Below are 57,671 nucleotides of genomic sequence, written 5' to 3'. Positions count from 1 at the left end.
CCATATGGAGCCAAGTGTCGGATAGACACTGTTGTTAGACGTTAGGCCAAATGAATTCCAAGTTCCCGAAGGAAGGTTAGAAGGCATGCAATTGTTCTCGGTTGCTACGGTTTTGCAGTTGATCGGTGATGGCAGGACAACGGCTGTCGGCGTCAAGCTTACATTAGCTGGAGCTGGAGCTGGAGCTGGAGCTGGAGCTGGAGCGTTCGAGGAGCTAAAGGAGAAGGCTTGGCCAGTTTGAGTAACCACCCAATAGCCAGTTCCACCACTGGTTGGTGATATTCCCATAATGGGCGAAGATGCGCCAGCATTGGCAGCAGATCCATAAAAGCCCGCGTCACCAAAGGTGAAGATTCCACCATCAGCCGCCACTAACCAATAGCCCTTACCATCTGGGGTGGCGGCCATTCCCACGATAGGTCTATTTAACTTTAACGCCCCAGCGGATCCATAAAAGCCCGCGTCACCAAAGGTGAAGATTCCACCATCAGCCGCCACTAACCAATAGCCCTTACCATCTGGGGTGGCGGCCATTCCTACGATTGGGCTATTGAGAGCGATTCCGCCCGTAGATCCATAAAAGCCTGCGTCACCAAAGGTGAAGATTCCACCATCGGCCGCTAATAACCAATATCCTTTGCCATCTGGGGTGGCCACCATGGCCACTATCTTCCTGAAGAGGTGCATTCCGCCCGTAGATCCATAAAAGCCTGCGTCACCAAAGGTGAAGATTCCACCATCAGCCGCCACTAACCAATAGCCCTTACCATCTGGCGTAGCGGCAATGCCCACGACTGGTTGATTAAGCTTGGTACCTGACATGTCTCCATATGACGTTACTGCGCCATATGAGGAGACCTGGCCTTGGGCATTGGTGATCCAATATCCGGTACCATTTGGAGCAGGGGCGATTGAAACAGCTCCACTGATTGCGCTCGGATCGAGCATCCCCATGAGAGAAGTGTGTGTAATAGTAGTTTTTGCCGGTGCATTGCTAGTTGCGAACATGCCTACCAATGAGAGTGATGCCGTGGCGACCGCCACGCTAGCGATACGGAAGTTCGGTCGCTTCACTATATTTCGTGACTTTATTACGGAGAGTGAGGTTTTGCTCATGTATTCTATATCGCAACTTCTCATCTGTTCTTTAGGATTTTGGGAATTTTATTGGAGGCAGGGGTCATTTAGTGCCTTTGAACTGGTGTTATATTGCGTTTGGGAGATGACTGATTTTGGATTGGTTATGGAAGCTATGGTTTTTCATACAACCCAATGTGGTTTTAGTCGCGTTAGACTCTGGAATCTGAATGCTTTGAGTGGTCTATGTGGTTTTGCGCGTGACTTTTTACAAAAGCGTTGATTCTGGTACAATCGACGACTTTTTCGGGTGACTTCGATCGCTTTTTACGACGAAGATCGTTGCGCCTTGTTACTAGGTTCAGCAAGTTAGTGCAATTCAAAGTCGACTATGTCTAATGAGTCGATTCTCTTTTTGAAGATTAAGATCCGATTCATTGCTACCCTATGCCATTGCAGTTGCCAGTTGGGTGATGATTTTTCCTTACGGATCATTATTCAAATAAGAAGAATAACTCAGGAGGTAAATCTATAAATTTACCTATGATATGTACGCAAGGGCCATTGGGTGTGCCAGGAGTGTGGTCGATCGTCGAGATATCGATGCCCAAAGTATCGCAAGCTTCCTAATAGATTCCCAACTTTTGAGTAGCGCTCAAATTGCGACGCTTTTTTGACCCTAGTCGTGGCTTAGTCTTACTGCGGTTGGGTGAAGTCCCTAGGTGTAAGGGCAATGGTAGGTTTTATGATTTGGAAATGAAAGCACGTGGATTCATAAGGTTTAGTGTAAATGCGGTTTGAAGATCATAACGATTATGACTATCGCAATAATTGATTCACTTAATATTTGCGAGAACGTTGCACGTTGTATAGATTGATTTTTGGCAATGAAATTGCCTAAAAATTATGGTCGTCCTCTAAGTCGCTAGGTGGCTTATATTGGGTTACGGATCGCATGGCCCCAATCTTTTGAGAAGGTTCATGCTCCTTTATGTCTCCCATGAGTGCTCACATCGAAAGAAAACGGCACCAAGGAATAACCATGTCATTGGTCGGTTGTTGTTTTATTTTATGTAAAAAGGTCACTTATGGAGGCTAAATGAGCTAGGAGGCGAAGACTAGGTGTACTGGAGAGACGGTCCCCATGGCAGGAGTTGTCACGTCTCTCATTATCAATTGGCGAGGATCGACTCTATCCAGATGGTGATGTGAAAGCGGCGATTGCTGCGGCGCATCCCCGCAGCGCAGCGTCATCTCCTAATTCTGCTTTGGCTACTTCTACCTCTAGATAACTTGGCTTTAATTCTTGAAATGATTCCTCCACTAAGTTGAAGATGAAGTCTCCAGAGAGGATTACACCCCCGCCAAGGACAAGCGACTCTATGGAAAATAGATGAACCATGTTAGCAAGTGCTACTCCGACATTGTGTGCCATCTCTTTGACAATTAGTAAGGCATTTGGCTCGCCGGCTTGAGCGGCTACCACCAGTTGTTGGTTTGTGAGGCTGAGACCGGCCTCTTTCGCGGTTCGTGCTAGCGCGGTTCCCGAAGCTAGATATTCAACCGAGCCCCGACCATTTGCTAGCGCATCGGAGGCGTCTATAAAGCTGTGACCTAGTTCAGCTATGGAATATCGCGTTCGGATCAGCTTTTTATCTACGGTTACAGCGGCTCCAATACCAGTTGAAATGGTTACATATGACATGGATTCTTTAGTCCGACCAGCTCCAAAGTGCGCCTCGCCGATGGCTGCTAGGTCAGCATCATTCACCAACAAGACCTCGCGTCCGAGCAATTTGGCAATCTTTTCACCGCTTAGCTCCGGTATGAAGTTTTGTGGCAGATTTGGGGCAAAGATGGCTTTGGACTCGCGATAGTCAACCACCCCGGGTACACCAACGACAAAGGATTTTGCCTTTTTGGTTGGATCAAGTATGTCGGCTAACTTCGTAAAGCCCTCTTGGGCGCTAGCCAATGTGGCGGTAGGTAAAACTTGGTGAGCTAGCAGTTTGCCACTGGCATCGCAAAGTCCCATTCGAAAGTGCGTACCGCCAATGTCGGCACCAAGAATTAGCTCGTCGTTACTTTGATTCAAAGTTTCCACCTAGCCCTTTTGAAGCGTTGTTCTTTTGATATTTTTGGATTATTTTCTCTGTGGTATAGATTTTAGTGAAGGTACCAGCGATACGGACTTATGAGGGTCTCTAGTGCCTCGGGTGGGCCGTATGAGCCTTGCTCGTAGGCTAGGGGTCGGGGAGGATCCGATATCAACGGCGCAGAGGCTTCCCAAAGTGTCTCGATTCCTTCGGCCTCATTGAAGAGTGCTCGGTCGCCTATCATAACATCATGAATTAGACGTTCATACGCCTCTAGTTCGTAGGCGACATTGAAGTTGTCAAGAAAATTGAAGTTCAATGATGCGCTAGCGAGCGTTAATGACGGTCCAGGTTTTTTTGTCATAAAGTTGATTTCAATTGATCCAGGGTCGGCCATGTCGATAACGAGCTCATTTGGACTGCTGTGCTCGTTTGAAAGGCCTGATGTGTGGAATCTATTCAAATCTGGTACTTTGAATCCAAGAGTCAAGAGCCATCTTCCTGTTGCCATTGCCTTGCCAGTTCGCAAGTAAAAGGGTACTCCAGCCCAGCGGTCATTGTCTATCCATATTCGACAGGCAACAAAGGTCTCAACGCATGAATTTGGAGCTACGCCAGGTTGGTCAAGGTATCCGGCGTATTGGCCATAGATGACGTCATCTTTAGTAATCGGTCTCATGGCTTTAAAGAGGCTAGTTTTGGCTTTGTTTAGCGATATCCCATCTAAGCGCTCAGGCGGATCCATTGCCAGAAAACCTAAGACTTGGAAGAGGTGGGTTACCACCATGTCTCGGAACGCCCCAGTCTTTTCGTAGAAGGCGCCTCGGCCTTCGATCGTGAGAGTTTCTGGGATGTCTATTTGGACGTAGTCGATTGAGTCATGGTTCCAGGATGGCTCGAAAATCCCGTTCGCGAATCGAAGTGCCAGAATGTTTTGGACGGCCTCTTTCCCTAAGAAGTGGTCTATCCGGTAGACCGACTCCTCGTCGAATGATCGATGTATGGCCGAGTTGAGCTCCTTCGCGGTTGCGAGGTCTGATCCAAATGGCTTTTCTATCACCAATTGAGCTTCTTTGGCGATCCCACTCGCTCCTAGTGCATCGATAACCGGAATGAAGGCAGGGGGAGGTATCGCTAGATAAAGAATGGTTTTAGCGCCCTCGCTCAGCGCTGCCTTGTTGGCGTGAATGGCCTCTTGCAACTTGGAGAAGTCAGTGGTGTCAGCTGGGATATAAGAGATTTTTTTGGAGAAAATAGAGAAGGACTCCTCCTCGATCTCTTTTCTTCCAAAGTTGGCGAGTGATTCATGGACGTGAGTTTGAAATAATTGGGTTTCCATTTTGATCTCGGTCGGTGAGGTTCCGATAATTCGAAAGTCCTTGGGCATCAAACCCGCCAAGTACAGGTGGTAGAGGCCCGGTATGAGTTTGCGTTTAGCTAGATCCCCCATAGCCCCGAAGAGCACAAATAGAGCATCCGTGGTAGGTACTGTTTGGTCTGACACTTGGTCTTGTGGTTTCATCTTCTTTGCCCAATCGATCGAGGGGTTGAATGAAAATTTTGAAGCGTTATTGCAGCTTTTCAAATGCGGTTTTTGGCTCTTCGTCCTTGGTAGGTCGCTTCACATCTTCAATTTGAATGGTAGTTCATCTAAAAGGCTTGCAAGAACAAAGTCAGCACCAGCGGCTTTTAGGGTGTCTACATCATATTTATGGCTGGCAACCGCAATGCACTCGATTCCGGCTTCGTGTGCAGCGATTATATCATTTGGAGTATCGCCTATTGCGATGAATTCATCATGGGTTATCGATCCTCCGTATATGACATTGGCACGGCGCATGGCTAATATTGTCAATTCGGTTCGACTTGGGGAATCAGAGCCATATCCACCAAAGGAGAAGAATCGATTGAGCGAGGCTCTGTGGAGTTTTATGTGTGCGGCGGCTTCGAGGTTGCCAGTAACCAGGCCAAGTAGATACCCTTGTGCTATGAGTTTTGGCAGGAGATCTTCGACACCAGGAAGGACGTGATAGCCTTTGGAATCTTGAACGCTCTCGGTCAGATAGTGCATTCTTCGTTCTAAGAGTCGTGAAAATTCGGCCTTTGTTGGAGCTCGACCAATGACTGCTTCAAAGGTGCGACGAGCTACCTCTGGGTCGGTCATTCCAATGTCGCTATATCGATCGATTTGTGCGTCTATGTTATAGATTTCTTTGAACGCCATAGACCAAGAGGTAGAACCGGCACCATCTGTCACAATTAAAGTTCCATCGATATCGAATAAAATGGCTACTTTATCGCTTGTCATCGTCCTGCTTTCCGAGTTGGATAGACCAAGCCAAGTCCCTATTTGACCGGTAACTATTGAGCCGACTTTTCATTGTGGCCACCAAATCCCTTTCGCATCGCTGAAAGGATTTGATTTCCAAATCGATCTAGGTCTCGTGATGCAAATCGAGAGTAGAGCGCTGATGTTAGGACTGGAGCAGGAACTCCTTCTTCCACTGCTGCGAGAGCGGTCCAGCGACCTTCGCCGGAGTCTGATACCTTTCCGGAGAATTCACTGAGATCTGGCGATTCAGCCAGAGCTAAGGCGGTTAGATCCAAAAGCCAAGAGGCAATTACGCTGCCGCGACGCCATACTTCTGCGACGTCCGCTATGTTGATGTCAAATTGGTAATATTCTGGGTGATCCAATGGAGCTGTCTCAGCGTCGGCATCTCGCTGATGTTTTCCTATATTTGCATTTTTTAGAATGTTGAATCCCTCAGCATAGGCAGCCATAGCCCCGTATTCAATGCCGTTATGAACCATTTTTACGAAGTGGCCAGCTCCGTTTGGGCCGCAGTGGAGATATCCTTTTTCTGCTGCTGAGATCTCGCCGACTCGGGTAGCGCTTCTGGGAGCTGCATCATAGCCAGGTGCTATTGTTTCAAAGATTGGATTGAGGTGGTTTACTGTTTCTACCTCTCCTCCGATCATCAGGCAGTAGCCTCTCTCTAGGCCCCAGACGCCTCCTGATGTGCCTACGTCTACATAATGGATGCCCAATTCGAAGAGGCGATGAGCGCGATCGATATCGTCGCGATAGTAGGAGTTTCCTCCATCGATGATGATGTCGTCTTTTGTCATATGACTAGCCAACTCTTCGACAGTATCATGTGTAATCGAACCGGCAGGTACCATTATCCAAGCTGCTCTTGGTGTGGATAATTTAGATACGAAGTCAGCGATTGAATCTGCTCCGATCGCTCCCTCTTTGACTAGCTCATTTACCGCATCTGGATTGACGTCGTAAACGACAGCCTCATGTCCGTCGCGCATTAAGCGTCGAACCAGGTTTGCACCCATTCTGCCTAGTCCAACCATTCCAAGTTGCATAGTAATAATGCCTTTCGTTTAGCTGCTGATGAGTACCAAAATTAATTGTAGGTTCGGTACTCTAATTAGAAGTTTGGGAGTAGTGCGATGAGATAAGCCGCCTTAGTAGACGTTGACTTTACCCCAACTCTGTCATTTTCAAAGATGCGATGTGTCGTCTTTGTTACCTCATTGTTTTTGCGTACGACTCCTTTAGATGTAAGCCTATAGCGAATATGGGTTTTTTTTCCTAAATTTCGAGTCGAAGTGGTTCTCCGATAAAAACTATGGCTTGACCGAGGAGGATTTATCCCTAGATGTCTTATTAATTTGGTGATGGTCGCGGCCGGCGACAACTATTTATCGTATTAGATCGCTCATCAAGCGATGTGTTATGAGAGATAGACCTGATGAGCTTTGCTAATTGAACCTGTGATTCCAACGCATAAGAAATGAATCCTAAGATGCCGTGGATGGGTGAGTCTTTCGATGTTTATCGAAGTTGAAACGGTTGCAATTCGTGGATGGAATTAAAGGATAGGTTAACTCTTTTATAATCGGGTAACCTTTATCGGCCATTTTTTGTTTTAGGCGACCAGTGATATGAGCCAGGGTGAGATCTTATTTAGAGGCCGATTCAATCTATCCTTTGCTCTACTCTTCATCACTAAAGGAGATGGCGCGATAGATATGGCGCGATAGGACCGGAGTAAGTTGCTGTCTTCGAGGATGAAGCTAGATGGTAGCGCGCCTAGGTAGAACGGATCAAAAAATCGATGAGAGCCAAGATGATAGACCGGCCCCTAAAAGAGGAAGTGAGAGACCCTGTTAATCGCACCTTTCGGCGAAGCAAAGTAAAGTAAGGATGAATGAAAATGGCGTAAAGCTTGTTTTGCAAATCTGGCCATAGCCTATAGGCAAAGTACCACTGATTTTTGGAAAGCTTTGAACTCCTATCTTTCCAAAGCGGCTATGGATGAATTTTCGCTAGGGTGAACTGCGCTTGGCTAGCCCTAAGCAGCGGCACTAGGTGATCTAACTAGATGAGTAAAGTTGTCATCTAGGGTGGCTAAGTTCCACTCTTTTAGGAGCAAGTTATTAGAAGGTCAAAGTCGTTTTGGGATTTTGGTGTAACTCAAAAACAGTGACCTTGGTCGGGAAGGCGGGATTTGAACCCGCGGCCTCAGCGTCCCGAACGCTGCGCGCTGCCAAGCTGCGCTACTTCCCGCCCGATCCACTACGGTTTGTTTCCGTCGTGAACAGATCTTTATTCTAAGGCAAATTAGCTAGCCTACGGTCGAAGTTCGATTGCTTATTTAGGTCTGATAGCCTCCTAGGTTGGACCTTCAGATCTAAATCAAAGCTGGAAGATCGCTCTAGTGTGTGATAGATATTGGTTTGTAGCTCTCGTCTTGGTATCCCTTGCCACTTAGAACAGCCTTAGCAGCATTTGTTAGTTTGATAGAGTCAAGTGGCTTGACGAGGAATCCCTCGGCTTTGGATCTTCGCGCTAGAAATACATCAGGACGGCGATCTATCAAAATAAGTACTGGAATGTGGGGAAGTCGACCACCTGACTCTTCTAAATGGAGTTCAAGGCACGTCGCCATCGCGCCCATGTTGGTTACTTGGAAGTCCAAAACGGCAAGGTCTGGTGCTGACTTATGACACGCCTCCAAGAATTCTTGCGAACTTGGGAAGGTGGTGATGTCTGAGGTGATGAATTCTAAAGCGGATACGACTTCGGTTAAAACTTGATTCGCGTCGCTCACTACGTAGATGTGGGCCATAGATAAAGATCCTAGCCGGAGATGTAGGTTGATGCAAAAGTGTGCTTGGATATAGAGGGTTTTTTGGCATCATATTAGATAGCGGGCCATTTGAGCAAGGTCTTCTAAGTTGGCAATATCTCGATTCAGCGTGGGGATTCTTATGATTCTCTCGGAGTCGAGTGCTGCAGAGATCTTTTGAATTTCCCGGTTCTCAAACTCCTTTAAAACCTTCATCTTTGAAAGATTGTCCTGAAGTTTGGCGAGATCATCCTTTGAAAGGCCTTCATTTTGATCAATGGGTTCACCTGGAATCGAAAAGTCGGGGGTCTCCCTATTTGAAATCAATCCAGAGAGACTAAATCCAAAACCAGTCAACTTTTCCCCGAATGTCATGCTTTCACTGATGGTGTCGCCTCGGGGGGCGGTAACTAGAACGAATGCTGTGGTTTGCTCATGAAGAAGTGACTGGACCGCCTCAGCCCGCGATCTAAAGCCGTCTTCCATGCCCTCGAAATCCTGAAAGAACGCAACGGCCTCATCGACAATCTCTGACCCAACGACACGCGATATGGTCCGTAGCACTGCCTTAGTGGCAAATGTGAGGGGTCGAAGAATTGCTGGGCCCGGTGTCATGATGAGCCGAAAGACCCGATTGTCGAGAAATGACATTAACCTGCGCGGAGCATCTAGAAAATCCAGGGCGTTATAGCTAGGGGGAGTGTCGACGATTAGGAGTTTGAATCTTGAGTCGTTGTGTAGTTCGAATAACTTCTCCATTGCCATGTACTCTTGGATTCCAGAGAGGTTTTTGGTTAGATTTTGGTAGACGCGATTCGACAGGATTTTGCCAGCTTGTTCTTTTGTCTTTGCGTACTTGACTATCAATTCGTCAAAGGTTGCATCTGCGTCTAGCATTACCGCGAAGAGTCTTCCTGGTGAACTGGTTCCGATCTCAACTGGATCGTTTCCTATCGTCTCGATACCCAGGGCATCAGCAAGACGTCTGGCGGGGTCTATCGTTACAACACATGTGTCAATACCTGAAAGAGCTGACCCAATGGCTAATGCTGCAGAGTTTGACGTTTTACCTACACCGCCCGGCCCAGTCATTATGATGACAGTCTTTTCCCGAATCAGGCTGCTTAGTTTTGAGGTGTTGATGGCGATTGCATTTTTGTTCGCGTCCAAGATGACCTTCTATCTGACTGATGGCGAATTGAGCAAGCGAGCGAGCTCAACGATATGTTGAATCCGAATTTGTGTTGTGAACAAAAATGGCAACTGAATCGTATCGGTTTCATTTAGGGAGCGACCGAGTAATTCTAGATTGCGGACTTGCATGGCTGAACGCGATGCAATGTATTGATAGGCTGCAGCGATCGATGTAGACCTTGCGGAGGCCTCGAGCGTGGCCTTGGCTTCATCACTCAAGGAAGGAGGATTGATGACTTGATTTATAATTACCGGCCCAAGGTTTATCACCGAAAGGTCTCGCAGTCGTGAGATCGTCTCTATCGTCTCTAGAACCGGCGTCTCTTCGGCAAGGCTTACCATTATGAGTCGAGATCGACTTGGATCTTTAAGAAGTTCCTCTACCTCCTGGGATTGTGTCTTGAGTAATCCTACATTTGCGATATCACTGAGCCCCTTTGGGCTAGATAAAAAGGTCAAGAGGTGACCTGATGCTGGTGCATCTAGGACAATCGTGTCATATTCGCCCGAGCGTTCCATCTGTTTTAGCTTGGCCAGAATTAGTAGCTCTCTGATTCCAGGAACGGCTGTGGCTATTACTGATACAACTCCGCTTGAAATCAGCCTTCGTCCCATAGAGGCCATTCCATGGTCCTCTAGATACTCAATAAGTATCTCTTCAGGCCTTAGCTTTAGGATATCAAGGCGTAGATCATCGTTGAATGGCTCTGATTTTGATTGAAGAGCAACACTTAGCTCGGCTGTAATTGGGCTTTCGCCCAGACATACAAGAACTGTTTTTCGTTTGGCGAAAGCTGCGGCACTGGCGATCGTGGCAGCAAGTGTTGATTTGCCCACGCCGCCTTTACCCGCGACAATTAAGACCTTGGTCTTTTGGATCGTCTCGATCACTCTACTTCTCCATAATGGCCAAAGGGCGCGCCAGGGACCCCCACAATGCCGCTTTTAGGGCTATACCCAAATCTTGATAATTACTTAAGTAGCTTTTCTACGGTGGCAACTGGCGCCATCGAACAAATAGAACCCGGTTGGTTTTTATCAATCTTACAGATGCTTGCAATTATAAGGTTGGCCGATGGCAGAATGGCCTGATTGGTTACCGTTCCTGTAATGGTAAGGCTGCCAGCTATTGAGGCTCTCGAAAGACCGGCAAGAATTGCAGGCGAGTAGGCTGGTCCGCCCTCGATCAGCTGATTGCCATAGTCGATAAATGGGATACCAGTCGCAGTCGCAGTGTAAGGAGGTTTGTCGTATGTATTGAAGATATTATTTTGCGCTGTTGTTGGAGTTTGAAGTGTGGTGTAGCTTCCGTTGGATGGAATATTAGTTTGCATCTCGACGCTCTGGAAGTTGATATAGGGGCTTGAGTACGACGATCCATAGAAGCTGAAGGTTTGAGTGTTGGGATAGACGTCAGTGCTTGACGAGGACGTCGTATGCAGATTCTTGAAGGTTCCAAATTTTGATAGAGCAATTATGAGGGGCCAGCGTTGCGCTGCACAATAGGGGCAGTAGTCGGCGCCCATGTAAAGCACTACTGGTTTTGAATTACTGGTGAGTAGCGCGGTGTTCTTTACAGCATATGGAAGTGGAATTGAACTAGTGGGCACGGTTGCTGCTGCAAGTGCAGAGTTCGGCACCTTCGTTACAGCTGAAACAACTGCAGCTGGCGCAAGCGAGTTTGTCGCGGTCGCCGATGATGAACTTTTGTTTAGCTTGATTAAAATAAAGGTCGCAATGACTGCAACGATTACAACTAGGGCGGTAGCCGAATAGACCATACCCTTTTGTGATCCACTATTTTTCGCGGCGGTCACTTGACGTGAGGACTTCGTTGACTTTTTAGCTTTTTGTGCCATAAATTTTTTCAAGCTCCTTGTAGTAGCACGATAGCGCCGTCAATAACTCGCCCAGTGGCTTTGACTCTTGCCATTTAACCTAGTACCCTTTGGGTTTTTAAGAGATAATTCGAGGCATTTATCCACTTCAAATTGGTTGTCAATCAGAAAATCAAATGAAGTATTAGCGTTTTTTCAGCGCTGTTGGGCCGACGCTGCTCTATTGGAATTGGCGATTCGATCTAAAACTTCACCTGGGGGATTTCCTTTGATTTTTAGTGCATGGCAGTTGATGAGTGCCGGGTCGCTTCAGGACCGCTTCTGTTTAGGGCGCACCCTATCTCGCTGGCTATTAGGTTCACATTGTTTGAAATGTGAAGCTCAGGGTTACTTAAAATTTTAAAACCATTAAAAAACATCGTTATCAAGGTTGTAGCATGTGTCGATATCGGTTTTGAGAGACCCAGATTCTCATGGCCGATTTTTGCTTTAGGGTCTGGTTGTGGTTCGCTATCCATAGCAAGGGAGGTGAGTAGAGGTGGTGTTGGATTTGACGCGACAGAGTGTTAAGTCACAATCGATATTTCTGGATGGTTCCAAAGTTTCATTCTTGGACGTAGGAACAGGAGGAAATGTCTTAATGGTTCCAGGATGGTCTCTCTCTCCCCGGATCTATTGCGATAGCGTCTTAGAACTTGCTCGCCAAGGGTATCGGGTGGTTGTACCTGAGATCTACGGCGGCAGTTCAAAGATAAACCTCGACAACGGTCTTAGCTCCTTGAGTAATTTTGTTGCAAGGTTTGGCGAATTTGTTTTTGGCGGAGAGACCTTTAGTTTGATTGGTCACTCACTTGGTGGCGGCATCTCTACTTCTTTGGCCGCTAACCACCCTTTGCTTGTATCGAGACTGGTATTAATAAGTTCAGTTGGTCATCCCGACTGGATAGATCGCAAGGGTTTGAGCTCAACTCTTGGCAACCGTTCAATTAACGATTGGGCCGGAGCTTTTTTGGTAGATTTACGACGAACCAAGGAGCGTTCCTACCTGCCTCAGGTCATCGTAGAGGCGGTTGGTGAATTTGCTAAGAATCCCGCAAGAGTCGTAAAGTGTGCACTGATTGCAAAGGCAGTTGACCTAAGGGCTGAGATGGCCCAAATAAAGAGTCGCCAACTCCCTGTCCTTTGCATTTGGACCAAAGACGATGTTGTTATTCCACGTGAGAGTTTTTTGGGCTTGGTCGACGCTATTGGGGCCAGTTCTGTCGAACTTGATGGAACACATAGCTGGGCTTTCGAGGCGCCCATGCAATTTTCGGGGCTGATTAGTGGCTTTTTAGCGGATTAGAAGATAACTCTCAGCCTAACGGACCCATAGTTCAACCGCCCCTTAACTCGTTGCGAGAACTGTTCAATATTGCAATTTGACCTTTTGAGCTCCCTACTGTGATTTGAATGTTATGGGGATCGATATCAGTGTTGAAAAATGCCGAACATAAGTCCAAGACTTTCGCTTTGTTTGATCGGTTCTAAGGGTGAGTAACTTAGATCGAGTCGCTCTTACTGGGGAATATGACTACTTGGAGGAGCTCATTAGCTGTAATTTGAGCTATTTTTACAATTTTGAAGATGAATTACTATTTCCAACTATCAATTTGAAAGAATCTGAGGTGATATACGGACTAGGTTTATGGGTTATGGAGCCTCGTGATGCAGCAACTGTAATGCTAGTTAGGAATAGTGACAACTCTTCGGAAGGTCCAATTGAGGTCTTTATGCTCCGGCGTAATCTCAATCTTGACTTTGTCGGAGGTGCCTATGTCTTTCCTGGGGGAGCAGTGGATGAACTTGATCAAGCCATCGCCGACGATCAGGAATTGGCTGGACGCCCCGACCATAAGTCTGGCTCACTTCTGGGAACCAATGATGGAGGGGTCAAGTTTTGGGTCGCAGCAATAAGGGAGTGTTTCGAAGAAGCAGGAGTGCTGCTGGCGCGAAGAAGCGCTTCCGAGGGGGTGCTTTCACTCGTAGATGCAGGTGATCGCGCACTTTTTGATGGCTATCGTCAAGCGTTGAATCGAAAGGAGGCAACCTTTGAATCGATACTTCGCGCAGAGGGTTTGACTTTACTATCGGATTCAATCTTTTACTTTAGCCATTGGATAACTCCCGAAGGAGCTCCAAGGCGCTACGATACGCGTTTCTTTGTCGCTGTTGCCCCTCCAGATCAAGTTGCTTTGCACGACAATGGCGAGACCGTCGCTAATTGTTGGATCTCGCCAAATGACGCCTTAAATCGCCATCGCAATTCGGAGTTCGATTTGATCCTTCCAACGATCAAAAATTTGGAGGCTTTGGCAAGGTTCTCAAATGTGGCGGAGGTGATCAGTGCGGCCAGCGCCTTTGAAACCATCCCGACCGTTCTTCCTCGAATGGTGCCAGATGGTAACGGAGTTCGGATACTCCTCCCAGGAGATCAGGGATACGAAGAGGCACTTTCGGCGGAGTTCTCTCCGACTATGCCATTGCCTGGGCGCCCTGGCGGTCCTGCAATTTAGAGCAAACAACAGCTTTTAGCGCGAAGTCCGAGACGAAGCTCCGAAGCTTCTTCTTCTATTGAGCTTTTGGTTTGCCTATATGGATTTTAGGATGATCGGTGGCACTGGCCAAGGCAAACTAGCGATCTCATCTAGGGAATTTACTCTTTTTTGTCGAGCTCTATCTTTTTTAGGAGTTGCTCAATTCTCGAAGTACAGCCGGACATCTCTTGAATTGGTGCAATTTCTGTCGTTAACTGTTTTGCGAACTTCCTCATCACTTCTACGGAATGGTCGGGGTCGTTCGAGGTCCACTTTGCTCGCATGTCATTTAAGTTCAGATCTGAATTTGCTTTGGAGATTGGAATTCTTGCCAATACCTCAATGTCCTTGGTAGCCATACTTGAGTCAAGGCCGCTCTTGCCAAATATTTCGTAACGTTGACCGTGGTCGCAAAGAAAATAGGCCATATTTTCTATGAAGCCGAGCACTGAGAGATTCCCCCGTTGAGCCATATCTAGCATGCGTATTGCAACTTCGTTGGCTGCGTCACTTGGGGTTGTGACGATTATGACCTGAGCTTGTGGCAGCATCCTTGAAAGGCCCATCTGAATATCTCCGGTACCTGGAGGCATGTCTATAAGCAAATAATCGATGTCACTCCAATCGACATCCTCTATGAAATGTTGGAAAGCGCGATTTAGAACCAATCCCCTCCACATTATCGCCGAAGTGGGGTCTTGAGAGAGAAATCCCATGGAGACCACCGAGATACTTCCATCGCCGAACTGTATCTTTAGAGGATCAATCTTCCATTGGTCTGTCGTCCCCGACGCCGAGACTTTAGCTTGCATTCCGAGTATCTTCGGTATCGAAAACCCCCATATGTCGGCGTCAAGAATCCCGATGCGATATCCAAGTTCTGCAAGACCGAGAGCCATTGCACTTGTGGTGGTGGATTTGCCTACGCCCCCTTTGCCTGAAGCTATTGCGATTATTCTCGCATTGGAGGGAATTGAGTTATTGGGCGCATTTTTGCTTGCAGCCGAGCGAGCAAGTTGCATTGCCTTTGCCTTGTCGGCTTGAGACATAGCTATTACGTTGAACGATACCTTGGCGTTGGGAAGCAGTGTTGAGATCTTTGATGATATCTCTTTTTGAATCTGGCTTCTCAGTGGGCATGCGATCGTCGTCAGGGCAAGGTCGATCTTCACTTCTCCCTCTATGAGATCTATCCCTCCGATCATCCCGAGCTCAACGATTGAGACCTTTAATTCTGGGTCAATAATTGGACTAAGTGTCGCTCTTATTTGTGATGCAATCGTTTTGAATTCAAGGTTTTCTATCATTGCGCTGTTTGTGATCTCAATCGAATCTTCACGAGATGACATAATGAAAGTTCCTTCCAATTTAAGTTTGGTTCGCACCCTTGCATCAAAGCCGCTATAAATGTCTTCTACCAGCAATAGGTTCGTCTTATTTTAAGATCTTGGACTCTTTGGTCTTCTATGGATTCGCTGATTTACTCTGGACTTCTCTGGGTAGGTTGGTTCGGGCCGACCATTATCTTTTACTCAGAGCCTACCTATAGTGAAAAAGTATTGTCCTATTTCTCCTATCTGTGTAGAATAAATTATGAAATACAAATGAATTGGAATTTTTTTGGTAGTTCGCTGGTAGATACTGTTCTAAACAGGATCGAATCTTTGAAAGGACTGGTCATATGGCTTCAGCAAGCAGCATAAAGATTGGTAAGAGACCTTCGTCAATTTTGGTTACGCCAGACGCAGTGTCTAAAGTTGCCGAATTACTCGCAGAGGAAGATGGCGCAGAGGCGCTATTTCTGAGAATTGCAGTAAAGCCAGGCGGGTGTTCAGGTTTTTCATACGATATGTTTTTTGATTCTGAACTCGCTGATGACGATAACGTCAGCGAGTTTGATAATGTCAAGGTCGTAGTGGACTCTTCGTCTCTTTCGTTGATAAAGGGCGCAACGTTGGAGTATCGTGACGGTCTGCAAGGCGCGGGTTTTCACATTTCCAATCCGAATGCATCTAGAACTTGTGGATGTGGATCCTCGTTTTCCTAGTCAGCAAGGTCCTTTGGCTAATCTAGCTTCTCGTGTTTACGGTGAAACCTAGACGTTTTGTCTCTCGGGATTTATCTGGGAATATTTATCTGCGAATTAGAGCCGATCAGTGTGGCTGAAGTGTTCAGCTTAGCACTGTTTTGGCTCTATGGCTTTTTAGACTTAGAAGTGTTGATAGCCCTCACCTGGGATTGTGACAATGTGGAGCCAGGTGGCTCATTCGATAGGTCATATACCTGTTGAATATTGTCATTTTTGTGATCTTTTATTGGTGTTGTTGAAATTATCCGCCAGGGCGCCGATCTTTTTGCCTCATTACCAAAGAAGATCGCACTTAATCTAGCCGATCTCTTTTCCCAAATCTTTAGACCGAGCACACGATCGAACTAGTCTCAACCTAGAAGATTGAGATAACCGCATCTTTTGTCGAAGCAAGGCGTCCATGCGGACGCGGATTTGGGCGAGTCGTTTCAATGCTTCTAGGTAATTCTAAAGACTGTTGATAAGGTCGGATGTTTTGATCCGAGGGGCCTTAACAAAGGTTACTTTTGATGACGGCCAAAGCGATAGCCTACGCTTCGAACCGTTTCAATCATTGATTCGTGTTGCTCACCGAGTTTTGCTCGAAGGCGACGGATATGCACGTCGACTGTTCTTGCACCACCGTAATATTCATACCCCCACACCCTAGAGAGAAGGGTTTCTCTATCAAAAACTCGGCCAGGATGCGACGCCAAAAAGGTTAGAAGTTGATACTCCATATAAGTTAGATCTAACAATTTTCCGCTCACAGAGGCTTGATAGGTCTCCAAGTTGACTTTTAGAGGACCGTATTCAATTAGTTCTTGAGTCAAACCTCGGCCAGTTCTAAAGAAGAGTCTCTGGAGGCGAACTTGGAATTCTCTAGGATCAAGAGGTAACGTTACAAAATCGTCGAATAGATCTTCGCGCAGCTCAAGCTTGTCGAGGTTGGTCCTATCCACGATCAGCAGCAGCGGAGAAATCTGACGTTCTTTGGTTCGAAGGTGACGGCAGATGAAGAAGGCATCGTCGAGATTTTGATCCGCACATATGATTGCTCCAGACCATCCTTCTTCGGGCTCCAGTTGGGTAATTCGCGATATGAGGCCGACCGGTATAAATGGGTAGCCGCCCTCTTCTAGCGTTTTTACCACGTGAAAGGGTGCTGATTCGGGGTAAATAAGTAGTGGTTCCATCTACAACTGCTCTAAGTATCGGTCTAGTTCGAACTGAGATACGTGTGTCTTATAGTTAGACCATTCGTCTTTTTTGTTTCTAACGTACCATTCAAAGACGTGTTCGCCAAGGACTTCTCGCGCAAGGGATGATCGCTCCATCTCTCTTACAGCTTCGTCAAGGTTCCCAGGAAGAGATTCAATTCCAAGAGCATCCACTTCTTCGGTAGAGAGCTTGTAGAGATTGTCTTGGATTTGTGGGGCCAGTTCGTATTCTCCTTCAATGCCAGCCAAGCCAGCTCCTAGTATCGCCGCGAATGCTAGATAAGGATTTACGGCTGGGTCCAATGCCCGATATTCAATCCTTGTGGATTGTGAGTTGGTCGTCTTTGGTGTCGGAACTCTTACTAGAGCCGATCGATTATTGCGTGCCCAGGAGATGTAAACGGGTGCTTCGTATCCCACGACGAGACGCTTGTAGGAGTTGACCCATTGGTTTGTAATCGCGGTAATTTCAGGTGCGTGATGAAGGAGCCCGGCGATAAAGTGTTTTGCGACCTTTGATAAGCCAGTCTCGTCACGATCGTCGTAGAATGCATTTTTGTTATCCTTGAAGAGCGAAAAATGTGTATGCATTCCTGAACCTTGAACTCCAACGATCGGTTTTGGCATGAAGCTCGCCAAAACGCCGCTCGCCGCAGCAATCTCCTTGATGATAAGGCGGGAAGTCATAATGTTGTCTGCCATTGTGAGGGCATCTGTATAACGTAGGTCGATTTCGTGCTGACTTGGTGCGTCTTCATGTTGCGAATATTCGACTGGTATTCCCATATCTTCTAAGGCGAGGACGGTTCTTTTTCGAAGTTGCGAGGGAAGGTTCGAGACTGTAAGTTCAAAGTATGATCCCGAGTCCAAGGGCTTGGGGCCGTTGGATACGTCTTTGTCGAAATAGAAGAATTCGAGTTCGGGGGCTGCGAAGAATGAGTAACCTAAGCTGTGTGCATGATCCAAGGCCCTTCGGAGGGTATTTCTAGGACATCCTTCGAATGGGCTGCCATCGAGATTATAAATATCGCAGAAGACCTGTGCGACGGTTTGGTCCGATGGCAAAAGGCTAAAGGTAGTGGGGTCAGGTAAGGCGATCACGTCGCTCTCTTGAATTCGAGAGAATCCGTCGATAGCCGAACCGTCGAAGGTCATCCCTTCTTCGAGCGCGCTGGAGAGTTCTGCGGGAGTGATTTGAAAGCTTTTTGGAGTTCCCAGGATGTCGGAAAACCAAAGTTGGATGAAACCAACTTTCCTCTCTTCAACAGTCTTTAGGACGTACTCGATCTTTGATTGTTTGTCCGATTTAGTTGCCACATAGTTATTACTAGTAGATGGATTGCAACTTCCCGCTATTTGACCCCTTTATGGGTCTCTCAGTTAATATAGTATTTACAATTGGCCACTTTTTTTATAAATATGACTCAGTTTTGTTGCTTGACTATAACGGTTGCGGATTGGTTTTTGGTTGTGGGGCGCGCTCACCTGAGCATTGGCCCTAAGCCGCTAAATGTCGGCCAACCGATGCGACAAGTTTGTTGTCATAATTGAGGAGGCTGTTGGTAAACCCAAGGCCAGGCCTTCAACGTTGTAGATCCATGTCAGACTGGTTGTGGTAGGTGATAGCGGGTCTTTTCGCTTCTAGTACAGGATCCCCCCCCCATGTGTTACTTGCCTCCGCCCCGATGATCGGGGTACCGTTGGCACTTGCTACCTGGAGAGCCGAGGAGCCCATTGTCTCATGCGTTTCCATTTCGGCCTCCGAGGCCAACTATGCATATTAAGCAGCCGATCTGCGGGAGTTTTGGATGGGCTATTTCGTTGGCGGGGCGACCGATGGGAGCGGTAGATGTTGGGCCGATGATGGCAAGCTGGTTCAACTTCGCTCCTGTGTTCTCATCCGCCAATGGACTTTGCCAACGACACTAAATTGGCCCACCACCAAAGATCATTTGCAAAGTCGAATCGGGATGCTGAGGAGGTCGAATGTGAGAACTGGCATCAAGGCGTAAAGAGTGCGATGAAATTGACCGGCCCAACAGATAATACTTTGGAGCGATAAATCTAATTTTATGAAGGGGTTTTAAATATGCACTGGTAGGTAACTCATGAACATAGTTGATCCAAATGCGTAAGGTCTTAGTTGTCGATAAATTGCTCGAGAAATTGAGACGTTCAAGAAACACCACAGCTTAATTTCAAAGATATGAATGAAACACCAAGCCAAGCAAGACAGGGCTATAACGAATATCAAAGCTTGCTCCCTCCAAAGATGAAGGAAATCGGCTTGTATCGAAGAGACTTCTTGGCGTTCCGGTAGTTATGTTTAGAATTGCTCCACTTGGTTACGCAAGTAAAAGAGCATTTTGATAACCTAGCTCAGAGGTGTCAGACCGTCTGCCAAACAAACGGATCGCTATCTTGAAATTGCGGTGACTGTCGTAGCCAAACCCCAGGGTGGAATTTTGGCTAGAGAATATAGATTCATTCACCGAGTTGATTTTTTCCTCCAGGAGTCCCCAGGGAACGTTGCGGTTGCCTGTCAAGAATTTGAGTAAGACTAATGCTTGGGTGCATCCGGTTGGCAAAAAACTGTCACTCCTGGTATCTATTTGGTCAGGATTGTCAGATAATGAGTAATTCTAGCTTTGGCGTAACAAGTTGTTTCAGGGAGATCCTCGCTCTTTCGTTTGAGACAGTGGATGTTGAAATTAATTTTGCGTCGTCTAATTTACCCCAATGCAACACCGTTTAGAAAGTAACACTTTGATATTGGTGTGTTCCTTTCCGAACGTCGGCGAATTGGAAGTTAGTTCAAGTGGCCTATTTGACCGCCATGTAAGTTTGACGACGTGAGCAAGTACCCAAGTTTCAATAGCTGAGAATCTTAGCGATAATAGAAATCTGCGCGATAGAAGTCTTACCGCCACCCATTCATTGCTCGACGATGCCTCCGTGTCACTGAAAGAGTTTTCGCCGCTGAGTTGTTGGATCGGTCACATCTCTTCCATCCAGCCGTGCCTATCTTCACTGATCCCGTGCTGGATATCGAGAAGTGACTTCCGTAGACGCATCGTAATGGGTCCAGCACCTCCATCACCTACAAGCCATGAGGACTTTGAAGACCTAACTTCGCCAATTGGAGCGATCACGGCCGCAGTTCCACAAGCAAATGCCTCGGTAATAGTCCCGCTAGCACATCTATCCCGCCATTCGTCTACTGAGAGGTCTATCTCGGCTGCTTGAAAGCCTGCGTCTGCGGCCAACTGAAGGATCGACAGCCTAGTAATTCCAGCGAGAAGTGTTCCCGTTAATCTCGGGGTCACTATACGTGTTTGGTCGCCAGATTGCTCCACGAAGAAGAGGTTCATGCCGCCCATCTCTTCGACCTGTGTTCTGGCGATTGCGTCGAGCCACACGACCTGATCGCATCCTGCATCAAAAGCTTCGGCCTGAGCGAGTAGGCTCGCGGCGTAGTTTCCGGCGCATTTTGCCTCGCCGGTCCCTCCTGGGGCTGCTCTCACATATTCATGAGTAATCCAGACGCGTAGCGGGGTCGGGTCCGCGGAGAAGAATGGATCAGCAGGACTTGCGATCAAGATGTATTCATATTGATCCGACGGTCGCACTCCCAACATCGGCTCTGATGCGAACATGAGCGGACGAAGGTAAAGGCTCTGTCCGAGGTTTTTGGGCACCCAATCGCGATCCACATGCAAAAGAGCGCGGATCGAGCGTATAAACAAGTCATTCGGAAGTTGTGGCATTGATAGTCGTGTTGCTGAACGGTTAAAGCGGTTGGCATTCTCCATAGGTCTAAAGACGGCTATCGTGCCATTTGGCTGGCGATAGGCTTTCAACCCCTCGAAAATTGCTTGACCGTAATGTAGCACCATCGCTGTTGGGTCTAATACTATCGGACGATAAGGATGAAGTGATCCGGCGTCCCAGCCTCGCTGACGATCATATGAAATTGAAACCATGTGATCGGTGTGTATCCGCCCGAACCCCGGGCGAATTAAGTGGGAATTGCGCTCTTGCTCGCTGGCTCGCACTCCCAATTCGAACGAAAAGCCATGGACCAGATCGCTGGAATCTTGAGATGTTTTGGTCATGCCATCACGGAGCTTTGTGGCGATTTACGGTTGTGGTACATGAAAGATAGTCCTTTGTGCTGGGATCTCTCGATCGATTGGGTCGTTTCTATTTCTTAATATGCACAGTCGGGTCGCTCAAGTTGGTGAACCGCCGATAGCATTGAAGTCAGGCCAAAATCCTAAGATATCATCATATACAATTCCAGCCAGCCAAGTTGGCTTGAGGCCAAACAGTTGCAAACTAGATTTACCAAATGCAACTCCATGGAGGAATTCTGGCCATCGACCGCGCCATGGCGAATGCTAGTGGCCAATCGAACAACTTTTAACGATTTTAGGCTGGAAGCTTTCTATTGCGAAATGGATCGAAAACCATCGTCGATTTGTGATAGCGGACCTAATTACGGATTATAAATCAGAGGAGTTTCAACTGCGTGTCTTTTTTCCAACTCTAACGACGTTCCCTGAGCTCCGCGAGCCACTACGAACACCGTACCAAATCCGAGGGTAGGATTAAGAACCAGCAATAAGGTGGTCATTCAGTCGCCTTATGAGCGACGAAGCCTTCAGTCAGGGGTCCGCCAGCTAAGTGTAGAATATCGCCCACTACCTCGATCATCGGTTCCTTCCTGTCATCGACTAGCAGTGACGCGAATGCGTCAGCAAGGCGGTTTGCGAAGCCATCCGGTGCATCCATGAGGTGGCGTGCCATCCACTTGCTTACACCCAGCCACCGACATTCACTCAGTAAAGCGAGTCCCCGGCTTCTCTCAATAATTGACTCGCTATAAAGACAGTCTCAACATGGTCTGAAGTACCACGAAGATTCTCGAGCAGGTCGGTCAGCCGATACCGACGTCGAGCTCGATCCTCATTCGTCAAAGCGGCGGGGCCAGCATCGATAATTGCCCGGGCCTCTTCTTGTATTTCAGTCACTTCATAACCATTGCTTCGTGGCACATAGCCGTTCGCACTCATGTTGGCCAGCGTGCAGGTTCGCGATTGTGCATCCAGGCCATAGAAGCGCGTCAACGAGTCTCGTGAATGGACGAATAATTCAGTGATCCAACCGTGAGATCGAATCTTTTCCCGGTACGGAGCTGGAGGGCCGTCCAGAACCACAACGATGTCGAGGTCGGAAGTTGGGGTTCGGTGAGAGGTCAGCACGCTCTTCGACAAGAACGCCCCCCGACACTCTGGAAAGCGCTCATTGACGATTTGAGTAGCTGCAACGATCGGGTCGGCGGTTTCCATCTCTCAACAATACTTTAAAGGAGTTGTAACACAACAAATTAGTAAAAACTCATCAACTTTCGTAAGTTTCGACTCCACCGAGACCGCAATGGAGCTAATTCTTGGTAGGGCAGATGCTCGATTGAGGTGATACGGTGGATATCTCGGATGTTATGGTAGGTTTCTCTTAGCAAGAAGCATGCGAAGATCATTTGATCAAATTGCGATCAAAAGAGGGCATTAGATGCCCAAAGTGTGACTTCGATCAGTTGCCTTAATTAGACCAAGCCATTACAGGAAATACAGCATCTTGAGCTCTACTTTTTCAATGTAAATCGTGCCACTGTCAAACTTCAGTTACATCGAGGTCTATCTTTTATCGAAGTCGCATCTCTTTATCCCAGTGGTTCTTCGCTGCCTATTGTCCAACGACAAGCGTGGTCTTTCGGCCACCACCCTAGCTAAATTCGTCCGAGTCTCATATCCGACTGGCCGGTTAATGCTAATAAAGCAACGAAAGGCAATGGGCTAGGAGTAATGGGCTAGGAGTAATGGCTTATACAGACTTGGAGCAAACGTCTAGTTAGGTGAGTTCTTACTTCGTGGTGAGAGCCACAGCAAAGGCAGAAGAGGAAAAGTAACGACCCGCACCAATGTGTCCTAATGGAATGTCGATTAGCAATGGAGCAGAGGTCTAATTGTTTTTATAAAGGTTATCAAAGACACCACCGCCAAATCGCCCAAAGATGTTTATGCAAAGCCCCTAGATTTTGAGACGAAGCTGATATGCAATGGTAACCCCAGTTGTGAAGCATGTACTCAAAGAACTTGGGATAGCACATTCAGTTACTTATCAAAATACGATTCGTAACATGCAACATTTAATTGGATCAAGATCCTCAATTGGAAACTGTAAGAAATTAATCGACAGAACCTACCACGGACGCTGGGAACGTAAGCAACTTGTGCGTCGAGGAATTTCTATAACGATTCTACTGAAGGCAGGTTGAAAAATCCTTGGTCGAGCGACTTCTCTATAGATGCGTCTTTGATTCTCCCCATCCGCTACTCTGAGAGTCTGACTCCGAAATAGCTGTTGCTTGTGAAACTTGATAAGTGTTAAGTGAAAGCCACCGACCTATAGTGTTTGGTTAATTTTGGGTGCATTGAGCTTATAGGGTTTAAGGCTGGGTGGTCATAAGGCAAGTTCGTAAATGTACTCTTGACCATCGACCTCGTCGTCTCGAACTCCCGTGATTACAAAACCCAACCTCTTTAAAACTCCAATTGAAGCAGAGTTGCCCGGCGAGACTGAAGCGAAGACGACGGCCGACCCTTGCAGCCGCGCCCAATCTGCTAATCCCCGAGCTGCCTCTACCGCGTATCCCTGTCTGCGATATCCAGACAGGATAGTGTAACCAATCTCAGTTTTACCAATGATCTCGGGAGGGCCATGAAAACCACAATGCCCGATGACTTCGCCATCTTCTTTGCGAACAATAATTCGAACACCCCATTCCTGGCTGGATGGTCGTGACTTCATCTGCTCGAGCTGTATATATAAGAAAGTCTCATCAGCTGATTCAAGGAACTCTTTGCAAAAAACAGTCCCTTGGATGCTTTGGGCACTCGCAATATCATGAGCGAGTAAGGATTCGATCGTTTCGGGATAGAGCGCCTCGAGGCGGAGCCTTGAAGTGATAATTGGTGCTGCTACCATATCAGAAAATCATATCATATAACGCGCCTTCATTTAGGATGATCTTGGCTAGACGGCTCTATTTGCCCAACCAGGTCTTTTAGATGCGAAAGTTTGCTCCTGAATCAATTTGGACAAAGATTCGAAGTCGATCAACCCCTTGTCTGATATCGCCTAACTTCTAGTTGATAGAACCTTATAATTTTGACTTTAGGTTTGCACGTTTAGCGAATTGATTCTATTTCGAGATAATTATCACAATTAGGGCCTAAACGACAGGTTGATCGATTTGAAATTAGCCCTAAGAGCTTTTGGATAAATTGCTGACAAATCAGTCGTTTGATGTTTTTTGGTAAGCGGTCTATAAATGTCGTTGCCGATAATTGTTTGTTGTCTTGGAAATAATTATTTCTGTTGGCTGCGCTGCCATAGGTGCGATATGTCTAGATAGTAAAGGGAACAATACCGTTTTGAATATCGACGGAGTTTGTTTTCAATGATAGCTAGTTCGAATATCTTTTCTAGTTGTTAGGACGAACCCATCACTTGCCCTCAAGTACCGATAGCAAAGATTGACGTAGGCGCACATGCCATGATCTCTTGCTCGCAAGTTTGCCTAGGAATCAATTCTAGGATCCAACGACTTAGCTGGGGTTGCCCAGAGAATCGCAATAGCTAGATTCTCAATGTCATCTCTTTTCCAGAGTTATTTTGTCGCACGTAACTTCATCTGCTAACTCATTGCAAGGAGTACGACTTTTGGGTAGTAGCATTCCATCTGAGGTTCGAAGTATGTCAGATATTGAACTCGCCTCGATTCGGATCGGTATTTGTCAAATCAATCCGAAGGTGGGCGATTTAGAAGGTAATGCCAACTTGATAGTCGAAACGGCTAGGAAGGCACATTCGCTAGGTAGTCAAATTAGCGTCTTTCCGGAGTTGGCACTTTGTGGCTATCCGCCAGAAGATTTGCTTTTGAAGCCTTCATTCATAAGGGCGACCCGTGAGCATTTGAATGAGATTGCTAAAAGTGTCCCCGAATCTGTTCTGCTTATCGGTCATCCAGAAGAAGATGGGCGTCTCTATAATTCAGCCTCGTTTACCTTTGGCGGTGAGGTCTTTGAGAGTTACAGGAAGCGATTACTCCCAAATTACGCGGTCTTTGACGAGCAAAGATATTTTGTGGCAGCTAACTCACCTGTCAAGCTCTTTGAGATCTGTGGTGTCAAGGTGGGTGTCTCGATCTGTGAAGACATCTGGAGCCCGATAGGGCCAGCGCTAGATGAGGTTAGAGGTGGAGCAGAACTCATTTTAAATTTGAATGCATCTCCATTTTCTATCGGTCGACGCTGGCAGCGCGCAATGATGCTATCGGTTCGCTCGAGCGATCTGTCAACTCCGATAGTTTACGTGAATCTAGTTGGGGGCCAAGATGAACTCGTCTTTGATGGGGGATCTATGGCATTTGATCAAAGCGGATCCTTGATAGTGAGTGTCGAAGCCTTTGTCGAAAAGGTGGAAGTTGTCTCGATAGACCTAGTAGGTCGAGGTCGGAAGTTTCAACTAGATCCTAGGGGTCTAATGAGCGACCTTGATCCGGAAATCATCAAAGTGGTAGATAATCAGCCTTCGTTAGAGGTGCCATCCATTTACCCAAGTGACCAGAGTTCTTCCAATAATAACGCTGCATTATGGACACATCCAGCGCCTCGTTTTGACTTGAATTGGGTTGATTCTCTGGATAATTATGATCTCGGCGAGACGCTTTCGGCATTGATTTTGGGCCTTAGGGATTACGTAAATAAGAATGGATTTCGCTCGGTAGTCATGGGGCTATCGGGAGGTATAGATTCGTCATTGTGTGCAGCAATCTGTACCCTAGCGCTAGGAAAAGAGCGGACCTTTGGTATAGCGATGCCTTCGCGTTATAATGCGGGTTCATCTCTTGATGACGCGCAGATTTTGGCGGATAACTTGGGAATCGCGATGAATGTCGTCGCGATATCATCTCTTCATCAAGAGTTTCGAGGTGTATTGAAGGGCCTTTTGGGATCAGATCCCAAAGGTCTGACCGATGAGAATCTCCAAAGTAGAATTCGTGGAGTCCTACTGATGGCATACTCGAATGCAACCGGCGCAATGGTTATAACAACTGGCAATAAGTCTGAAATAGCCACTGGATATTCCACTCTTTATGGAGACAGCGCTGGTGGGTTTGCTTTGATAAAGGATTTGCCAAAGCTACTTGTATTCAGGTTGTGTAGATATATCAACGAGGTGGCATTTGGTCGCGAGGTCATTCCTGAGTCGGTGATCATAAAGCCTCCCAGCGCTGAGTTGCGTCCCGATCAGCTCGATCAAGACTCGCTTCCTCCTTATGAAGTGCTAGATCCAGTTTTAATGGCGTTGGTGGAGCGAGACATGACGACGAGCCAAATGGTCACAAGTGGATTTGATCCCGAATTGGTTTCTGAGATATCGACCTTGATCGATAGGAGCGAGTATAAAAGGCGCCAGGGTGCACCCGGGGTTCGAGTTACCCCGAGAGCGTTTGGCAAAGATCGGCGAATGCCTATAACCAATGGCTTTGACCAGCGACGCTATGGCCTCTGAATTGCTTTTTGACGAATAGAGGCATGCGTGGACTATGTATGAGATATGTGGACTATGTATGAGATATGTGGACTATGGATGAGATATGTGGTGATTGACTGGAATCAATTGGTTAGCATATGGTAAGTCAATCTAATCCGATAGGAATTTCGAGGGCTTTATCTCTTCCACGTCTCTTCCACGTCTCTTCCACGTCTCTTCCACGTCTCTTCCACCCTTCTGCTGGGCTGGGCGAAGCGATGTGGATTTGTTGGATCGTAATGTGATCGTGTGGGCGCTGTATCTACTTTTTTGTCACATTGGTCTTATTTTGAATCAGGATATTATTGTGAATGTTAGCTTTTGAGGTCGGTAGCCCAAGTCGACGCTAACCTATTTTCTAAATGGAGCATGATACTTATGGTTAGATACTGTTTCATTTCGAATTTGTCACGGTGCTTTGGGCTTTAGATTTGTTGAATATGATTTCAAGCCATGCTAAACCGTTATTGGGGGTGACCTAACTTCAAGGGTTCCTCACAAGTTGGGAGTAACTGATGAATCAGTGCCGAACTTGGAAAGGCAAATCGAGATATTTTGAAATGGATGGGGATCTTCAAAACTCAATGATTGCAATCTTAATGAGATAGTCGATATGGCGCACTTTTTACTGGATTAATCCAAGTCCCGATAATTGCACTGATGGATTTTTATCAATAGTAGGTAAAATTCTATCGATCAGTCAAAATGCCGTCGGACTTGAGATTCGGAAATAGTCGGCCAACTAGTTTGGTTTGAATTTTGTGAAGATATTTAATTTTCACACTGCTTTGGAAAAGGTGGGACTTGGTGGCCAAGGACCGGATTGATAAGGACGAAGAAGACCTCGTCAGGATGTATCTGACGGATATAGGTCAATATCCCCTTCTATCAAAAGATGACGAAGTAAGGCTAGCTAAGGATATCGAGCGTGGCGCTAAAGCTCAAAAAGAGCTTTCGTCCAGGTCTAAAGATATGCCTATCGAGCGTCGATCAAGCTTAAAAGTCGATATTACTATGGGTAATTCGGCAAAAAGAGCCTTTGTCCAGTCGAACCTACGGCTGGTGGTATCTATCGCCAAGAAGTATCAGGCCTCTGGACTGCCTCTTTTGGATCTAATTCAAGAGGGTAATTTAGGACTAATGCATGCAGTTGAGAAGTTCGACTGGCGTAAAGGTTTTAAGTTTTCCACCTATGCGACCTGGTGGATACGGCAAGCCATTACCAGAGGGATCGCTAACACTGGCCGGACTATACGACTTCCTGTTCATGCAGGAGATACGCTTTCTCGTGTTCAAAGAGCTTCAGCGCGTCTAGAGCTCAAACTGGGTTACCCACCTTCCTTGGCCCAGCTAGCTAAAGAGGTTGAAATAGATGAAATTAAGCTTTTGGATGCTCTTAAGTTTCGTGCCGAGCCTCTCTCACTCTCAGAGCCACTGAGGGATGATGGTGACGCGGAACTCGGAGACGTCGTGGAAGATCGCGCTGCGGAATCTCCATTTGAAGTCGCAGCGACGACGCTGTTACCAGTCGAGATTGCTCGATTGTTGGCACCTTTGGATGATCGTGAACGAGATATATTGAAGTTACGTTTTGGTCTTGACCGAGGTGAACCCAGGACTCTAGAAGAGGTGGGGGAGCATTTTAATTTGACACGCGAGCGAATTCGACAGATAGAAGCCCGAGCCATGTCAAAGCTTCGCCATCCTTCCTCGGATACAGGTGCGAGAGACTTGTTAACTCTTTAGTTGCTTAGTTACATGAAATTTCTTTGTCGTGGGTCGTTGGATTAAGATGCTGGTTTTCTTTGGCTCAAGTCGCCACTAAAGCCAGCATCTTATTTTTGTGGACCCTGCGAGGACGACTACATTGGCGCTAAAAGTGCAAGTTGTCGTGATTGGGCCAGAAGTCTGCCGCCGGGGTCGTAGATCTCGCCGTCTTCTTCTATGAATCCGCCGTTTGCTAATTGTGATTTGAACTTCACAAAGCAAAAGGCATCTTCATCTAGATCTAACGGATCACAATCGGAGCGAAAGTGAATCGTTAGATCTAGAGTTGGAACGGCGAAGTCCCCATCCAACTTCGTGAAGATGGAAGGCAACCAAGCATCGCTATATGCCGCGAGAAGCAAGGAGTCTGTTTTTCTATTTTCACTTAGGCGAAGCCAACCACTGCTCTTAGCTAGTCTCCCACTGGGAAATGACTCTTTATCAGGAACCACCTTGGAGATATATCGTTCATGCATTTCGACCAGTCGACCTTCATTTACTCTTGAAGGTGCAATTTGATTCGGTCTGGGAGGCTCCCCTAGTTGAACGTCTTGAAAGAAAGGGCCGGGAAGGTTGATGGCGAATGCCCCGAATGCTTTGGCGACTACTCGTTCTCTTTGCCTCATAAGAGCGGTAATAAAGGTAGCTGATCTCCCTGATTTTTCAGTCTCTAGGGTTATTTCATATTCGCCTAATGATGGTGGGGAGAGATAATGGGTGGTGAGTGACCTAATCAAACGTGTGGGATCGTCGATCGTTTTGTTCATCGCAGACATAAGACACGCGGCGATGTATCCGCCGTTGGGGCCTCTTCCAGTTGACCATCCGGTTGCAATTTCTCCGAGAAACTTATTGTTTCCAATCGACGAAGCTTCTATATCTTTGTCAAATTTTGTTAGCACTCGAATCACCTAGCTCATTTAATCCACATTGGCTAGAAAAAGGATAGTAAATGAACTCGACCAAAAACTGCCAAAATACGTGTTGGCTGTGATGAAGGTAAAATTTCTACCTCGGACCCCGAGATTTTCAACGTAGATTTTAGAACTTTGGCCAGGAGTGATCGATTGCAGATAGAAAAGCACTATTCATTCTAACGAGGGGTCGAATTTGCTTATCACTTCGTGTAAAGTTCTACCTCGGAATGTAGGGGCCAAAAGTTTTGCCGCTAGGCGATAGTTTTGGATACAGTTTGATTCTTCAACCTTTGGTAGATGCCAACTTGGTTGATTTCTCTCAGCTTTGGGGGAATTTATAGTTTGCTTGCGTCGTTAGTTGCAATGCGAACTATTCGATTGCCCAATTAAATTGCTGGCATGAGTTGATTTGCATAAAGCACAAAGAATACCTAGATGGGCTATTCAATGTTTTGTGCTCCATAAGTTGGCAACATTTTAAAAGTATTCGTCAGTGAATTACAGATTTTATAGATAGAACGGTTTGGTACGGATGACTCCAACAACTTCTCAGGGTAGCGCTCGCTCAATGCGCCAACGCTTTAAAGGTAGATCGGAAAGTATTTCGACCCATAAGGGTTTGATTTTAACGATCGCCTGTGTGGCTCAGTTCATGGTGGTGCTCGATGTCTCGATTGTGAATGTCGCTCTACCGTCGATTCGTAACTCCTTGGGATTTAGTCAGGTTAACCTGCAGTGGATCCTAAATGCATATACCTTGAGTTTCGCGGGGCTTTTATTGCTCGGTGGCCGCCTGGTAGACATTATCGGTCGACGCAAAGTCTTCTTCAGCGGCATCTTTCTCTTTTCGGTGGCTTCGCTCGTTGGTGCTATCGCTACGTCACAAAGGGAGATCATCATTGCTCGAACGCTTCAAGGCGTCGGAGCAGCGATCCTTTCTCCATCGACATTGACGATTATTACTACAACCTTTGAAGAGGGCCGTGAACGAGCTAAAGCTTTGGGTGCATGGAGTGCCGTAGCGGGCGCAGGTGGTGCTGCAGGTGCGCTCTTTGGCGGTATTTTGACTGATTACTTGAGCTGGAGATGGACCTTTCTCATCAATGTGCCAATCGGCATCTTCGAAGTCGTTCTGGCATGGATGTTTCTCTCTGAATTCAAGAGAAGCCAAGCAACAAAAGGAGCGCGACTTGATGTTGTGGGTTCTGCCTTAATTACATTTGGCCTCACGGCGGTCGTCTATGGCCTAGTACAAGGGGGAAATCTAGGCTGGGCTAACGTTGAAACCCTCGTAGCGTTTGCCATTGGGGCAGCCTCGATGATGTTCTTTGTCTATTATGAAGCCAAAATCGCTGGAAGCCCAATCATTCCGCTCGGTATCTTTAGACATCGGGCTTTGAGTGTAGCCAATATTGCCATGTTCTTGGTAGGCGGCTCAATCTTTGCGAGCTGGTACTTCTTGTCGCTATTTATGCAGGAGATCCTCGGCTATTCCCCATTAAAGGCAGGTCTTGCCTTCGTACCTCAAACCTTGGCCATCATTACCGGTGCACAGATATCGTCTCGATTGATATCTAAGATCGGGTCGCGGCCACTTGTGATTGGTGGTCCGATAATAACTGCTATAGGTCTTTTGATGTTGGGTAACATCTCCCCAACTTCGAGCTATTTAGGATCTCTCTTTCTTCCAAGCATCTTGGTGACACTCGGGATGGGGCTTTGTTTCACTCCATTGGCCTTTTCCGCTACGACGGGAATCGATCGTCACCTCGCAGGATTGGCTTCAGGCGTTTTGAATACTGCTAGGCAGGTTGGAGGTGCGGTCGGGCTTGCGGGGCTCTCTTCGCTGGCTTTAGCGGTCACTAATTCGAATCTGAGCTCGCTAGCCTCAAATGTGCACGTGAGCCATCATGCCGCAGTTTTAATGGCTGCCTCCCATGGGTACGGTGTCGCCATGACAGCGTCAGCGGTAATTGCAGTATTCGCCTCGCTTTCCGCATTGATGCTACCGAAGTCGCCAAAGCGACTTGCTGAGGCGATTGACGAAGAGTTGATTCTTGGCTTTGAGGGCGCCTAGGCTAGATTGACGAGTAGGAATTGTTTTTTCAATAAGAAGTCGGGCGAATCTGGAGCTTGCTTTCGGATGGACGATCGTTTTTCGAACTTTAGTTATCGGGGTTTTGGAGTCGATGAGATAGGCGACCTAAAATAAAGAGAAACTAGGATTGATGAAATATTGTAAAACTATAGATGTATTGAAAGATTGAGGCTGTTTATGAAGAAGCTAATATTTGTAATTTTGCTTGCGGGCCTTGGAGCGCTTGCTGCCAAGAAACTTCGTGCCACTGCGTAGGCTAGATTCGTCTTTTTCGGTGGTGATCGCTTTGTCTCATAGATTCAAGGGACCAACGATATGAAGATATCTATTGGATGAGTTGTCTTGTGTCAAATTGATAGCAGGCGAACGATTCGAATATTTAATGTAAAAAAACTGGTGTCCGGTGGCCTTTTGGCTTGCCGGACACCTTGTTGATTTAGCTCATAACCCTAAAGCTCAATTACGGATCGACTATATCGATAGCTCGACCGCGCCAGAGATCTCTTTTTTTAATCTGCCGCTGACAAAAGAATGGAACGAATCTGAGCAGACAAACGTCGTACTCGATAGAGCAGGTAGAAGCTTGAGGCCGCGACGGATGCGATTCCCAGCGTCAATGCTACAAGTGCGGTTGGCGTAGATGGTCGGACGCGTCCTTCACGAACTCGCACGGGATTGGTGAAACTGAGTATCTTCCAGGATCGATCTTTGGCTATTTTAGCTAAGACTCGATCTGGATTGACTACGACTGGATTTCCTACGGCTTCAAGCATTGGGAGATCAGTGTATGAGTCGGAATAGGCGTACGATTCTTCTAGAGAAAATCCATATTCTTCGGCCAACTTTTGCATAGCTTCGGCCTTGTATGGGCCGTATGCATAGAACTCCATCTCCCCGGTGTATCTTCCGTCGGCGTCAACCTTTGATATTGTCGCGATTACACCGTCGACGGCGAGTCGTTCACCAAGGGGAACTACGATCTCGCTGGGCGATGCCGAAACAATGAATACAAGGTCTCCATTTTTTTTATGTTCTTCTATCAAGTCGAGGGCTTCTTTGAAGATAAGAGGCTCCACTATCTCGGTCATTGTCTCCGAAACGATTGCTGAGACCAATGACTTTTCCCAACCCTTGGTCAGAGAAAGAACTGTTTCTCTGAGCTTTTGAAGTTGTCGCTCGTTTGCCCCGGTGTATTTATACAAGACCTGGGCATAAGCGGAGCGCATAATGGTTCGGCGGGATAGTAACCCCTCTTTGTAGAAGGTCCTTCCAAAGGCGAGCATAGATGCTTTGGCAATTACAGTTTTATCAAGGTCAAAGAAGGCAGCTCTCACAATAACATCCTAGTTGCAACCTCTCTTTGGTGATTGGGTAAATTATTTGGTTGACTTTTATTTGGGCTAACGCCCAGGTCTCCATGAAGTGGGATTGCTAGTGGACGGTTCTATCATTCTTTGGTGACTTACCTTACTCTGAGGTTTGCAGATTAATGATCGCCTTGAGATTAGGAGCCTTTGAGATTTCTCTTGCCTGCTAAGGAATCTGCGACAAGTCGTGTCAGTTCTAGGGCTCCGCGTTTTGATAGCGGCTCATTATTGTTTCCACACTTTGGGCTTACTATGCAAGAGGGACATCCTGTGGTGCAGGGACAGTTGACGAGAGTCTCAAGGGTAGAGGCCATTAAAGTAGCTTGGGCTTCGTAGGTGGCGTAAGAAATTCCAACTCCACCAGCGTAGCCATCGTAAATTGCCACAGCGCCGGAGATTTCGTCCAGATCAAGGCCGTTAGCAGAGCCTGGTGAGGCCACAAAGGAGACGCCTCCGACGTCCCATCGATCGCAGATTGAAACTATAGGAAGTATTCCAATGGCACAATGTTCCATGGCATGAAGGGCGCCTGGAAGGAGTTCGGTCTCAATATCAGAGGTGGCATCATCACTAAAGGAGATAAAGAATGCCTCAGTATCTAACTCTTTTGATGGAAGGCGATTTCGCTGAATGCCCAAGAGTGCTCCGGCCTCAGAGTAGGTCTCATATCCAAGGTGTGTTTCGGTGACGAAGAGGTCGGCTACGCCAATCCAAAGGCCAAGCGATGGAGAGGTAAGTAATCTCATCTTTGAAAATTGGTAGTTGGATTCGATGAGTGCTTTTGTGTAAATTTGATCTTCGGTCTTTTCGACGAAGATAAAGCTATTGTCATCGTCGATCGCTACGATCCTGAATCTTGCTCTGCGATGGCGATAGACCGCTCCAATAAAGGCGCTCGTTGGAATTTGATCTTCGTTTATCTCTTCTAGCACTTCACCAGTAGTGGTGATCATTCGGTATTTCCGACTTATGTAACCCCTGAGACCATAGTTTCTTGTTGGTTGCCTTGAACCTACATATTGATATCCCAACGGCGTCTTTATCAAGGTCGATTGGGCAACTAGTTGCTCGAGTGAATCGGTTACCTCTCTAATTCCATTTTCTCCCCTAAGGTAAGAACTCGCAGTGATCGACCTTTCTGAAGACGCTGCGATGAGCTGGTGGTGGCATACACTTTTATTGAAGGGGTTGATGGCCGCCCCCTCATTTTTACGTGTGATGATTTCGTGGGGATTTCTAGTTATCCAACGGTCTAATTGATCTGCGGAGGCGACCAAAACTATCATCCCGCCCGCCTTTGAAATTCGCTGAAAATCGCGCCGAAAACGAGCAATCGTGCCTGGAAATCCAACTAAAACTACTAGATCAAAGCGGGTCAGATCTCGAGCTAGGGCGGATGTGGCTACTGCGATCTTCACCCTGTCCACAAGGAGTCGCTCTTCTAGCTCGACTCTCAATTCCCCCAAGTATCCTCCTCGATAGAGAACGAGATCTTCTGCTGGAATGTTACTGGATGATTCGATTATGAAGTTGGAGATTAGCTCTGCCTTGAGTCGCGATGAGGTGATCACTGCCGTCTTTAGATTTCCCTGCCATCCGAGTCGAGCAAGTTTAGAGGCGATTGTAAGTGCAGAAGAAGGATCTACCTCGATATTTGGATCGATAAACCCAATTGAAATAGAGCCCGGTCGGTCAGGTGGTAGATAGATTTTGGCGAGTTGGTCGCCTCCACAGTCAAATAATTCACACGCAAATCGATCGGCGTCGCCTAATTCAATTCCGACCCCAACAAGGGAAATATCTCGGCCGAGATCTTTAGCCGCGAGTTCGAAGCGTTTTAGGATGTGAAAAAGGTTTGAACCTAAAAGACCACGAAACTCCACCATATCAAAGATCCATAGTGACGAAATCCGTTGGATAATACGATAGAGGCTGAACTGTTCAGGAAGAAGTTGTCTATGGATTGATTCGGGTGTCGCAATTATTAGATCGGCCCTTAGGCCATTTGTGGCGAGACTCTTTTGGGAATGTTTTTGCGATAGATCCAGAATCTCCAACGAAGCGTTCTTTGCCTTTAGGATCCGAAGCGTGCTTCTTGCACTTGATGCGCCCTCAACAAAGACCAAGATCGATTCGTTGGATCTCTTTGTGATTTGTATCGCATCGAGTAGGAGGTCTAATGCATCGGTAGTCTCAGAGCACTCTATGACGCTGAAGCGACTTTGACTCATTGGACCGATCTGATTGATTGACTCTAGGATCTTTTCGGTTATCTCGGTGGCACCGCCTTGTTCATCGGTGGGAGTGCTCGATTCGATGACTATTTGAGGGCCTTGAGCGATCATCTCTTCAAGTAGTGAATAAGCCTTCTGTTGTGCAGCATCCAGAGATCCTCTAGCCATAATATCCTTAGCCATTTGCAGTTTTGGCTCTTGTGTTCCAAGAATATTTAAAGATTACGCCAAAATTTAAAGGTTCCCCAGAGGTGTTAGTTGGGACTTTTAATATTGCATTTTTGTCAGAAGTCAATTGGGTTATTCCACTTGATCTTTGTGCAAACTATGAATCTTTCAATCGATTCAAATCCCTACTTCGTCAAATTTTCTTGACGAAGTAGGGATGAAGTAGGGATTTAGGGTAAAGGTGGCAGTTTTTTTTTGGAGAGACTGGCATTGGTAAAAAACTCTAGAGCTTTGCAGCTAATTTGTTAATCTCTGCTAGCCCATGGGGGCGGTGCCGATCAAAATTGCCTTCAACTCTGCCTCGGAATCGATTGTCACGAGTGCTACAACTTCGTCGCCACAGCGAAATATCGTCTCTCCTCGAGGTACGATAATGCTGCCGTCGCGAATAATAGCGACGATCGAGGCCTCTTTGGGGAAAGCAAGCGTTGCTAGTTCAAAGTCATTGGCTGGAGAGTTATCCGCTAATGTAACTTCGACGAGGCGAGCACCACTCTTTTCAAAGGAGAGCAACCTTACAAGCGATCCTACTGATACCGCCTCTTCGACCAACGAAGAGAGAAGGTGAGGTGTTGAAACCGAGACGTCCACGCCCCATGTCTTATTGAAGAGCCAGTGGTTCTTTGGATTGTTCACACGCGCGACAACTCTGGGAACCATAAACTCCTGCTTTGCGAGGAGCGAGATGACAAGATTATCTTCGTCATCACCAGTCGCTGCTACTACGACGTCGGTATCTGCCAAGCCGGCGGCTTGAAGCGATGAAACTTCACATGCGTCGGCGACAGAGAATTTACATCCGATGTGATCTTTGAGTTTGGCTACTTCATCACCATTTTGTTCGATGACCATAACGTCGTGGCCAGCTTCAAAGAGATCTTGAGCGATGAACGCACCCACGCTTCCAGCACCTGCGATTACGACTTTCATTGCGTTTTTCCAATCTCGAAAAGCGCCTTGTCGAGGCCTTGAATCGATCCGCGTTCCACCATGAAATGAACTACGTCACCCTCTTGTGCGACCAGCTCATTATTGAAGAGCTTTGCAGAGGTTCCCCGTGTCAATAGAATCGGAAGGGCATTTGGTATTTCGGTTAGGTTTGTAAGACGATGGCCAGTCATGTGAAGCGGAAGGCCCCTCTCCAAAAGGACATATCCACCGTGTGGTTCTATCCAATCCGGCTGTGCATAGTCTTCGAAGAGGCGACGCATAGCTTGTTCTGTCGTCCAAGTAACCGTAGCTACCGTAGCGATCCCAAGTCGCTGATAGATCTCGGCTCTTTTGGGGTCGTAGATTCGGGCAACTACCTTTGGGACTTCAAAGGTCTCTTTTGCAATTCTTGCAGTCAATATATTTGAGTTGTCTCCACTTGTGACTGCTGCTAGTGCGTCGGCGCGATCTATCTCTGCTGCCTCGAGGCGCTCTCGGTCGAAACCGAGCCCCGTTATGGTCTTTCCGTTAAATGTCGGACTTAGCCGACGAAAGGCTGATGAGTTCTTGTCGATAATTACGGTTGAGTGGCCCTCGTAGGAGAGTCGTGCCGCTAATTCAGATCCGACGCGGCCACATCCTATAACAATTACATGCACGGTCTATCACCTAGTAATCTATTCTGGTCGCGTTGAGTATTTTAGAGATTCTGTGGCTAGATTCTAGACACAAAGACGCGACACAGTATAAATGCTATTTATTAAAATTGAGTTCGGAGGCTTTTTCCCTTGCCAGAAAGCAATCCAAAAGTTCCCCCCTTATCTAAAGGTGAAGAGGGACCAGCCGGTGACGGTCGTGGCGAACGTTTTCGCGGTGCGCGGAGTTTTGAATCGCAGCCAACTACTCTTGCGCCTTTGGGCTCTTATGATCTTCCAGAGTCGAGAATCTATCGCCTGAAAAATAAGTTCCTAGGCAAACCACTTGTCAACGAGGATTTAAAGGGAGAGCGACTCGGAAACTTTACCGCAATGGCGGTACTGTCATCTGATGTCATCTCATCTTCTGCTTATGCGACAGAAGAGATTTTGACGATTCTGGTACCGGTAATTGGCGTAGCTGCCTTTTCCATGGTTTTGCCGATATCAATCTTGATCTTGATAATTTTGGTAACGGTCGCTGCCTCGTATTTTCAGGTTATCAAAGCATATCCAAAGGCCGGTGGCGCCTATGTGGTAGCCCGTGACAACTTTGGACCACGAATTGCACAGATCGCCGCGGTCGCGATCATGATTGACTATACGATCACGGTAGCTGTGTCGGTTGCCGCTGGAGTCGATGCGATATCATCGGCGGTTCCAGCTCTAGCTCCATACAATCTTGAACTCTCGCTCTTATTTGTCCTAGTTCTTGCGTATGGAAATTTGCGCGGGATCAAAGAGGCCGGCCGGCTATTTGCCCTACCTGCGTATTTCTTTATCTTGAATATGTTTGTAATGTTGGGCTGGGGAATCTATAAGGCTCTAAGCGGACAGCTACACCCACTTTCAACCCACGTTCCAGGCGGCTATCACCTTGGTCATCCAGGATCGGGCCTTTTGATGGGCGCTTCACTATTTATCTTTCTTCAGGCCTTTGCCAATGGTGGCTCTGCGGTAACGGGTATTGAAGCCGTTTCAAATGGAGTTTCGCTCTTTAGGGCGCCTCAATGGAAAAATGCACAACGGGTGCTTATGTATATGGCTATTATCCTGGGAACTTTGTTCTTTGGTCTGTCAATTTTGGCTTCGTACATTCATCCAGTTCCAAGAATCTCTGGAACGCCCACCGTAATTTCCGTTATCGCTAAGACCGTGTATGGCTCATCAACCTTTGGTACTGTCATGTACTACTTGTTGCAGATTGGCACATATCTGATCCTTATATTCGCGGCGAATACAAGTTTTAATGGATTTCCATTTCTAGTCTCCTTTGCGGCAGAGGACTCGTTTTTGCCTCGACAATTTCTAAGGCGTGGCCACCGACTTTCATTTTCAAATGGGATTATTCTCCTTACGGTAATTGCTGAAGTTATTCTTATCGGAACTAATGCGAGCGTAAATGCACTAATCGGCCTCTACGCAATTGGAGTCTTTACCGGCTTTACGATGGCCGGAACGGGAATGCTAAAGCATCACCTCAGAGAGAAGGAGCCGGGTTACAAACGCGGCTTCGTTGTAAACCTCATTGCTTCAATCCTCTCCTTTATCGTGGTCATAGTCTTTCTGGTAACCAAATTTACCCAAGGCGCATGGGTTGTAGTTGTAGTTGGGCCAATCCTTGTTTATCTATTCATTCGTCTCAACCGTCAATATGTTGCTGAAGAAGAGCGCCTCGAAGGCGATGTCGCGCTCGCCTGTGAGGTGCCTGTTTTGCGAAAGCACAAGGTGATTCTCTTTGTGGAAGAGCTTGATTTAGCAACAGCTCGAGCACTTCAGTATGCACGAACTTTGGTTCCTGATGAGATTCGGGCAGTCCATATTGAGCTCGATGTCAAAGTGGCGAGGAAACTCGAGTCCGATTGGAGCCGTCTTGGTGTTCGAAGAATCGATTTGGAAGTTGTAGAGTGTTCCGATCGTCGGATACGTCGCGCCGCGCTTGATGTCGTTGCCGAAGCCGTCTCCCCTGGGGATGCTGAGGTTACTGCTCTTTTACCGCGACGCAGCTATCCGGGATTTTTTCGTCGAATCTTACACGATCGGACTGCGGATTCGATAGCTCGAGTTTTGAGCCAATTACCTCATGTAAATGCTACGATAATTCCTTTCCAGGTCAATTTGCCAGGCAAGGATCGCCTGCGCACGAGCCTTCGTCGTAAAAATGAGACTGAAAATGAGATCAAGCGAGCAGTGGGGAACACAAACACTTCGCCCACCTCCGATGTTCCCGGAGCGATTGCCATTGGGAGCGTTGTCTATCGACGTCCCGCAAAGGTGGTTGGCAGGGTAAAGTCAGTTCGCGTTCAATCTCTGGATTCAATTGCCTCGTTGGCGGTTCGTCTTGAGGACTCAAGTGGTGGACTTATGCTGGTCTTTCCTGGTAAACGCCGGGTGCCTGGTATAGAACCAGGTAAACGCCTAATAGCTCAAGGGACCGTAGGAGACATCGATGGGCACATAGCAATCATGAATCCGACCTTTGAACTTCTGGCATCTGAATCTGATGCCAGTGATTAAATAAAAAAAGTTGTTATGACTACAAGGTCCTAATCCGTTATGACCTTGTAGTTTTGTATTTGATAAAGTGCAATTGATTGAAACTTTGGTATTCGATCGCAGTAAATAGCGGTAGTTGACCGCAATTGCTCGTATGGTAATAGATCTAAGTCTGTTATGTGGGCACATTAAATATTGGGTAGGTTGAAGCAAACTGATGGCTAAGCCACTTGTAATCGTAGAATCTCCGGCTAAAGCTAAGACAATTTCGAAGTTTTTGGGATCAGAATTTCTTGTCGAGTCATCGATCGGCCACATACGAGACCTCCCAAAGAGTGCATCGGAGATTCCAGATTCGCTCAAGAAAGAGCCATGGGCTCGTTTAGGTGTAGACGTCGAAAATTCATTCAAGCCTCTTTATGTCATCTCTGATAAGAAAAAAGCTCATATCAAGCATTTAAAGTCACTTGTAAGCCAAGCGAGCGAAGTTCTTCTAGCAACAGACGAGGACCGCGAAGGTGAATCGATAGCTTGGCATTTGGCTGAAGTTCTGGCTCCCAAGGTCCCGATTCGTCGAATGGTCTTTCATGAGATCACCAAAAGTGCGATATCTGAGGCGATTGAAAATACCAGAGACATCGACCAGCAGCTCGTCAGCGCTCAGGAGGCTAGACGGATATTAGATCGATTATATGGATACGAAGTCTCCCCGGTTCTCTGGAAAAAGATCAAACCCTCGCTCTCGGCGGGAAGAGTGCAGAGCGTGGCGACTCGAATTTTGGTGCAGCGAGAGCGCGAGAGGATGGCCTTCGTCTCTGCTGGTTATTTTTCGGTAATGGCTAATGCAACCAAGGCCAAGAGCGCATTCCGTGTTAATCTGATTGGTTTGGATTCGCTTCGAGTGGCAACAGGGCGAGACTTCTCTTCAGCTGGATCGATCGATCCAGCTCGAATTAAAAATGCTCCTCTTGTTGTCTTGGATGAGCCGTCTGCAATCTTGATCGCATCAAATTTGAAGAGCAAGAGCCTTTTGGTTGAATCTGTCGAGCCCAAGCCCTATCGCCGAAGTCCCGCTCCGCCCTTTAGGACCTCAACGCTTCAACAGGAGGCCGGGCGGAAGCTCCGTTTTTCCTCGACTAGAACGATGTCGGCGGCCCAAAGGTTATACGAGGCTGGATTCATCACCTACATGCGAACGGACTCGACGTACCTTGCCGATGCAGCCTTAGCTCAAACCCGCGAGATCGTAAAAGAGCTTTATGGAAATGAATTTGTTCCAACTCGAGCCAGAGACTATAAGAATTCCGTGAGAAACGCCCAAGAGGCCCACGAGGCTATTCGTCCGGCTGGGGATCAGTGGCTAACACCGGCTCAGATTACATCTAGGGTATCTTCTGATGAAGCCCGCCTCTATGAGTTGATCTGGAAGAGAACGATAGCCTCACAGATGACCGATGCGACGGGTACATCCGTTTCGGTTCGACTTAGTGCACCTTTAGCTTTGAATGAAAGCATAGGAAGTGACCAAGGTGCACGTTTGAACCCCACTCGCGCATTACTTTCTGCTAGCGGGCGGACCATCGATCACTTTGGCTTTCTGCGTGTCTATGTAGAAGATAGCGATGATGGCGATACATCCTCTGATGAAAATGACGTCATTCTTCCTCCTCTTGTTGAAGGTGAAGCGGTTTCCGTCCTAAGTACAAATTATGAAGGTCACACGACGAGCCCTCCGCCTCGATTTACAGAGGCCTCCCTCGTAAAGACGTTAGAGGAATATGGGGTAGGTAGGCCTAGCACCTATGCAAGTATTATCTCAACGATTCAAGATAGAGGTTATGCCTTCAAGCGGGGCAATACCCTCATTCCTTCGTTTGTAGCATTTTCCGTAGTTGCACTTTTGGAGCAATATTTCGGTGAACTTGTTGACTATAACTTCACTGCTGAACTTGAGAACTCGTTGGACAAGATTGCCAATGGCGATATACCCGCGGTTCCGTACCTTCGTGACTTTTATTTCGGTGCAAATGATCAAGGTCTAAAATTCTTGGTAGATAGTCAACTTGACGCAATTGACCCTCGGGCTATTAACTCAATTTCAATAGGCGACGACGAAGAGGGAAATCCTATCGTAGTTCGCGTTGGTCGGTTCGGCCCCTATTTGAGCGTAGGCGACACAACGGCCCCAGTTCCCGATGGCATAGCGCCAGATGAGCTTACAACAAAACGAGCGATTGAATTGTTGGCTGCAGGCAGTGGCGATCGTTTTCTAGGCCTTCATCCGGAGATAGGCGATCCGATATTCGTCAAAGTAGGGCGTTTCGGCCCATTTATACAGTTGGGAGATCCCGAACTCCTACCCAAAGGTGAAAAGCCAAAGACGGGTTCGCTGTTTTCTACCATGACCCCAGAGACCGTGACTCTTGAAGATGCAGTTTCGATTCTCTCGCTTCCTCGAATTGTAGGGCGTGACCCAGAGACAGGCGATGACGTTGTGGTGTCGAATGGGAAGTTCGGCCCCTACGTCAAAAGAGGGCGTCTCTCTAGGAGTTTAACTAGTGAGTCGCAACTTCTATCTATTGGTCTGGAAGATGCTGTAGCTATCTTGGCTCAACCGGCTACGGGTCGCGGTAGACGAACGGCCACATCGATCGAACTTGGGGTCGATCCAGATGGACGATCGATCGTCCTTCGCTCGGGACGTTTTGGGCCATATGTATCCGATGGAACTATCAATTGTACGGTAAAGCAGTTTGAAGTCGATGAGGGTCTAACCATGGAGCGGGCAGTCGAGCTTTTAGCCGAAAAGCGTGGGTCGATGCCCGAGGTTTCGAACGAAGATGGAGAAGGCGTAAAACCTAAAAAGCGCACAACTAGATCGACCGCTAAAGCCACATCGACCGCTAAAGGATCTACGAGATCTACCGGCGCAAGGGTTTCTGCTAGAGCGCCTCGCGCAACCACCCCAAAGACTCCCAAAAGTAAGAACTCCTAAGGATAAGGTCGTGGCCAAGGAGCTCAAGGGACGTTTTTTTGTTTTAGAAGGACTAGACGGTGTCGGTAAATCCACCCAAACCCAACTTGTCTCTGAAGCGTTGCGCCAACGAGGGGTCGAGGTGGTTGAAACGCGTGAACCAGGTGGAACACCCCTAGGCGAGGCACTTCGGGATCTTATCTTTGGAAAATATAAGATAGGAGCTAGAGCGCTAGCCTTGGCGATGGCGAGTGCTCGTGCCCAACATTGTGAATCGGTGATCTTGCCGGCACTGGAACGTGGGGCTTGGGTCGTGTGCGACCGTTTTTCAGGGTCGTTCTTGGCTTATCAGGGATTTGGCTATGGGATTGACCTTGACAAGTTGATGCTTTTGGACTCCTTTGCCACCGACTCTCTGGATCCAGAAATGGTCTTTTATATAATGGAAACGACGAATCGAGCAATGCGAGAGCTCTCTTCTTCGGATCGTTTTGAGGGTCAGGGACAGACCTTTCAGTCGCGTGTCAGGGATGGCTTTGGTCAACTTGCACTTAGATCTGGTTGGGTTTGCATAGACGGTGATGGTGAAGTCTTTGAGATTCGAGATCGGATTCTTAACGTTATTGACGGCCATAGATCGGATCCATAGGTGCTTATTTGTCAGATCTGTGACGTTGTTTCGTGAAAGTTACTAGCTTCGCCTAGAATTTTCCTTAGTAACTGTGGATAGTGATGGATTATGTCAGATTTTGAAAGCGATTCGCTCGTAATTTCGCCGGTATTGAAGTCGGTCTCTGTCCACCGTGATTTAGCACCTGTTTTAGGTGCTCACCTATCTCATCCGAATAATAGTTACCTTTTCTATGGTCCGCCTGGTAGCGGAAAAGAGCTTTGGGCTTTGGCCTTTGCGGCGGGACTTCTGTGTTCCAGCGGAGGGTGTGGAAGCTGTGGGATCTGTCTTGCGACCCTTGCACGGCGATCTCCGGATCTGAACTATTTTGAGAAGTTCAAGAGCTCGCTCTCGGTTGACACAATCCGCGATGACATAATCCGATTGGCTGTTTTGTCGCCAAACCAATCTTCTCGTAGGGTTGTCATCATCGAAGAGTTTGACAACATAGCAGAGGTAGCCCCTGTGCTCTTGAAAGTTATAGAAGAACCGCCGGCATCTACTGTCTTCATTATTGTGGCTCGCACCATCCACAAGGCCTTGGCCACAATCGCCTCTAGGTGTGTTCGGGTGGAGTTCTCGGGCCTTTTAGACCAGGAGGTCACTCAGTGGTTAGAAGATCAAGGACTGGGTTCTAAAGAGGCGAAGCTTACTTCATCCTTTGCTAGAGGAAATCTTGATTTAGCTCGGGATTTAGGTCTCGATGGAAGGTTGGAGAATCGCCTTGAGGCGTGGGGGGAGCCAGCTGGTAAACGCTACACAAATGCAAAAGAGCTGATTTTAGATGCGTCACGTGTAACCAATCTTATCGATAGCGTTACGGCTGATCTAAAAAAACAACAGGAGATAGAGCTTTCTAGCTTCAAGGCTACGAATCAAAAGAGTTCAGGAATGAAAGGGATCTTTAGGGAAGTCGAGAACGAACATAAGCGGATTTTGCGATTTAGACGGAAGGTTGAATTCGATGCAGGGATCTCTATATTTCTAGCATATTATCGTGGATCCCAATTTTTTGAAGGCGCAGACCCCGTCCAAGCAGCGGAAAACTATCAGAAAGTTATTGACGCCTCGAGGACGACATTGCGCCAACTCAATGCCGGGGTTTCAGAAACCATTGCACTAGCTAGCCTTTTTGGCCAGAGACGCTAAATCGCTAAAAGTTCGCTATGATTAATACGGCGATAATGCCCGGGTAGCTCAGTCGGCAGAGCAGCTCACTCGTAATGAGCAGGTCAGGAGTTCGAATCTCCTCTCGGGCTCCAGGCCAGAGACTATTTTTACTCTTTTTACTTGACACCAGTACATAAAAAATACATAATTGTTTTGTGACAGGCCACAAGAAAGAGATACGACCGGGCGTCTGGAAACTGCGGGTAAGCGCCGGCCTCGATCCTGTGACGGGGCACGAAGCTGTTCGCATCTAGTTCGGCAGACATAAGTACTTATCAGTGTCGCACTGATGTATTGTACTTTAGGTCATGGGACAACTGGTACCTATCGCCATAGCAGCAAAAGAGCTTGGCGTGCATCCTGACACACTTCGGCGATGGGAAGTAGAGGGTCGCATAGTTCCAGCCGAGCGCACTGCTGGTGGCAGAAGACGCTACGACTTAGCCAAGATGCACCACCTCGCTCCACGCCAGAGACCATCAGCGAGAGCGACGATTGCCTATGCCAGGGTATCCACAAACCAACAGAAGGACGACCTGGTGCGCCAGGTGGCACTGCTCGAATCCTTCTGCGCGGCAAACGGGTGGATCTACGAGGTCATCTCCGATGTGGGATCAGGACTCAACTACCATAAGCGGGGACTCAAACAGCTTATCTCCAGGATCTGTTCAGGCGAGGTCGGTCGGCTTGTGCTTAGCCATAAGGATCGACTGCTTCGTTTTGGGTCAGAACTCGTCTTGTCCCTTTGTGAGCATTTCGGAGTTGAAGTCGTTATCATCAACGCTAGCGAGGATTCCACCTTTGGAGAAGACCTAGCAGACATGTCATCGAGATCGTAACCGTCTTCTCGGCCAGGTTGTGCGGGTCGAAAAGCAACAAGAACCAAAAAGTGATGGAAACACTCCAAGCGAAAGCCAGGGAGATCTCACCATGAGCGGTGTATCTGTGTGCTGGTGCTTAACTGAATGGTATTGAGGCTAAATCCATACCCCAGGCTAAAAAGAGGACCGTACGACTCGGAACGCTCCCTCTGTCCACACATAAGCGTGCGCAGATAGACGAGGCGCTCCGCAGTTACAGAGATGCCAAAGATCGTTTCTTGGTGGAGTTGGCTCCTATGGGGATGTGGAGTTTCCTCGATTCCAAGCGGGACTTCCGAGACGCTATGAAGAAGGCGGACGTCTACCCACAGGACGTCAACGTCCACTTGGTAGACCAGGCAGCCTTCGACGCTGTGGACACCTGGGTGCGCCACATCGAGTCAGTCCTGGCCATAGAAAACGTGAAGGCCAAGATCCATAAGCACTATAGAGACAACGAGATGCAGCAACATTTTGCCTATACCTGTCTCACTCGTTACGCATGGATCGGAGAAATCACACAAGGTAGAGTTCCTGCTATCAATTTGAAGGTACTTGTCGGCTTAGGAGGAAAGGAACACGCCCAGGTTGTGCGTTACTTGCATCGGGTACTGCGTAAGGCACTCTCCAAGCACAAGAACCCGAGGGCACACGCGATGCGGTCGATGGCTCTGGCAGAAACCCTGTACGCGACATTCACCACGATGGCAATTCCCAAGAACCATACCTGTAACCCCGAAGACCGCAGGTGCAGGCAGCCCCATCTTTCGCAGTACGTGAAGATCATCGGAGCCAAGACCAATGCACGGATCGCACTTTCACTTGTTGGGGTCTCACGCGTGTCGGGCGACATCCGTCTCGTGGCGGAAAAGGGATCGAAGTGCGCAACGGTCCATGTTGTCTATGGCATCAAGGCCCCGGAGAAGGCGACCGGACCAATTGATGCCATCGACTGGGGTGTTACCGAGGTGTGCACGGACTCAAAAGGACACAAGCACGGGATCAGCCTCGGTGAGATCCTTGAAGAGTTCAGTGAAAAGAACAACGCAACAGGCAAGGTCCGAGGCAAAGCACATGCGAGGACCAGGTCTCTTCGCAAGGTAAACACCAAATCGAAGAAGGCCCCCAGGATAGCGAGGAACAACCTCGGCCACAAGAAGCAGGCTCGTCGACGTGAACGTGCCCAGGCCAGCGTACGCACGCTGTCGGGTCAGGCGACAAAAGAGGTTATCTACGGAAAAGGCAACCGGACCAGGGCGAGGGGTAAGGTTCCCCAAGACCCAACACAGCGCCCGCGCCTCCTCGCTACTGAAGACCTCTCGTACTTGCGCGGCAAGGCCAAGTCAAAGAAGATGTCTCGGATATGTTCCACATGGATGCGATCCGAGAACGAAGGTCGCATGGTGGTGCATACGAGCATCGGCGGTGTCGATGCCAAAACGGTAAACGCGGCCTACACCAGCCAAACGTGTCCCGAACCGACCTGGGGGTATGTCTCATCGGACAACCGCCAGGGGGACACGTTTCACTGGCGCAATCCATATTGGGATTGCAACCGCCAGGGTGATGCAGACCACGTAGCCGCCACGAACCTCAAATCCAGACTCACTGATCGACAGATCAGTGTCTTCACCGCCTACACCGAGGTGAAGGTGATCCAGAACGAGAGGTTCCGTAGCCGAAAGGAAAGCCGAGTTGGAGCACGTATCGTCCTTCAGGGGATCACCGGCAACGGTGTCCAGGGTGCGTGTATCGAAGACAGAGCTACCGCTCACGGCAGGACTCCAAGCAAACCACGAAGGCGCAAGCCCGTTGTGGAAGGTGGTAATGTTTTCGATGCCACCGACTCGCAGAGTCCCGAGCACACGGTGTGAACGGGGGAGACTCAGCGGCTGGAGAGCGAAAATAAAAGGATACCTAGAAATGCCTAGGTTTTCTGGAGCGGATCAAGTAGATCTTAGCGGTCTTTCTGTGGGCAGAGAGAAAGCATTGGCAGAGATTCCAAACTTGCGTAGGAAGCTGAGCGGGTCAGGAAGTATATGAGAGTACTTAGAATATAATAAAGTTGTTATGTTTAGCAATATCTTAGGCAAAAACTCAGTGGGAGAGTATGGCAGAAACGCTGTGGTGCAAAGAAGCGGTAGCCGAATTCGAAACGCTGCCGGTCAGTGAGAAAAGAGCGATTGGAGATGCTCAAGTGAAATTAGAGACAATGGGTAGTGGACTACCCTTCCCCCATCAGAGTTCAATTCGGAAACTGACGGCCTGAGAGAGCTCCGACCAAGAGGAGGGAGAAGCCGTTGGCGGGTTTTTTACCGACGCGTAGGGCCTGAGCTGTTTGCAATCGGAGCGGTTGGACCGGAGGCCTCGGTGAGTCCGAAAGGTTTCCGACGGAGTGTTAGGTTGGCTGAGGAGCGTCTTAGCGGGTTTAAGGAGTACGGAGAATGATGGATAGGACACCAAAAGGAACAAAGACTGGCAAGGAGGTCTTAGAGGGTCTTCTCAAGGATCCCGAGTTTCAGGAGGAGTGGGAACGTACTGCCTTGGCGCGTGCCGTGGCGGTTCGAGTAATCGAGTACCGCGTGGAGCATGGCATTTCTCAGACGGAGTTGGGTAGAAGGCTCGGGATGCACCAACCTGCTATTGCGAGACTTGAAGAAGGAGAACACAACCCGAGTATAGATATGCTCAGACGACTTTCAGAGAAACTTGGGATTGACTTCAATATAAGCATCCATTTGGGATCGTTAGAAGTCGAGGGGTCAACGAAAGCATCAGCATGATTGCGGGCAGCCTGGCGAACTCTCCCAGGGATTCATAGGGTTTGGGAGTGCACACTCGCAGGTAAGTGTTTCGCGTTGGTCGCGGGTGGAAGCAAGTAGGGTACGCGTTATCAAGATCAGCGGCTTTAGGAAGCCTCACGGGTCTAAGCGAAAGAATATCAATGTCTTTGGCAAAGCTGGAAACCGCAATCTTGGAGGGTATTGCATCGAAACGACTGGATGAAATAAGGTTATAATTCCGCAGATTCTCGGTGAGAGTCAGGTCTTAGGCTCCATTACAGGTGGCGACCTTGTTGCGCGAATACGGATGCATATCGCACTCATGCACGCACTAGTGTCTGTAGCAAACAAACGCGTAGTTTTCCTTTAAGATGTAGCACACAAGTACCAGGAAAGAATTACGGAAAACATTGAAGCCCATTTACGGAAAGCCCACCTCTGACTTACAGTAGCCCGCTGCTTTGGAGTGCCGATGACCTACTCAAGTGGTCGACGGAGGTTTCAATGAGTCCAGGAAGATCGGGGGAGCTCCCGATCAAGGGTGAAGAGGGCCTTTATTATTCCCGTAAAAATCAGCACTACATAAATCAGTACATAATTTTTGTAAACAATAGCGTTCTTGGTTGTCCATATGTAGTTGGGACACCGCCTATGACATGCGTTTTTGTAATTTAAGGTTTCTTCTGATCTGATATAGACCTCACTCGTAATGAGCATGTCAGGAGTTCGAATCTCCTCTCGGGCTCCAGTCCAGAAGCCGTTTTTACTCTTTCCGATTGACACCAGTATAAGAAAATACATAATTATTTTGTGATAGCTGTGTCCTTGTGATCTTAATTCAATTAAATTCATTAATGTCCTGCCCTTCAGCATTTGATGACTCCTCCGTGGTTTTGAATGTTCCACAGACAAGTCTTACTGGAGGGTGGGTCAATTTAATGTTGCTGATCCTGGGTCAATTTAATGTTGCTGGCAACAGGAAGGTCAAGGCCCCATGGGCGTCGTCGTTGTTTACAGTCATTGACGGGTTAGGACACGTCTGGTTTCTGGGCTCGGGTGTCGGCGTATGGTCACTATCGATGGGTTGATAACTCACTTGCGGCCACCAAAAGCTTCGAAGCACCAAGGTGCGCCGAGTCTGTTGTGTTATACTTCATGGATGGGCGAATTCAACGTGTTGGGTGGTGAACTGGAGCCGTGCGGCACCGATCCGCTCACCGGCTTCTACCGGAATGGATGCTGTTCCACCGGACCTGAAGATCTGGGTAGCCACACTATCTGTGCCGTGGTAACAGCCGACTTCCTCGAACATCAGCGCAATATCGGCAACGATCTCGTCACTCCAGCTCCGCAGTATCGCTTCCCGGGCTTGATTCCCGGGGACCGCTGGTGCGTAACCGCGGCAAACTGGTTCCGGGCCCACCACGATGGTGCTGCGGCCTACGTGGTACTCGCATCCACCCACGAGCGCGTCCTGGACATCGTGCCGCTCGCCGTGCTGCAAGAGCATGCAGTCGACATTCCAGAAGGACCGGATTATCTCACGGGTTGACTATATTTGCTCGACTCGGCGCTGTTTTTCCCTCTTGAGAAGGACGGTTGATCTTCCGCAATCTGAGCCAGCCATACCTCAAACAGGCCGTGTCTGAACTGCTCCGGCAGAATAGAAAGGTCAATACCCAAACGGTTTGCATGGTGAATTTTGTCAAGCGCTCTAGTTCCCAACGTATCAGTGTCAGGGAATGATAAATCAGCGGCTATGGAAATCCCCGCACCCAGGATGAAGACATCCGGTGCCTCCTCGTCCCACGCACCTGTCAAGGTTGCGAATCCAGGTGACACCAACCGACTTCCTTATTATTAAAGCTACTTTAAATAGGACCTAGCTTCATCCGTTTCTTTCTTTCCCTGAGGCATCCTGAATTTGTAATGTTGCTGGTTCAAGATCATAACTTGAACCTTGGATTGCCAAGTTATCAAGCCGACGACTCCACCCATGTCGTGAAGGTAAACTCGTATTGCTTTGGCTTGGACTTACCTGGCTAATCACCATTATGCCGAATTGTATTACTGCCATTCTGGCAATAAGGTACACTCGAGGTTATGGAAACTGTAACTGTACATGGATCGGGAAGACTGACGGTACCAGCATCTGTAAGAAAGCAGCTTGGACTGACCGAGGGCACGGAGCTCGAGATCGAGGTGGACATGGAGCAAGAAGCCCTTGTCTTACGACGAGTCGTTTACCTAAGGTTAGAAGATGCTTGGGCGTACACTCCTGATCACCGTGAACTCATGGAGAGGGCACATCGAGATTCCAAAGAGGGCCGCGTCAAGAGACTTAGCGAAGAGGACCTGGAATCTCTAGGTAGCTGAGGAAGTGCTCCACGAATATCAATCTCTCGAATTTACAGAAACCTTCCTCCTGACGTTCGCGTCTCGGGATTTTACCCCCTCCGATCGCAAAACTTTCCTAAAAGCATTACGCCTTCTCGACGAAAACGAGAAACACCCTTCCGTCCGGGTGCATAAACTTGAAGGCGACCGAAGTGGATCATGGTCAGCGTCCGCGAGTGTTGTACTAAGACTAACGTTTAAGAGAGCAGACGATGGAACCAAGCGGTTACTAACTTGGTCAAAACACTATGACCGATAAATTTGGTCGGTAGTTGGGAAAATATTATCCTTGTACGCTAATAGTAGGTCACGATAGGTATTGCACGAAAGTACACTCGAATCGTTCCTGGTAAAAGCCCTGTAACTTATAACTGGCAGTCAAAAGGTGCACGTTTGCAGTTCTTTTTGGCGAAATTACAGCATGTAGCTTTTCAACGAGAATTCCCCGACACCACTCACCTGGTGCACCTGAGAGCATTTACGCGGTAAGCGGCAAGTTCTGTCTAGAACCAGGTTGGACTGCAAACTATGGTCAGGCACCGCTTGTCCGCACTCTTACCTAATACTTTGCCACCATCAACTATACGAATTTCCGAACATGCGCCGACGCTCATTGTCACAGCTAGCTCCACCAACATGGCGACCTCCTCGATGGCCAAGTATTAGGCAATCCAAGTGATTGCGTCGCCAATTTTCAAAGAAAAAACTGTAACACAGGTATCGGAGCCAGTGTCGCCCAGCTACCAAAGCCGATCTGGAAAGTGTAAAACAGGTGGTAAGGCCAATGTGTAACAGAGGTACCGAACTCTTACATTAGAAAAAACTCACAACTACCGACCAAACGAAAGTCAAAGATTGACGGGCTCCCCTAGAAATAGGCTTTTAGCTGGACATATGTAGCGAGTTCGGAGGGATTCGAACCCCTGGCGTTCTGATCCGTAGGTGCGCCGGGATAAACCGGTATGGAGGAAGAGATGAAAGAGCCCTACATCGAAGGTCTAGCGAACCACGATGACCCCGAGTCATGCGTCGGCGTCCGCGAGGACGCAGGCGAAGCGTTGACAGGGGCACGTGCAGGCCAGGCTATTGAGGCGCGTAATCAGAGAATTCGAGGTGCCGACGCTGTCTATGGAAGCGGAAGGCAACACCACCGCTAGCGCTATCGCAAGTTGCTTGTGGGCCCCGCGCGGTCAGAGAACCATGGCACCTACGGAACCTCCATGCGCGAGAACCGGGAGATCCCGCGCTCGCCAGTCGGGTTGATCACCCAGTGGGCCGCTCAGGAAAGGCTAAGGTCGTACGCCTGAGATGAACGAGCGCGGGAAGTCAGACAACCCCATATTACCTACGAAGCTGTCGAACAAAACCGGGGGACCGGTAGCGGAGGTAGTGGAGGAAAGGAGGTAGTGGAGGAAAGGGGGTTGGCCAAGGGGAACACGACCGACCTAACACGCCCCGGACTCAGAACCGGACCCACTTGCGGACAAGGTGTGTCAAACGGGCTGGATCGTGTGCGCGAAGTAGCAAGAAAGGACAAGCAAGCAAAGTTCACAGCACTTATTGCACCACATCGACTCAGACCGCCTGAAGGCCGCCTATTTAGCGATTAACCCGAAGGCTGCGCCATGAAATCGATAACGTGACATGGCACTCCTACGAAGAGAATCTGAGGGAGAACCTCGAGGATCTTCTTCAAAGGGTCCACAACGGTGCCTAACGGGCAAGCCCTTCTCGTAGGGTATACATACCAAAACCAGATGGACGACAACGCCCACTCGGTATCGCAACGCTGGAGGACAAGATCATCCAACGTTGGGTGGTGGAGGTATTGAACGCTATATACTAGAAGACTTTCTCGGATTCTCCTACGGGTTCCGACCATGACGTAGCCCCCACGATGCGCTTGATGCGCTGGCGGTCGGGATCTTAGAGAAAAAGGTGAACTGGATACTCGACGCTGATATCAGCGACTTCTTCTCCAAGTTGGATCGGACGTGGTTGAGGAAGTTTCTCGAGCATCGCATTGCGGATAAAAGAATCCTGCGACTGATCGACAAATGGTTGGCCGCAGGAGTCATCGAGGATGCGAAGTGCACAAAGACGACCGAAGGATCAGCACAAGGGGCATCGGTTTCACCACTGCTCGCTAACGTGTACCTTCATTATGTCTTCGACCGCTGGGTCCGACAGTGGAGATACAAGCATGCACGGAGCGACATGATCGTCTCGAGGTTTGCCGACGACTTCGTGGTTGGATTCCAGTATCTTGGTGATGCAAGGCAGTTCCTCAGCGACCTTCGTGAACGATTCGTGAAGTTCAACTTAGAACTGCACCCGGACAAGACCCGCCTGATCGAGTTCGGTCGCTTTGCGGCTCAGAACCGAAAGGAGCGGGGCCTCAAAAAGCCGGAGACCTTCGACTTCTTGGGATTTACCCACATCTGTGGAAAGACCAAGGACGGGCGTTTCTGGCTCAGGCGCGTCACTATCAAGAAACGACTGAGAATGAAGCTGAAGCAGGTAAGAACCGAGCTTCGGCGTCGTCGTCACCAGTCCATTCCCGAACAAGGGCGGTGGCTGGCGAGTGTGTTGAGGGGACACTTCAACTACTACGCCGTGCCTGGTAACATCGACGCGGTGTCGGCTTTTCGTAAACAGGTGAGACGACTCTGGCGAGAGACGCTTCGGCGTCGAAGCCAGCGCAACCGGATGACCTGGGATCGCTTCAGTCGAATTAGCGACCGATGGCTGCCCCCTGCCCGCATTGCGCACCCCTATCCTAGCGTGCGCTTCGCTGCCAGAACCCAAGGCAGGAGCCCATTGCGGTAGTTCGACTCGATGGGATCTGTCCGGGGGGCCGCCCGTAAGGGCGGTCCCTACCGGGATTAGCTACGAAGTCCTTGTAATGAGGATGTAAGCCAAAGAGATGGAGTAAACAGCAGATCTAGTTGTAATTGGCAAATGAACAACTTCTCAAGGTAAAAGTTGATAGGGAGGGATCAAATGACAAGACCACGACAAGAAAAAGCTTTTGACAAAAGACAAGTACGTCGTACTTAAAGCATACAAAGAGGCAAAAGCCAATCACAATAGACACAAAGCGAGCACCAGGGATTGATAAGCAGTCCATCTCAGTCTTTGAGATGGATCTAAAGAACAATCTCTACCAACTCTGGAATCGAATGGCTTCTGGAAGTTATTTTCCAGCGGCAACTAGATATGTCGAGATAGACAAGTCAGATGGCGGTAAAAGAATCCTAGGTATTCCAACCGTCAAAGATCGCATCGCCCAAGGGGTAGCTAAAGCCTACATAGAGCCAAGATTGGAAGAGGTCTTCCACGAAGACTCCTATGGTTACAGGCCGAATCGCTCAGCCCATGATGCCATTGAAAAAGCACGCAAGAGATGTTGGAAGTACGATTGGGTCATTTATCTAGATATCAAGGCCTTCTTCGACACGATAGATCATGAACTGCTGCTAAAAGCTGTCTCTATGCACGTATCAGAGCCATGGATAATTCTCTACATCAAACGTTGGTTGAAAGTGATATGCCCCGGAAATAGTGGAGACTCCTAATCTTGAGAGAAGAACTCCATCTGCTAATATCAAACTAGACCTTGAGAACCAGTTGGTTCACAGGTAACTGAGTCTCCATTAAACCCGGCGCGTATCAAGTCACGATAACGGCGAGCGATCGATAGAATTGCTCGATGGCGGGGTTGTCATAGCGTACTCAGCTACTCGCATCCGCGAAAGCTTTAGGAGTTTTCTAGCTGCGGATCTTATCCATTTCCTGGTGATACGAGATGACAAATTTCCCAAGGACGGTGAAGCTGACTGAACTTTTTTAGTTGGATAAAGCTATGGAGTCTCGAAGAATTCGATCGACGGTGACGTCTAGATCAGGCCACGGGAAGCTTGTAATTGACTGACGTAAAGTTATAAGGCCGTGAAGGCCATACCAAAGCAATACCGCGCCCAGTGTAGTGTCACTTGCAGTCGAAATTCCTATATTTATGCACTCTTGTATGGTGTCTGTGACGATAGCGAAGGCTTCAGCCATCAGCGGGGAGGTTTCGACCATTGGGTGTCTATCTTCGTTCCAATCTGGTGAATATGTGCGACTGAAGAGGACTCGATAGCGACTTGGCGATTGAATCCCATAGTTGACATAGGCCTGCACAAGAGCGATGATTTGGTCTCTTGGGTTCTGTGAAGATGATCGGGCTTCATAAAGTAAACGTAGGAAGGCATTAAGCTCCCTAGCGATAACGGTATCGATGATCTCGTGGACGTCGTGGAAATGGCGGGAGATGGAAGGGGCTGCAATTCCTGCTTCTTTGGCTATCGATCTAAGGCTGAGAGTTAGTTCGGATGCGCTTTGATCGAGCAGGCGAATGCAAGCAAGAACTATCTCTTCGCGGAGATGGTCTCCTTGTCCTCGGGGGTTGCGAGTACGTTTGGTTATCTTTGTATTGGCCGGCATGTGCTTAGTTTAGTCGGCTCCAGCTTATGTTGCCATGACCTTGAATTGCGTAAAGTTTTATACGTAAAGTTACACTTGGATTTTCGAGAATAGTATGAAGCTGAGCCCCGGAGTTGAAGATGTTTTCAGGAAATTTTAAGTTCATACTTATCAGGTTTCATAAGTTTCGCCTCCACCGAGACCAGATTGGAGCTAATCTCTAGTAGAACAGATGTTCGATTAAGCGGTCTAGGCGGATATTTCAGCCTTTATGGTACGCTTCCGCTTCGCAATAAGCGCGTGAAGAGTATCTGATCAAATCGTTATTGCTATGAGAGCTTTAGATGTCCAAAGTGTGACTCTGATCAATTTACCTTATTAGGGCCAATTCATTTCAAGAAATGCAGCATCTCGAGCTCCACTTTTTCAATGTAAATCTTGGCACCGCCAAGCGAGCGTTACATCTGGCACGATCTTTCATAAGAGTAGGGTTCCCCTCGCGAACTGCTTCCTAGCGGCGTATCTTGTTTCGAACGACAAGCGTGGGATTGCAGGTACCACCCTGGCACGACAGTTAGGTGTTTCGTATCCAGCTGCTTGGTTGATGCTAAACAAGCTCCGCAAAGCAATGTCGGAGCGAAACTCCATTTACAAACTCAATGAGAAAGTCCAGCTAGATGAATTCTGCCTTGGTGGGATAAGCCATGGAGAAGGAAAATAAGGTAGGGGAACTGACCAAACTACTGTGATGATCGGTGTGTCTCTAGCTAGCGGTGCGCCTATCCATTGCTTCATGGAAGTCATTGACAATACGACCACCGAAACAGTGCTTGATGTCTTAGAAAGACGCGTTAATTCGAAGATCGCTCTAGAAACCGATGGCAACCCCACCCACCTATCGAGCGTGTGCGAGAGAGATGGGTATAAACCACACAGTAACGTTATCGAGTCATGAAAGTGCGCACGAAGTTTTCAAATGGATTTACACACTGATTGGAAATACCAAGAAGTTCATCGATGGCACCTACCATGGAAGAGAAGTATACAAACAACTCTATTTAGAAGATTTCATATACCGATTCAACCGCAGAGATAGTCGATCATCGTTGGTCGATCGTCTATTGAACACCTGCGCCCTCACCGAAGAATATCCCTTTATCTCGACCCGTGGGGCGAAACTGGCCACGGCTTGCGAGTCTTTATAAGGATTCCAGAGATAACTCATCGTGTGTTTGCTCGCTGGCGTCAGGAAAACACACTCCGTTATACAAGAGAACACTTCGCGCACGGTGCACTTGACTTCTACGCGTTTATTGAGACGAACCTATTCGGATGGTCCTAAATCCTGCGAAAAAGACAGCCCAGACTGAATTACGTAAGGCACGTCTCGCCCTATCTCAGGCAGAAGCAGCGATAGGTGTCGCACTCGAGGAGCCGATGTGGACATCAATGTTGAAGTTCAAGGCACAAAACGAAGAACTCACAGCAATAGCAGCGAAAACACGAAGCGAAGTTGACCGCCTTGACCAAGAGTTACGTGCTATCCCTGTTCGAGTACCACTGCATAGTATCCGCCTAGGGGCAACACTCATGGACGAGGCGAGGGCATTGCTTAGCCCATCTTTCCGAAAATCAACCTATTCTCCCAGCTAGTTGAGTATGTGGTCTTACGTTGGGACACTACAAATGCGTCGCAATGGTCTTTATCCGTTTAAGGGGATCACTAACTCCTAAGAGACGGTAGATCTCTTTGTGAACCGGCTCAGAAACACCACTAGTGCGGATGTGATAGACAACGCCTTTATCTGATGTAAGAACTATGGTGGCTCGGCGGTGACTGTTGAGTTGCTCTTTAATGGTTGACCATCTTCTCTTATCGTTATTTTGCCTCAAGGTCAGCTCAATAGCACTAAGGAGGTGATAGGCTGACTATTCCGATTCTCTGGACCACTATTGGTAGAATCTTTGGACCACAGCACCAGTATCTTTGGACCACTGTACCGAAGTCTTTGGACCAGACTTTCCTGATCCCTTTAACCTATCTCTAAGTTACCTCAATCCTGGTAGATGTCAGGCTAGAAGGTCCCTTAACTAATGCCTAAATGGCTCGTCTTTTTGATATTTATTTGTCCATAGTCCTCTCGTTGTTGGATTAGAAAGTTGTCTTTCGCTTTTCTGAGGATTACGGACAACTCTAAGCCAGGAGTAGCACGAAGGGTAACTGGTCCCAATGGGTAGTTTCGGAACCAGTTACCCTTCTTTTTATTATTTGTTTATCGGTAGTAGCGATAGCGGTGGGCCCTGTGGTCGAGATCTGGCACCTGCATGTAAACGCGAAGCGCTTATTCACATGTGTCAGATTATTTGCGAGGCAAGCGTGCAGGCGTCCACCGCTCACTAAAGATGGCCTGATCTTTAGTTTGTTAGATTCGCTTAACCAACGGTTAGCTCGTCATAGGCAACTGCTCCATCACAATGAGGACACAGTCCTCCAAAGCCAACACGACGCATGAATTTCTGACATTCGTCGCAGCGTTGCTCCCCGAGGGCTCGCTCCCCGCAGATATCACACTCATATACAGTGATTGGCTTTAGCGGCTGTTTCTTACCTACAACAGGTACCTTGAGTTGGCTGTTGTTGCGTCGAGTTCGATAAGCACTAGCTCTACAACGCTCTGAGCAGTAGGTCTTACGACCCGATACTAAGAAATCACTATGGCAAACCGGACAAGCTAT

43 protein-coding genes, 2 tRNA genes and 3 pseudogenes (1 of these 48 running past the window's edge) are annotated in these 57,671 nt (G+C 48.0%); 22 read left to right on the top strand and 26 right to left on the bottom strand.

What is annotated here, in order from left to right; all coding sequences use genetic code 11:
• From AXFE_RS01075 to AXFE_RS01025, 10 genes are all read right to left on the bottom strand, one after another.
• Positions 1 to 1,116, bottom strand: partial view of a matrixin family metalloprotease gene (locus AXFE_RS01075; protein ID WP_160291679.1) — the 5' portion only. It extends 666 nt beyond the left edge of the window; 1,116 of the gene's 1,782 nt are visible here — the first part of the coding sequence; it begins with the start codon at positions 1,114 to 1,116; its stop codon lies off the left edge, out of view.
• Positions 1,117 to 2,269: 1,153 nt separating this feature from the next.
• Positions 2,270 to 3,172, bottom strand: a complete 903-nt coding sequence (locus AXFE_RS01065) for an ROK family protein (protein ID WP_052604048.1) — start codon at positions 3,170 to 3,172, stop codon at positions 2,270 to 2,272.
• 71 nt (positions 3,173 to 3,243) lie between these two features.
• Positions 3,244 to 4,695: a glucose-6-phosphate dehydrogenase gene (zwf, locus tag AXFE_RS01060; RefSeq protein WP_052604056.1), complete on the bottom strand. Its 1,452-nt coding sequence runs from the start codon at positions 4,693 to 4,695 to the stop codon at positions 3,244 to 3,246.
• A gap of 99 nt (positions 4,696 to 4,794) precedes the next feature.
• On the bottom strand, positions 4,795 to 5,481 hold the full coding sequence (locus tag AXFE_RS01055; protein WP_052604047.1) for an HAD family hydrolase: 687 nt from the start codon (positions 5,479 to 5,481) through the stop codon (positions 4,795 to 4,797).
• A gap of 53 nt (positions 5,482 to 5,534) precedes the next feature.
• The gene (gene gnd, locus AXFE_RS01050) at positions 5,535 to 6,554 is read right to left on the bottom strand and encodes a phosphogluconate dehydrogenase (NAD(+)-dependent, decarboxylating) (protein WP_052604046.1); all 1,020 of its coding nucleotides are present in this window, start codon (positions 6,552 to 6,554) and stop codon (positions 5,535 to 5,537) included.
• 1,130 nt (positions 6,555 to 7,684) lie between these two features.
• Positions 7,685 to 7,761: transfer RNA gene (locus AXFE_RS01045), tRNA-Pro, on the bottom strand.
• A gap of 148 nt (positions 7,762 to 7,909) precedes the next feature.
• Positions 7,910 to 8,323 carry a response regulator gene (locus AXFE_RS01040; protein WP_052604045.1) on the bottom strand — a complete coding sequence of 138 codons (414 nt, stop codon included), beginning with the start codon at positions 8,321 to 8,323 and terminating at the stop codon, positions 7,910 to 7,912.
• A 69-nt stretch (positions 8,324 to 8,392) separates the two neighbouring features.
• The gene (locus tag AXFE_RS01035; RefSeq protein ID WP_052604044.1) at positions 8,393 to 9,493 is read right to left on the bottom strand and encodes an ArsA family ATPase; all 1,101 of its coding nucleotides are present in this window, start codon (positions 9,491 to 9,493) and stop codon (positions 8,393 to 8,395) included.
• A gap of 9 nt (positions 9,494 to 9,502) precedes the next feature.
• Positions 9,503 to 10,408 carry an ArsA family ATPase gene (locus AXFE_RS01030; RefSeq protein ID WP_052604043.1) on the bottom strand — a complete coding sequence of 302 codons (906 nt, stop codon included), beginning with the start codon at positions 10,406 to 10,408 and terminating at the stop codon, positions 9,503 to 9,505.
• Positions 10,409 to 10,488: 80 nt separating this feature from the next.
• Positions 10,489 to 11,376 carry a DUF929 family protein gene (locus AXFE_RS01025; protein ID WP_052604042.1) on the bottom strand — a complete coding sequence of 296 codons (888 nt, stop codon included), beginning with the start codon at positions 11,374 to 11,376 and terminating at the stop codon, positions 10,489 to 10,491.
• Between the two features lie 520 nt (positions 11,377 to 11,896).
• On the opposite strand from AXFE_RS01025, the gene AXFE_RS01020 reads away from it, so the two are divergent.
• Positions 11,897 to 12,700, top strand: coding sequence for an alpha/beta fold hydrolase (locus AXFE_RS01020; RefSeq protein ID WP_052604041.1), 804 nt, complete (start codon positions 11,897 to 11,899; stop codon positions 12,698 to 12,700).
• 187 nt (positions 12,701 to 12,887) lie between these two features.
• The gene (locus tag AXFE_RS01015; RefSeq protein WP_152625780.1) at positions 12,888 to 13,910 is read left to right on the top strand and encodes an NUDIX hydrolase; all 1,023 of its coding nucleotides are present in this window, start codon (positions 12,888 to 12,890) and stop codon (positions 13,908 to 13,910) included.
• 140 nt (positions 13,911 to 14,050) lie between these two features.
• Here AXFE_RS01015 and AXFE_RS01010 read toward each other — a convergent pair whose 3' ends face one another.
• Positions 14,051 to 15,280 (bottom strand): P-loop NTPase, encoded by a 1,230-nt coding sequence (locus AXFE_RS01010; RefSeq protein ID WP_152625779.1) that lies wholly within the window; start codon positions 15,278 to 15,280, stop codon positions 14,051 to 14,053.
• Positions 15,281 to 15,612: 332 nt separating this feature from the next.
• Between AXFE_RS01010 and erpA the strand changes: the two genes are divergently transcribed.
• Positions 15,613 to 15,978 (top strand): iron-sulfur cluster insertion protein ErpA, encoded by a 366-nt coding sequence (gene erpA / locus AXFE_RS01005; RefSeq protein WP_052604038.1) that lies wholly within the window; start codon positions 15,613 to 15,615, stop codon positions 15,976 to 15,978.
• A gap of 542 nt (positions 15,979 to 16,520) precedes the next feature.
• Here the strand turns inward: erpA and AXFE_RS21195 are convergent.
• From AXFE_RS21195 to AXFE_RS00975, 6 genes are all read right to left on the bottom strand, one after another.
• Positions 16,521 to 17,195 carry a winged helix-turn-helix domain-containing protein gene (locus AXFE_RS21195; protein WP_052604036.1) on the bottom strand — a complete coding sequence of 225 codons (675 nt, stop codon included), beginning with the start codon at positions 17,193 to 17,195 and terminating at the stop codon, positions 16,521 to 16,523.
• A complete protein-coding gene (locus AXFE_RS00990; RefSeq protein ID WP_200891150.1) occupies positions 17,196 to 18,536 on the bottom strand; it encodes a glutamine synthetase family protein in 1,341 nt (446 codons plus the stop codon).
• 265 nt (positions 18,537 to 18,801) lie between these two features.
• Positions 18,802 to 18,972 (bottom strand): hypothetical protein, encoded by a 171-nt coding sequence (locus AXFE_RS19795; protein ID WP_160291678.1) that lies wholly within the window; start codon positions 18,970 to 18,972, stop codon positions 18,802 to 18,804.
• A 1,243-nt stretch (positions 18,973 to 20,215) separates the two neighbouring features.
• Positions 20,216 to 21,334 (bottom strand): branched-chain amino acid aminotransferase, encoded by a 1,119-nt coding sequence (locus tag AXFE_RS00980; RefSeq protein WP_082058363.1) that lies wholly within the window; start codon positions 21,332 to 21,334, stop codon positions 20,216 to 20,218.
• Positions 21,335 to 21,851: 517 nt separating this feature from the next.
• Entirely contained in the window at positions 21,852 to 22,028 is a 177-nt protein-coding gene (locus AXFE_RS19790; RefSeq protein ID WP_160291677.1) for a hypothetical protein, read from the bottom strand.
• Positions 22,029 to 22,060: 32 nt separating this feature from the next.
• Entirely contained in the window at positions 22,061 to 22,570 is a 510-nt protein-coding gene (locus AXFE_RS00975; protein ID WP_052604034.1) for a hypothetical protein, read from the bottom strand.
• A 191-nt stretch (positions 22,571 to 22,761) separates the two neighbouring features.
• Here AXFE_RS00975 and AXFE_RS18895 point away from each other — a divergent pair.
• Positions 22,762 to 23,623 (top strand): annotated as a pseudogene (locus tag AXFE_RS18895) (IS1595-like element ISAxf1 family transposase).
• A 121-nt stretch (positions 23,624 to 23,744) separates the two neighbouring features.
• On the opposite strand, the gene AXFE_RS00970 reads toward AXFE_RS18895, so the two are convergent.
• Entirely contained in the window at positions 23,745 to 24,269 is a 525-nt protein-coding gene (locus tag AXFE_RS00970) for a GNAT family N-acetyltransferase (RefSeq protein WP_052604033.1), read from the bottom strand.
• Between the two features lie 738 nt (positions 24,270 to 25,007).
• Here AXFE_RS00970 and AXFE_RS00965 point away from each other — a divergent pair.
• A complete protein-coding gene (locus tag AXFE_RS00965; RefSeq protein WP_052604032.1) occupies positions 25,008 to 26,861 on the top strand; it encodes an NAD+ synthase in 1,854 nt (617 codons plus the stop codon).
• An 828-nt stretch (positions 26,862 to 27,689) separates the two neighbouring features.
• Entirely contained in the window at positions 27,690 to 28,628 is a 939-nt protein-coding gene (locus AXFE_RS00960; RefSeq protein WP_052604031.1) for a sigma-70 family RNA polymerase sigma factor, read from the top strand.
• 116 nt (positions 28,629 to 28,744) lie between these two features.
• Here the strand turns inward: AXFE_RS00960 and AXFE_RS00955 are convergent, their stop codons facing one another.
• Complete coding sequence (locus AXFE_RS00955) at positions 28,745 to 29,551, bottom strand: thioesterase family protein (RefSeq protein ID WP_052604030.1); 807 nt, start codon at positions 29,549 to 29,551, stop codon at positions 28,745 to 28,747.
• 547 nt (positions 29,552 to 30,098) lie between these two features.
• On the opposite strand from AXFE_RS00955, the gene AXFE_RS00950 reads away from it, so the two are divergent.
• Positions 30,099 to 31,643 carry an MFS transporter gene (locus tag AXFE_RS00950; protein ID WP_152625778.1) on the top strand — a complete coding sequence of 515 codons (1,545 nt, stop codon included), beginning with the start codon at positions 30,099 to 30,101 and terminating at the stop codon, positions 31,641 to 31,643.
• A 530-nt stretch (positions 31,644 to 32,173) separates the two neighbouring features.
• Here AXFE_RS00950 and AXFE_RS00945 read toward each other — a convergent pair.
• From AXFE_RS00945 to AXFE_RS00930, 4 genes are all read right to left on the bottom strand, one after another.
• Complete coding sequence (locus AXFE_RS00945) at positions 32,174 to 32,998, bottom strand: HAD family hydrolase (RefSeq protein ID WP_200891149.1); 825 nt, start codon at positions 32,996 to 32,998, stop codon at positions 32,174 to 32,176.
• Between the two features lie 170 nt (positions 32,999 to 33,168).
• Complete coding sequence (locus AXFE_RS00940; RefSeq protein ID WP_052604028.1) at positions 33,169 to 35,433, bottom strand: Zn-binding domain-containing protein; 2,265 nt, start codon at positions 35,431 to 35,433, stop codon at positions 33,169 to 33,171.
• A 315-nt stretch (positions 35,434 to 35,748) separates the two neighbouring features.
• Positions 35,749 to 36,423: a potassium channel family protein gene (locus tag AXFE_RS00935; protein WP_052604027.1), complete on the bottom strand. Its 675-nt coding sequence runs from the start codon at positions 36,421 to 36,423 to the stop codon at positions 35,749 to 35,751.
• On the bottom strand, positions 36,420 to 37,082 hold the full coding sequence (locus AXFE_RS00930) for a potassium channel family protein (protein WP_052604026.1): 663 nt from the start codon (positions 37,080 to 37,082) through the stop codon (positions 36,420 to 36,422). Before AXFE_RS00930 ends, AXFE_RS00935 begins: the two co-directional genes overlap by 4 nt.
• A gap of 129 nt (positions 37,083 to 37,211) precedes the next feature.
• On the opposite strand from AXFE_RS00930, the gene AXFE_RS00925 reads away from it, so the two are divergent.
• The 13 genes and pseudogenes from AXFE_RS00925 to AXFE_RS00855 all read left to right on the top strand — a co-directional run bounded on the left by AXFE_RS00925 (position 37,212) and on the right by AXFE_RS00855 (position 54,046).
• The gene (locus AXFE_RS00925) at positions 37,212 to 39,635 is read left to right on the top strand and encodes an amino acid permease (RefSeq protein ID WP_052604025.1); all 2,424 of its coding nucleotides are present in this window, start codon (positions 37,212 to 37,214) and stop codon (positions 39,633 to 39,635) included.
• Positions 39,636 to 39,831: 196 nt separating this feature from the next.
• Positions 39,832 to 42,609, top strand: a complete 2,778-nt coding sequence (gene topA / locus AXFE_RS00920; protein WP_052604024.1) for a type I DNA topoisomerase — start codon at positions 39,832 to 39,834, stop codon at positions 42,607 to 42,609.
• A gap of 10 nt (positions 42,610 to 42,619) precedes the next feature.
• Complete coding sequence (gene tmk, locus AXFE_RS00915) at positions 42,620 to 43,237, top strand: dTMP kinase (RefSeq protein WP_052604023.1); 618 nt, start codon at positions 42,620 to 42,622, stop codon at positions 43,235 to 43,237.
• 90 nt (positions 43,238 to 43,327) lie between these two features.
• The gene (locus tag AXFE_RS00910; RefSeq protein WP_052604022.1) at positions 43,328 to 44,407 is read left to right on the top strand and encodes an ATP-binding protein; all 1,080 of its coding nucleotides are present in this window, start codon (positions 43,328 to 43,330) and stop codon (positions 44,405 to 44,407) included.
• A gap of 37 nt (positions 44,408 to 44,444) precedes the next feature.
• Positions 44,445 to 44,520: transfer RNA gene (locus tag AXFE_RS00905), tRNA-Thr, on the top strand.
• A gap of 216 nt (positions 44,521 to 44,736) precedes the next feature.
• Positions 44,737 to 45,362, top strand: a pseudogene (locus tag AXFE_RS00900) (IS607 family transposase).
• A 168-nt stretch (positions 45,363 to 45,530) separates the two neighbouring features.
• Positions 45,531 to 47,162 (top strand): zinc ribbon domain-containing protein, encoded by a 1,632-nt coding sequence (locus AXFE_RS00895; RefSeq protein ID WP_152625777.1) that lies wholly within the window; start codon positions 45,531 to 45,533, stop codon positions 47,160 to 47,162.
• A 570-nt stretch (positions 47,163 to 47,732) separates the two neighbouring features.
• The gene (locus tag AXFE_RS00890; RefSeq protein WP_052604020.1) at positions 47,733 to 48,071 is read left to right on the top strand and encodes a helix-turn-helix domain-containing protein; all 339 of its coding nucleotides are present in this window, start codon (positions 47,733 to 47,735) and stop codon (positions 48,069 to 48,071) included.
• 504 nt (positions 48,072 to 48,575) lie between these two features.
• Positions 48,576 to 48,746 carry an oligoendopeptidase F family protein gene (locus AXFE_RS19785; RefSeq protein ID WP_160291676.1) on the top strand — a complete coding sequence of 57 codons (171 nt, stop codon included), beginning with the start codon at positions 48,576 to 48,578 and terminating at the stop codon, positions 48,744 to 48,746.
• Between the two features lie 484 nt (positions 48,747 to 49,230).
• Positions 49,231 to 49,623: a DUF2237 family protein gene (locus AXFE_RS18140; protein ID WP_082058359.1), complete on the top strand. Its 393-nt coding sequence runs from the start codon at positions 49,231 to 49,233 to the stop codon at positions 49,621 to 49,623.
• A gap of 551 nt (positions 49,624 to 50,174) precedes the next feature.
• A complete protein-coding gene (locus AXFE_RS00870) occupies positions 50,175 to 50,447 on the top strand; it encodes an AbrB/MazE/SpoVT family DNA-binding domain-containing protein (protein ID WP_052604016.1) in 273 nt (90 codons plus the stop codon).
• A gap of 1,959 nt (positions 50,448 to 52,406) precedes the next feature.
• Positions 52,407 to 53,297 carry a reverse transcriptase domain-containing protein gene (locus AXFE_RS20305; protein ID WP_200891148.1) on the top strand — a complete coding sequence of 297 codons (891 nt, stop codon included), beginning with the start codon at positions 52,407 to 52,409 and terminating at the stop codon, positions 53,295 to 53,297.
• Positions 53,298 to 53,611: 314 nt separating this feature from the next.
• Positions 53,612 to 54,046, top strand: a complete 435-nt coding sequence (locus tag AXFE_RS00855) for a reverse transcriptase domain-containing protein (RefSeq protein WP_052604014.1) — start codon at positions 53,612 to 53,614, stop codon at positions 54,044 to 54,046.
• 271 nt (positions 54,047 to 54,317) lie between these two features.
• Here the strand turns inward: AXFE_RS00855 and AXFE_RS00850 are convergent, their stop codons facing one another.
• Positions 54,318 to 54,956 (bottom strand): TetR/AcrR family transcriptional regulator, encoded by a 639-nt coding sequence (locus AXFE_RS00850; protein WP_052604013.1) that lies wholly within the window; start codon positions 54,954 to 54,956, stop codon positions 54,318 to 54,320.
• Between the two features lie 250 nt (positions 54,957 to 55,206).
• Between AXFE_RS00850 and AXFE_RS20630 the strand changes: the two are divergent.
• Positions 55,207 to 56,140: pseudogene (locus tag AXFE_RS20630) on the top strand (IS1595 family transposase).
• A 127-nt stretch (positions 56,141 to 56,267) separates the two neighbouring features.
• The gene (locus tag AXFE_RS00840) at positions 56,268 to 56,588 is read left to right on the top strand and encodes a hypothetical protein (protein WP_052604011.1); all 321 of its coding nucleotides are present in this window, start codon (positions 56,268 to 56,270) and stop codon (positions 56,586 to 56,588) included.
• Between the two features lie 27 nt (positions 56,589 to 56,615).
• On the opposite strand, the gene AXFE_RS18890 is transcribed toward AXFE_RS00840, so the two are convergent.
• Positions 56,616 to 56,828, bottom strand: coding sequence for a hypothetical protein (locus tag AXFE_RS18890; RefSeq protein WP_152625776.1), 213 nt, complete (start codon positions 56,826 to 56,828; stop codon positions 56,616 to 56,618).
• A gap of 540 nt (positions 56,829 to 57,368) precedes the next feature.
• Positions 57,369 to 57,671, bottom strand: a 303-nt coding sequence (locus tag AXFE_RS19780) for a hypothetical protein (RefSeq protein WP_160291675.1), incomplete at its 5' end; no start/stop codon positions are given.

The organism is Acidithrix ferrooxidans, assembly GCF_000949295.1.
Taxonomy (GTDB): Bacteria; Actinomycetota; Acidimicrobiia; order Acidimicrobiales; family Acidimicrobiaceae; genus Acidithrix; species Acidithrix ferrooxidans.
Note: the sequence above shows the minus strand (reverse complement) of the source record. Positions and strands in the feature narration are given on the sequence as shown.

Excerpts from the sequence above, each read along its gene's own strand:
- AXFE_RS21195 (WP_052604036.1), bottom strand. The coding sequence starts at position 17,195 with ATGGAACCACTACTTATTTACCCCGAATCAGCACCCTTTCACGTGGTA.
- zwf (WP_052604056.1), bottom strand. The coding sequence starts at position 4,695 with ATGAAACCACAAGACCAAGTGTCAGACCAAACAGTACCTACCACGGAT.
- AXFE_RS01055 (WP_052604047.1), bottom strand. The coding sequence starts at position 5,481 with ATGACAAGCGATAAAGTAGCCATTTTATTCGATATCGATGGAACTTTA.
- AXFE_RS00950 (WP_152625778.1), top strand. The coding sequence starts at position 30,099 with ATGACTCCAACAACTTCTCAGGGTAGCGCTCGCTCAATGCGCCAACGC.
- AXFE_RS00980 (WP_082058363.1), bottom strand. The coding sequence starts at position 21,334 with ATGACCAAAACATCTCAAGATTCCAGCGATCTGGTCCATGGCTTTTCG.
- gnd (WP_052604046.1), bottom strand. The coding sequence starts at position 6,554 with ATGCAACTTGGAATGGTTGGACTAGGCAGAATGGGTGCAAACCTGGTT.
- AXFE_RS18140 (WP_082058359.1), top strand. The coding sequence starts at position 49,231 with ATGGGCGAATTCAACGTGTTGGGTGGTGAACTGGAGCCGTGCGGCACC.
- AXFE_RS01025 (WP_052604042.1), bottom strand. The coding sequence starts at position 11,376 with ATGGCACAAAAAGCTAAAAAGTCAACGAAGTCCTCACGTCAAGTGACC.
- AXFE_RS00870 (WP_052604016.1), top strand. The coding sequence starts at position 50,175 with ATGGAAACTGTAACTGTACATGGATCGGGAAGACTGACGGTACCAGCA.
- AXFE_RS19785 (WP_160291676.1), top strand. The coding sequence starts at position 48,576 with ATGAGTCCAGGAAGATCGGGGGAGCTCCCGATCAAGGGTGAAGAGGGC.
- AXFE_RS00910 (WP_052604022.1), top strand. The coding sequence starts at position 43,328 with ATGTCAGATTTTGAAAGCGATTCGCTCGTAATTTCGCCGGTATTGAAG.
- AXFE_RS19790 (WP_160291677.1), bottom strand. The coding sequence starts at position 22,028 with ATGGCACGCCACCTCATGGATGCACCGGATGGCTTCGCAAACCGCCTT.
- AXFE_RS00940 (WP_052604028.1), bottom strand. The coding sequence starts at position 35,433 with ATGGCTAGAGGATCTCTGGATGCTGCACAACAGAAGGCTTATTCACTA.
- AXFE_RS01040 (WP_052604045.1), bottom strand. The coding sequence starts at position 8,323 with ATGGCCCACATCTACGTAGTGAGCGACGCGAATCAAGTTTTAACCGAA.
- AXFE_RS00855 (WP_052604014.1), top strand. The coding sequence starts at position 53,612 with ATGGATCTAAAGAACAATCTCTACCAACTCTGGAATCGAATGGCTTCT.
- AXFE_RS00975 (WP_052604034.1), bottom strand. The coding sequence starts at position 22,570 with ATGGAAACCGCCGACCCGATCGTTGCAGCTACTCAAATCGTCAATGAG.
- AXFE_RS00970 (WP_052604033.1), bottom strand. The coding sequence starts at position 24,269 with ATGGTAGCAGCACCAATTATCACTTCAAGGCTCCGCCTCGAGGCGCTC.
- AXFE_RS00890 (WP_052604020.1), top strand. The coding sequence starts at position 47,733 with ATGATGGATAGGACACCAAAAGGAACAAAGACTGGCAAGGAGGTCTTA.
- AXFE_RS01010 (WP_152625779.1), bottom strand. The coding sequence starts at position 15,280 with ATGTCATCTCGTGAAGATTCGATTGAGATCACAAACAGCGCAATGATA.
- topA (WP_052604024.1), top strand. The coding sequence starts at position 39,832 with ATGGCTAAGCCACTTGTAATCGTAGAATCTCCGGCTAAAGCTAAGACA.
- erpA (WP_052604038.1), top strand. The coding sequence starts at position 15,613 with ATGGCTTCAGCAAGCAGCATAAAGATTGGTAAGAGACCTTCGTCAATT.
- AXFE_RS19795 (WP_160291678.1), bottom strand. The coding sequence starts at position 18,972 with ATGGAAACGCATGAGACAATGGGCTCCTCGGCTCTCCAGGTAGCAAGT.
- AXFE_RS00935 (WP_052604027.1), bottom strand. The coding sequence starts at position 36,423 with ATGAAAGTCGTAATCGCAGGTGCTGGAAGCGTGGGTGCGTTCATCGCT.
- AXFE_RS00850 (WP_052604013.1), bottom strand. The coding sequence starts at position 54,956 with ATGCCGGCCAATACAAAGATAACCAAACGTACTCGCAACCCCCGAGGA.
- AXFE_RS00840 (WP_052604011.1), top strand. The coding sequence starts at position 56,268 with ATGGTCCTAAATCCTGCGAAAAAGACAGCCCAGACTGAATTACGTAAG.